This is a genomic window from Methylobacterium sp. 142-1Y, assembly GCF_057747795.1.
Map to the genome: position 1 here is coordinate 2,662,501 of NZ_CM173224.1, position 56,731 is coordinate 2,719,231.

Genomic DNA, 56,731 nt, shown 5'->3' on the forward strand with positions numbered 1-56,731 from the left:
GTGGGCACCCGCGACCCGGGCGGGATCGGGCGGGCTGAGGATCGGGTCGATCCGCACCCGGCCGGTGAAATATTCCGCGGAGCCCGTCTGCGACGGACGGGATCCGCTCCTGTGGATCTCCATGACGAAAAGCCTCCTGGCGCGCGCGCCGCGCGGGACCGGACTGCCTTAGCCCAATCCCGGCGAGCGTCGCCAGGGGAGGGGACTTATCCCTCAGCGCGCCGCCTCGCGGCCGACCCGGCTGTGGCGTCGGCCGTAGCCGAAATAGATCACGAGCCCGATCCCGAGCCAGACGACCAGGCGCAGCCAGGTCTCGCCGTCGAGGGAGAGCATCATGCCGAGGCAGACCAGGATGCCGGCCGCCGGCACCAGCGGCACCAGCGGGACGCGGTAGCCCCGCGGCTCGTCCGGATGCGTACGCCGCATGATGACGACGCCGGCGCAGACGATGATGAAGGCGAGCAACGTGCCGATGCTGGTCATGTGGCCCAGCGTGCTGATCGGGGTCAGCCCGCCCAGCAAAGCCGCGAACACCATGAAGAACAGGTTCGAGCGGTACGGCGTGCGCCAGGTCGGGTGGATCGCGGCGAAGAATTTCGGCAGCAGCCGGTCGTTCGCCATCGAGAAGAACACCCGCGACTGGCCGTAGAGCAGCACCAGCATCACGGTGGTGAAGCCCGCGATGACGCCGAGCGTCACCAGGGTCTGGAGCCAGGGGAACGGCGTCTGCTTGATGGCGGTGGCGACCGGGGCGGCGTCGCCCTTCATCGAGGCGTAGGGAACGAGGCCGGTCAGCACCGCCGCGAAGGCGATGTAGAGCACGGTGCAGATCGCCAGCGAACCGAGGATGCCGATCATCATCGTGCGTTGCGGGTTCTTCACCTCCTGCGCCGCGGTCGAGACCGCGTCGAAGCCGATATAGGCGAAGAACACCACGCCGGCCGCCCGCATGATCCCGCTCCAGCCGTACTCGCCGAAGGTGCCGGTGTTCTCGGGAATGAACGGGACGTAGTTCTGCGCCTTGACGTAGAACAGGCCGACCCCGACCACGGCCAGCACGACCGCGACCTTCACCACCACGATCACGCTGTTGACCCGGGTCGATTCACGCACGCCGCGCATCAGCAGCAGCGAGATCAGGCACAGGATCAGGACGGCGGGCAGGTTGACGAGGCCGTGGACGGTCGCGCCGTCGGCAAGCTGCACCGTCTCGAACGGCGAGTGCAGGAGGCGGGGCGGCAGCGTGATGCCCCAATCCTGCAGCAGGGTGGCGACGTATTTCGACCAGCTCACCGACACCGTGGCGGCGCCGACCGCGTATTCGAGGACGAGGTCCCACCCGATGATCCAGGCGACGAACTCGCCCATCGTGGCGTAGGCGTAGGTGTAGGCGCTGCCCGAGACCGGGATCATGCTGGCGAGCTCGCTGTAGCACATGCCGGCGAGCGCGCAGCCGACCGCCGCGATGGCGAACGAGATCACTACCGCCGGCCCGGCATTCTCCGCCGCTGCGATGCCGGTGAGCGAGAACAGGCCGGCGCCGATGATTGCTCCGATGCCGAGACCGACGAGGCTCCAGGGACCCAGCGTCCGTTCGAGGCCGTGGCCGCCGCCCTCCGCATCCTGTCGCAGGCGGTCGATCGGTTTTGTCCGCATCAGTCCGTCCGCCACGCTCTCCCGTGCCATCGTGCGTCCTCCTCGGATCATTGAGGATGAGAACGCGGAGCCAACGCCAAGGCTGCACCATGACGTTGAGGAAAGACGAGACGTGGACGTCGATCGTCACGCGGGACGATGATTGCACCGCGATTCTCTCGCCCGCGACGCATCGGCCGCTTGCCGAGCCGCCTCCCGCTTCAATATCCTTGCCGCAACACGAGACAGGAGGAGCCCCCATGTGCCGGATCTTCGCCGAGCAGACGCCGGAGCGCTACGCCTACGAGACGCGCTCGCTGCGGATCGGCGGGCACTGCACCTCCCTGCGCCTCGAGACCGCGTTCTGGACCATCCTGGAGGAGATCGCCCGCCAGGAGGGCCTCAGCGTCGCGAAATTCGCCACCAAGCTCCACGACGAGGTGCTGGAACGGCACGGCGAGGTGCGCAACTTCGCCTCGCTCCTGCGCTGCTCCTGCCTGATCTACCTGTCCGCGGGCAACCGCGCCCCGGTGCTGATGGCGGCGGAGTAATTCACCGGGCATCCTCCAGGATCATCGCCGCGCCCTTCTCGGCCAGCATGATCGTCGGCGAGTTGGTGTTGCCCGAGGTGATGCGCGGCATCGCCGAGGCGTCGGCGACCCGTAAGGCCCGGATCCCCCGCACCCGCAGGCGCGCATCGAGCACCGCGCCCGCATCGTGGTCGGCCCCCATCCGGGCGGTGCCGACGGGATGGAAGATCGTGGTGCCGAGGTCGCCCGCGGCCTTGAGCAGGTCGGCGTCGCTGGTGAGGCCCGGCCCCGGCAGGTGCTCCTCCGGCCGGTAGCAGGCGAGCGGCGCCTGGGCGACGATGCGGCGGGTCAGCTTCAGCGAATCGACCGCCACGCGCCGGTCCTCCTCGGTCGAGAGGTAGTTCGGGCGGATCTCCGGGGGGCTGAGCGGGTCGGGGCTCGCGGCGTGGACGCTGCCGCGGCTCGACGGACGCAGGTTGCACACGCTCGCCGTGAAGGCACCGAACGGGTGCAAGCCCTCGCCCCACTTGTCGAGGGAGAGCGGCTGGAAATGGTATTCGAGGTTGGCGGTGGCGTAATCGGGCGATGAGCGGGTGAACACCCCGACCTGGCTCGGCGCCATGGTCAGCGGCCCGGTGCGGAACAGCGCGTATTCGACGCCCATCCAGCCGCGCTTGACGAGGTTGGCATAGGTGAGGTTGAGGGTGGGCACGCCCGTCACCTTGTAGACCGGCCGGATCTGCAGGTGATCCTGCAGATTCTCGCCGACGCCCGGTGCGTGATGGGCGACGTCGATGCCGAGGCTCCGGAGCCGCGCCCCGTCGCCGATGCCGGAGAGTTCGAGAAGTTTCGGCGTCGCGACGGCGCCGGCCGAGAGTACCACCTCGCCGTTCGCCCGGGCGAGGTAGCGCTGCCCGCTGCGCTCGAACACCACGCCGACGGCGCGGCCGTCCTCGATCAGCACCCGCTCGACATGCACGCCGGTCTCGAGCCGCAGGTTCGGGCGGCTCAAGGCCGGCTTCAGGAAGCCGCGGGCCGCGCTCCAGCGCCGGCCGCGGCGCTGGTTGACCTGGAAGTAGGACGAGCCCTCGTTGTCGCCGGTATTGAAGTCCGGGATCTTCGGGATGCCGGCGGCCTCCGCGGCGTCCCGGATCGCGTCGAGGATCGCCCAGCGGATCCGCGGCGGTTCGACCCGCCACTCGCCGCCGGAGCGGTGGAAGCCGTTCGGCGGCGCGATATGGTCCTCGTGCTTGAGGAAGTACGGCAGCACGTCGTCCCAGCCCCAGCCGTCGAGGCCGAGCTGGCGCCAGCCGTCGTAATCGGCGGCCTGGCCGCGCATGTAGATCATCGCGTTGATGGCCGAGGAGCCGCCGATGACCTTGCCGCGGGGATAGGCGAGGGCGCGCCCGTTCAGGCCGGCCTCGGCCTGGGTGGTGAACAGCCAGTCCGCCCGCTTGTTGCCGATGGCGAAGAGGTAGCCGGCCGGGATGTGGAACCAGATCCAGTTGTCGCGCCCGCCCGCCTCCAGCACCAGCACGCGCCGGTGCGGATCGGCCGAGAGGCGGTTGGCGAGCACGCAGCCCGCCGAGCCCGCCCCGACCACGATGAAGTCGTAGGTGCCGAAATCCTCGAAAGCCCCGCCGGCCGTGCTGCCCGCCATCGCGTTTCCTGCCCTGATCTCTCGTTCCGGCCGGTTTAGCGCATTCCGCTGGCGACGGCGCAAGGGGTTGCGGTTAAGCTCTCCGAAAAGCCGGGGAGGGGACGATGGGGCGCAAGGTGGGGATCGCGGTCGGGGTGGCGGTCGGCCTGTTGTCGGCACCGGCCCTCGCCGGGGAATGCGGCGCGCTCGCCAACCTCAGGATCGAGGCGGTGAACCTCCACTCGGCCGCCGAGGTGCCGGCCGCCGGGGACCTGCCGGCCTATTGCCGGGTGCTCGGCACGGTGCGGCCGGCGATCAGCTTCGAGGTGCGGCTGCCGCTGCAGAACTGGAACGGCAAGTATTACGGCACCGGCTGCGGCGGCTTCTGCGGCACCCTGCTGTCGGATGCGCCGGGCTTCACCAACGCGATGAATTACGGCCTGCGCCGGGGCTACGCCGCCTCGACGATGGATGGGGGCCATTGGGGCACCGGCTCGGCCGACGGGCGCTGGGCCGCCGGCGACCTCGTCGCCCGGATGGATTGGGGCCAGCGCGCGGTGACCGAGACCGCCCGGGTCAGCAAGGTGCTGGTGCGGGCCTTCTACGACCGGCCGCAGGCGAAGTCGTACTTCGCCGGCTGCTCCACCGGCGGCCGCATGGCCGCGATGGAGGCGCTGAAATACCCGAAGGATTTCGATGGGATCATCAGCGGGGCGCCGGCCCTCGACTATACCGGTCTCGTCGCCACCAGCTTCGCCTTTGTGACGAAGGCGAATACCGGCGCCGACGGCAAGCCGATCCTGACCACGCCGCGGGCCAGGCTGGTGGCGGAGGCGGTGGCGGCCGCCTGCGGGGCGAAGGAGGCCGGGGGCCTCGTCGCCGATCCGCGGCAATGCAGCTTCGAGCCGGCGTCCCTGCGGTGCACCGGCAAAACAACGGACAAGTGCCTGAACGAGGCCGAACTCGGGGTCTTGGAGAAATGGTATGCCGGCCCGACGGATGCGGCCGGCCGGCAACTCTATCCGGGCGGCATCCCGCTGGGTTCCGAGGCGCATTGGCCGCGCTGGCTCACGGGCTTGGGCAACGCGCCGGCGATCCTGCCGCTCTTCTCCGCCGATTTCCTGCGCTACATGGCGTTCTGGCCCTCGCCCGGGCCGGCCTATCGCGTGACGGATTTCGATTTCTCCGCCGATCCGGCCCGGATGGCGCCGCAGGCGCAGGTCTACAACGCCGCCACCTACGATCCCGCCGCCGGGGCCGTCCGGCCGGTCTCCGACCTGTCGGCGTTCCGCGACGCGGGCGGCAAGCTCCTGATCTATCACGGCTGGGGCGATCCGCTGGTCACGCCGTTCATGAGCGTCGCCTTCTACGAGGCCTTGGCCCAAGGGTTCGATGGAAAGGGGGCGGGCGGCCTCGACCGGCTCAGGGACACCGCGCGCCTGTTCATGGTGCCGGGCATGGACCATTGCGGCATCGGCACCGAGGGGCCGGGCATCTCCGACACCGGCATCGATCCGCTGACGGCGCTGGAGCGCTGGGTCGAGGCCGGCGAGGCGCCGCGCGAGCTCGTCGCCACGAAGCGCGATGCCGGCGGCGCGGTGTTCTGGTCGCGGCCGGTCTGCGCCTATCCGCAGGTCCCCCGCGCCGAGGGAGCCGGCCTCACCTGCCCGGCGCCCTGAGGAGGCAGGCGACGGCCCCGGGTGGCCTCGGTTCGGTACCGACCGGCCTCGGCCGGTCGGCCTAGGGCGATTGTGTCTGCACGGCGGATAGAATTCCTCTAGAGTGTAACGTGTTAGCAGTTATCCAGGGCCGCTTTCGTGGCATCTGTGCCGCAGGAGTGGCAGGCATGACCGACGACGCACGACCCCGGGTCCTCTCGATCACCAGTGTCACCGCCGTCAGCACGATCGACGGCGGCGACACCCTGGCGGCCGAGGTGAGCGGGCCGGATGGCGGCACGGTCTTCCTGCTGATTCCCCTCGGCGCGGCCGGCGCCCTCATCACCCAGCTCACCGATGCAGCCGAGCGCGGGGCGCAGGAGCGCCGCCTCCACAGCCGGGGGCGCCATCCGGGCCAGGACACACAGGATCTCTCGTAGGATCCCCGGGCAGGATCTCCGCCGTCGGTCGGCACGATCGTTCGAATGCGAGCGATCGGCTGAACCGTTCGTTTCGTCAGACGGGCGAGAACGGGCCCCCGGGTCGCGGAGGTCCATCGTGTCGTTCAGGAATCGCCTCCGCTTCGAGCACCAGCTCGCCGCGCTGGTCGGCTTGCTCTGCCTCGCCCTGGTCGGGGCGACGGTGGGCGGGGCGATCTGGCTCGAGCGGCGGAGCGCCCTCCGGCTGGCCGAGGACCGTCTCGCCCGCCTCGCCGCCGGCATGGCGGAGAACCTCGACACCACCTTGCGCGAGCGCTTCCGTGAGATCCAGGTCGTCGCCGGCCTCGCGCCCTTGCGCGAGCGCTGGGCCACCGACCCCGCGGCCACCCGCGGCGTTCTCACCGCCATGCGGACCACCGCCCCGGATTACGCCTGGCTCGGCTTCGTCGCGCCGGATGGCCGCGTGCGGGCCGGTACGGAGGGGATGCTCGAAGGGATGGCGATGACCGGGCGGACCTGGTTCGAGACCGGGCTGACCCGGCCCAATGTCGGCGACGTGCACGAGGCCGTGTTGCTGAGCCGGCTCCTGACACGCACCGAGCCCGAGCCCCTGCGCCTCGTCGACCTGGCCGCTCCGGTGCGCGATGCCGGCGGTGCCGTCATCGGAGTGCTCGGCGGTCACCTGAGCTGGGACTGGGCGATCCGGGTCCGCCGCCGGCTCCTCGACGAGGGACTGCCCGGCACCGACCTGTGGGTGCTCGACCGGAACGGGCGCGTGATCCTGGGGCCGCGCCTCGGCGTGATGCCGTTCGGGCCGAAGCGGCTCGGCACCATGGCCGAAGAAGGGAGGGGCACCTTCGCGGCGGAGATCGCCGGGGAGACGCGGCTGGCGGGCTTCGCCTCGGCGGCGACGGGAGCGCGGAGCGGGATCGCCGGCGGCGATCCCGGCCTCGGCTGGATCGTGGTGGCGACCAGAGCCGAGGCGGAGGCCGTCGCGCCGGTGCAACGTTCCGTCCAGGCGCTGCTCGGCCTCGGCGCCGCCGTCGCCGTGCTGGGCATCGCGCTCGCCTGGTCGCTCGGGCGCCGCGCCGCGGCCCCGCTCCGGCAGTTGACCGCGGCTTTGGACCGGATCGGCCGCGACGCCGACGCCACGACCCTGCCGCGCCTCGACGGGGCGCGGGAATTCGCCGCCCTCTCGGCGGCCCTGCGCTCGCTGCTGCGGCGGATCGGCACCGTCGAGCGCGAGCTCAGCGACGTGACGCTCCGCTCGACCCGCGTCGCCGCCTTCTACCGGCGCCAGATCGAGGATCTGCGCCAGGTCGCCGGCACCGATATTCTGACCGGGCTCCTCAACCGGCGCGGCTTCGCCAAGCCGGCGGAGATGGCCTTCGCGCAGGCCAGGGACGGCTACGGGGTCGCCGTGCTGGTCGTCGACGTCGACCACTTCAAGGGCGTCAACGACCGGCACGGCCACGATGCCGGCGACGCGGTGATCCGCCGTGTCGGCGCCCTGCTGGTGGAGGCGTTGCGCATCTCCGATACCGTGGCCCGCTTCGGCGGCGAGGAATTCGTGGTGCTGCTCGTCGGCCTCGGCGGCGCCGAGGCGGAGCACATCGCCGAACGCCTCTGCGGCGCGGTGCGCCACGCCGAGATCGCCCATGGCGGCCGCACCATCGCGGTCACGGTCAGCATCGGGGTGGCGACGGTGTCGATACGCGACCCCGACATCCAGGCGACGATCGCCCGGGCGGACGCGGCGCTCTACGACGCCAAGGCGCATGGGCGCGATCGGGTCAGCGTCGCGGTGGCGCGCGAGGAGGCCGGGCGGGCGGCGTGAGCCGTGCTCACCCCCGTTCCAGGCCCACTGACCGGCGGACGAAGCCGAAAGCGGAGGTCAGGCCGCTCGCCGCCGCCTCGGCAGTGGCCTGCACCGCGTCGCTCGCCGCTTGCAGGGTTCCGCCGGCCGGCATGGCCGAGGCGGGGAGGGCCGCGACGCGGCTCGCCGCCCGCGCGAAGCCGACCTGTAGCACCTCGCGATCATGCGTTACCAAGGCGGCCAGCCGTGCGTCCGCCAGGGCGACGATGAAGCCGCCGTCAGTGAATGCGATCTCGACCAGGGCCTTGGGCCGACTCTCGTCGGCCTCGACCGCCGCCAGGGCCGAGGCCGCCAGACCGGTCGCCCCGGTCAGGTCGAGGTTGGAGGCCAGGCCGAGGCCGCCCTTGAGGCCGGTCAGAACCTGCTCGCCCCAGTTGCGCTCTCCGGCTATGCCGCCGTGCGACTCGATGGTCACGACCGCATCGACGCCGCGCTCGGCTCCGTCCGGCGTCGTGAAGACGCCCGCCTCGTACTGGCCGCGTCCCTTGCCGCAACTGCCTGCAACGACTTTGATCTCGGCCATGAGGACGCCCCATCCGCCGGCAGTGGTTCCCGGTTGCGATCCCGATGCCACCATCCTCGACGGTCCGGCGAGCTTAATGGTGCGGTTGTAGCCCTGTCGAGAGGCACAGGCGGCCTGCGGCCTCGGCCGCGACGCTGGTTTGGCCCTCGCGGACCCTCACGTTTCGGGTGGAACCCGATCACGCCAAGCTCCGTTGTTACTGCATGTGAGTATCCGTGCAGTCATGGAGGCGGCAATGATGAAAGGTGGATTGCTCTGGTTGATCGGAATTCCGATTCCGATCATCCTGATCCTGTTCTTCTTGGGCTATCTGCACTGACGGAACTGGAAGGCGCAGGCCGGACGCGGCGCGGGATCGGTGTGAAAGCCGGGCTTGCGCCGCTTCCATGCGTTCGACGGGCCCGCGAGGGCCTGTTCGACTTGAGAGGCGGAGGCGGGACACCCCGCCGTGGCGAGCCACCCTCCACCGATCGGGCGGCTGCCGGGATCCGATCGTCCGACCCCGCTCTTGCGCGGCGCCGTCGTCGCTTGGCAGACAGGCGCGGCGGACGGCTCACCCGAATCCGGGGAAGGAGCCGCCGCACGGGAGGACACGAAACCATGGCACAGGATCTGGCCGGGAAGATCGCCTGGGTGACGGGCGCGGGCAGCGGCATCGGCGAGGCGGCGGCCCTGGCCCTCGCGGGGGCGGGGGCCCGGGTGGTGCTCACCGGGCGCCGGGAGGAGCCGCTGCAGGCCCTCGCCGAGCGCATCGCCGCGTCGGGCGGCGAGACGGTGGTGGAGCCCGGCGACGTCACGGATGCGGCCCGCATCACGGCGATCGTCGACAGCATCGCGGCGCGGTTCGGCCGGCTCGACGTGCTGGTGAGCAATGCCGGCAGCAACGTGCGCGAGCGGCGCTGGGACGCCCTGTCGCCGGAGGGCGCGCAAGCGGTGATCGAGGCCAACCTGTCGAGCGCCTTCTACGCCTCGCTGGCGGTGCTGCCGCTGATGCGGGCCCAAGGCGACGGCGTCCTGATACACACCGCCTCCTGGGCCGGGCGCTTCGTCAGCCCGGTGAGCGGGCCGGCCTACACGGCGGCCAAGCACGCAGTGGTGGCGATGAGCCACAGCATCAACATGGAGGAATGCGTCAACGGCATCCGCTCGACGGTCCTGTGCCCGGCCGAGGTCGCGACCCCGATCCTCGACAAGCGCCCGGTGCCGGTGACGCCCGAGGACCGGGCCCGCATGCTCCAGCCCGACGACATGGCGGCGCTGATCCTGTTCGTGGCGACGCGCCCCCGCCACGTCTGCCTCAACGAGGTGGTGATCAGCCCGACCTGGAACCGCGGCTACGTGCCGGATGCACGACTGGGCTCGCGCCTGGGCGCGTAAAGCATTCGACGGCGCGCGTATCGATCGCCTCGGGAGATCGTGTGGCGATCACCCGAAGCCATGGGAGCCGGGACCGGAGGCCGGTTCATGCGCCCTGCGCGCCGGCGGCGCCGGTCTTCTCGGCCTCGGCCTGCAACTGCAGCTCGCTCCGGTGGAGCCGGCTGAGCAGCATGAGCATGCGGCCCGGCAGGGCCGTATCCTCGGCGGTGAGCGGCGCCGCGCGGCGCCAGATCGCGGTGTCCCGCGACGAAGTGGTGGTGTCCCGCGAGGCGGGAGGTTCCCGCACGGGAGTCTGAGCCGGATCGGCACCGGATCCATCCGGCCGAACCTGCTCGCGAACTCGGGCACGCATTGGTCGATCCTTCAACGGCCGGCTTCTGGCGACCGGCGCCGCTATGAACGCCGACCGGCTGCGCCGGTTCCGCAGGGATCGGCAAGGTTTCCCTCACGGCACCTCGCTGATGCGCCGATGCCACACCGGACCGACCGGTGCGACTCGTGCAGCGAACGAGGCGTGGCGCGGCGAGAGAGATGCCGCGCCGGCGTGACGGGGCGGTGACGGCGGGCGGCGCGGATGCTATTGGCGCGACATGCTCGAAGGCCTGCCGCCCCACCGCCCGACCCACGTGCTGCGACTCGACACGAACGAGCGCGCGGCCCGCGCCATGACCGACCTGATCGGCGAGGTTTTCGACCCGACCGAGACCGCGGTCGCGGCCTTCGAGGCCGAGGACGGCAAGACATGGCACCTCGAGGCCTATTTCTCCGAGGAGCCGGACGAGGAGGCGGTGCGCGAGCTGATCCGCCCGATCCTCGGCGATGCCGCCGACGAGGCCACCTTCGCGGCGATCGACCAGCAGGACTGGGTCCGCGCCTCCCTCGAAGGGCTGAAGCCCGTGCGGGCCGGGCGCATCCTGGTCCACGGCGCGCACGACCGCGGCCGGGTGCAGCCGAACGACCTGCCGATCGAGATCGAGGCGGCGCTCGCCTTCGGCACCGGTCACCACGGCACCACGCTCGGCTGCCTGCTCGCCCTCGTCGACGAGGTGAAGCGCCGCCGGCCCCACCGCGTCCTCGATGTCGGCACCGGCACCGGCATCCTGGGGCTCGCCGCCGCGCGCCTGCTGCACACCAAGGTCATCGCCGGCGACCTCGACCCGGAGGCGGTGGCGACCGCCCGCACCAATGCGAGCTTCAACGGGCTCGCCAACCTGATGGCCTTCTACGAGGCGCCGGGCCTGCGCCACCCGCTCGCCCGCGTCGCCCGCGGCTACGACCTCGTCTTCGCCAACATCCTGGCCCGGCCGCTGCGGGGCCTCGCCCCCAGCCTCGCCCGCGCGGTGGCGACGGACGGCACCCTCGTCCTCTCCGGCCTCATCCCCCGCGACGTGCCGGGCGTGCTCTCGGCCTATGCGGCGCAAGGGTTCCGCCTGCGCCGCCGCCGGCTGATCGAGGGCTGGGTCACCCTGGAACTGCGCCGCGGCGGTGCGGCGCCCAGGCCGCGCTGAAGGCGCGAGCCCGCATTGTCGAGCCGCGCTGAAGGCGCGAGCCCCGCTCACAAAGGTCGCGTGAGGTTTCAAGGAACAGCCGCAACGTTGATCGGTTGTCCGGGCATCGCCGCTTACCGGTAGGGGGTATTAGTACCTGGGCCGGGGCGGCCCGTGCGCACGGACCGCCAATCCCGGCGCTTCCGCGGCACGCGCCTCGGAGACGATCAGCGATGAAAGCCCTCGTCTGGCACGGCACTGCGGATATCCGCTGCGACACGGTTCCCGATCCGACGATCGAGGACGGGCGCGACGCGATCATCAAGGTGACCTCCTGCGCCATCTGCGGCTCCGACCTGCACCTCTACGACCACTTCATGCCGGGCATGAAGTCGGGCGACATCATGGGCCACGAGACCATGGGCGAGGTGGTCGAGGTCGGCCGGGACAACAAGACTCTCAAGGTCGGCGACCGGATCGTGGTGCCGTTCACCATCATCTGCGGCCAGTGCGAGCAGTGCAGGCGCGGCAACTTCTCGGTCTGCGAGCGCACGAACCGCAACGCCAAGCTCGCCGAGGCCGCCTTCGGCCACACCACCGCGGGTCTGTTCGGCTACACCCACCTCACCGGCGGCTATGCCGGCGGCCAGGCCGAGTACCTGCGGGTGCCCTTCGCCGACGCGACCCACATCAAGGTGCCGGGCGGCATCCCGGACGAGAAGCTCCTGTTTCTCTCCGACATCTTCCCGACCGGCTGGCAGGCGGCGGTGCAGTGCGACATCCAGCCCGACGACACGGTGGCGATCTGGGGCTGCGGCCCGGTCGGCCAGATGGCGATCCGCTCGGCGATCCTGCTCGGGGCCAAGCGCGTCATCGCCATCGACCGGGTGCCGGAGCGCCTGACCATGGCCCGTGCCGGCGGCGCCGAGACGATCGACCTCGATGAGGAATCGAACGTCGTCGCCAGGCTCAACGACATGACGAACGGCAAGGGGCCGGAGAAGTGCATCGACTCGGTCGGGATGGAGGCCCACGCCACGAGCTCGCTCGACGCGATCTACGACCGTGCCAAGCAGGCGGTGATGCTGGAGAGCGACCGGCCGCACGTGCTGCGCCAGATGATCATGGCCTGCCGCCCGGCCGGGGTGCTGTCGATTCCGGGCGTCTATGGCGGCCTGATCGACAAGGTGCCGTTCGGCGCGGCGATGAACAAGGGCCTGACCTTCCGGATGGGCCAGACCCACGTCAACCGCTGGAGCGACGACCTCCTGCGGCGGATCGAGGAGGGGCAGATCGACCCGTCCTTCGTCATCACCCACACGGTGGGGCTGGAGCAGGGGCCGGAGATGTACCGGACGTTCCGGGACAAGCAGGACGGCTGCATCAAGGTGATGATCCAGCCATGACCTACCCAAGCACCCGCGAGACAGCCATGGATCGTTCGCGCATGAACCGCACCGTCGATCCCCGCTCCCGCTCGGCCCACGATGCCCTGGCCCGCGGCCTCGGCTGGTTCTCGATCGGGCTCGGGCTCGCCGAGCTCCTGGCGCCCCGGGCCCTGTGCCGGGCGCTGGGTCTCGATGGCCGCGAGGCCTTGATCCAGGCCTACGGCGCCCGCGAGGTCGCGACCGGGGCGGCGATCCTGATGAGCCACGATCCGACGCCGTGGATCTGGGGCCGGGTCGCGGGCGATGCCCTCGATCTGGCCACCCTGGCGACCGGCTTCGAGGGCGACAATCCCCGCGCCGGCACCCTGGCGCTCGCCACCGCGGCAGTGGCGGGGGTGACGCTCGCCGACATCGTCTGCGTCCAGGGCCTGACCGCCGACAAGCGCCTGCCGCCGCCTGGGACCTACGAGTACCATAACCGCAGCGGCTATCCCGGCGGCCTCGCCGCCGCCCGCGGCGCCGCCCGCGATTTCGCGGGGCCGCGGGACTTCCGCATCCCCGACGCTTTGCGCCCTTGGCGCGACGGGCGGCCGGCTCGGCCAGCTTGATCGGTTGACTCGACAATGCTCGACGTCATCCCGGGGCTTGTCGAAGACGAGAACCCGGGATGACGTCGAGGGTGTCGCCACTGCCAGGGTCAAAGAAAAGGGCCCCCTCTCGGCGGCCCTCCTGCTCCGGTCGGTCCCGAAGCCTACTCCTTGTCGCCGCGGTGGATGCCCTTGTCGCGGTTTTCCTTCAGGCGGCCGTCATCCGAATGCTGCACGGTGCCCTGGTTCGGCGCGTCCGGGTTCTTGTGGTTATGGCGACCGTTGTCGTCAGTATTGTGTGACTGAGACTGCTGCTTCTTGTCGGTCATATCCGTATCTGCCATGATCTGCGGTGTGAAGCGGTGAGTGATGCGATAACATATGATCGGGGTGCAGGTTCCTGACCGAATCGCGTGACTGTGCGCGGCGGAGCGCGACATTCGGTCGGACGGTTTTTCGTGTCGCAGGGGGCTGGGCGGATCTCTAGTTTTGACCAGAACCTGCCGCCCGGCATCGCGCAGGGGCGGGGCTCCGGTGTCGCGCGGTACCTCCATTCCCGATCCCTCCGAAACCGTTGACGATCGGAATGGCCGTGCCTATTGATTATAGCAATAGCTATAATGATGAGCCGTTGCGATGCGCTATGCCCATTCCCCGTTTTCCTCCCGCACGGCCGGGTTCGTCCTGGCCTGCCTGGCGATCGGGCAGGGAGATTCGCCCGCCGTGGCCCAGTCCCTCCCGACCGCCGCCGAGAACCTGACCCCCAGCGACCTCGACAGCGAGCACCTGTTCGGCTTCACCGAGGGCAGCGACCTCGGCGTGCCCGGAGAGGTGGAACTGGAGTGGGAGACGAACGGGCGGCTCGGCAAGCGCCTCGGCCGCTTTCTCGCCGTCGACAGCGGCCTCGCCCTGAAGATGCCGCTGACCGGCGACTTCCGTCTCGCGCCGGGCGTCACCTTCAACGCCTACGACATCGGCGACCGGACCACCGGCGGCGTCAACGGCGGCTTCCTCGAAACCCGCCTGCGCCTGCTCGACCGCCGCGCCGCCCCGTTCGGCCTGACGCTGAGCATCGTGCCGGCCTACGGCACCGTCGATGGCGGCTCGGGCGTGCCGGCGCGCAGTTTCGGGACAGATGTCGCGCTGCTGGCCGACCGCGAGCTGATCCCCGGAAAGCTGGTCGCGGCGGTCAATCTCGGCTTCGCCTTCTCGACCACGCGCCCGACCGCCCCGGACCAGCGCGCGCTCGGATCGGGCATCGAGGCCGCCGCCGCCCTGGCCTATCAGGTCCGGCCGGGCCTCTTCGTCGGGGCCGAGACGCGCTATGCCCGGACCTATGACGGCTTGGCCCTCGACCGGCTCGCCGGGCAGGCGCTCTATCTCGGGCCCACGCTCTACACGACCCTGTCGCCGCAGGCCTGGGCCTCGTTCACCTGGAACGTCCAGGTCGCCGGGCGGGCGTCCGGCGAGCCGGGACCGCTCGACCTGTCGGGATTCGACCGTCACCAGATGCGGCTGCGCGTCGGCTACAATTTCTGAGCCTCGCCCCGGGCGCGCCGTCACTTTCCGATTGCCCTCGGGAGAGGCTGCCCCTAGCGTCGTCGCATGAGCATGCTCCGCCCGACGATGACCGTCCGAGGCCGACGCCGCGTTCGACGCGGTCGGCGGGACGGGGGCGCGTAGCTCCTCGCCAGCTTGAGCAGCCTTCGCGCCGCTCGCTTGCACCCACACCGGATCGCGTCCTCCCGAGCCTCGCGGCCGTGAGCGCGGCGGGGCGTCACCTGCCCCGTGCGGTGGAGCCCGATCGCTCGGGGCCGGGGCGCAAGCAGGGCACCCTACCGTGAAGACCATCGACCCGCCGACCGTCTGGACCGTGCCGAAGCCGTTCCGCACGATCTACATCCATGCCTGCGAGGTGCCGGCCGGCCGCCTCCTCTTCGTCTCCGGCCAGTTCGGCGTCGCCCCGGACGGGCGGATCCGCGAGGACTTCGCCGGGCAGCTCGGGCAGGCGATGGACAACGTCGAGGCGCTGCTCGCCGCGGCCAGTTTGGGATTGCCGCACGTCGCTAAGGCGACGTTCTTCCTGACCCGCGCCGCCGACCTCGCCGAACTCGGGCAGATGCGCCGGGCGCGCTGGGCCTCCGACAGGCCAGCCGCCGTCACCGTCCTCGTCGTTGCGGGCCTTGCGCGGCCGGATGCGCTGGTAGAGGTCGAGGTGACGGCCATCGTGGAATGCAGGGACCCAGGGCCGGACGTGCCCGATATCGGGGCCTTTCGTCCCGCGACGAAGGCGGATGTCCCGGCGATCCAGGCCCTGGTGCGGGCGGCCTACGCGAAATGGGTGCCGGTGATCGGCCGGGAGCCCGTACCGATGACGGCCGATTACGCGCAGGCGGTTCGCGTGAACCGCTTCGACCTGCTGGAGCGGAACGGCGTGCTCGTCGCCCTGGTCGAGACAATCCCGCGGGCCGACCATCTCTGGGTCGAGAATCTGGCGGTCTCCCCGGAGCATCACGGCCAGGGGCTCGGCCGGGCGATGTTGCGGCGGGCCGAGGCCGTCGCGCGCGACCTCGGCCACACGGCGATCAAGCTTGGAACGAACCAGGCCTTCGCCGGCAACGTCGATTTCTACCGGCGGGCGGGCTTCGCCATCGAGCGCGAGGAGCCGTTCCGGGGCGGGATCGGGGTGTACTTCACCAAGACGCTCTGAACGGAGGGAGGCCCGGCGAGAATCGGGCCTACCCCACCCCCGTCGGTCCATCCAGCGTCAGCCGCACCCGGCGCGCCAGCTCCATCCGGCGATAGGGCTTGTTGAGGATCTCGAACTCGCTGCCGCCGGCATCCGTGCGCTCGACCGAGGCCTCGGCGTAGCCGGTGGTGAGCAGCACCTTGATCCGCGGCTGGCGCTCGCGGGCGGCACGGGCGAGCAGCACGCCGTTCATGCCGCCGGGCATGATCAGGTCGGAGAACAGCAGGTCGACCTTGCCGGCGGAATCGAGCAGGTCCAGAGCCTCCTGCGCACCGTGGGCGACCAGCACCGTGTAGCCGAAATCGTCGAGGATCACCCGGGCGGTCTCGGCGACGTCCGGGCGGTCGTCGACCACCAGGATCGTCTCGGTGCCGCTCCGGTCGGTGGCCCGCGGCGCGGGGCGGCGCTCGGCGGCGACGGCCTGGTCGGTGGCCGGGAAGAGCAGGCGCACGATGGTACCCTGGCCGACCTCCGAGGTGATCCGCACCGTGCCGCCGGATTGCCTGGCGAAGCCGTACACCATGGCGAGGCCTAAGCCCGTGCCGCGCCCCTCCTCCTTGGTGGTGAAGAACGGCTCCATCACCCGCGCCAAAATCTCCGGCGGCATCCCCAGCCCGGTATCCCGCACCTGCACCACCGCGTAGGCGCCCGGCCGCACCATCAGCAGCAGGGCCATCTCGTCGTCGATGGTCAGGTTCTCGGTCTTGATCGTCACGGTGCCGCCGCCCGGCATCGCGTCGCGGGCGTTGAGCAGCACGTTGAGCAGCGCCACCTCGGTCTGGGTCGGGTCGATGCGGCAGTTCCACAGGTCCGGCGCCAGATCGGTCTGCATCACGACGTGGTCGCCGAGCGTGCGCCCGGTGATCTCGTTCATGCCGCGCACGAGGGTGTTGAGGTTGAGCGCGCGTCCGTCGAGGCGCTGCTTGCGGGCGAAGGCGAGGAGCTGGTGGGTGAGCCGCGCCGCCCGGTCGGTCGCGGCGCGGATCGCCTGGCCGGCGCCGAGCAGCCGGGTCGCGTCGATCCGCGGATGCTCGGCGAGCGCCAGTACCACGTCGGTATAGCCGCCGATGACCTGGAGCAGGTTGTTGAAATCGTGGGCGATGCCGCCGGTGAGTTGCCCTAAGGCCTCCATCTTCTGGGCCTGGTGGAGGGCGAGTTCGGCGTCGCGGCGCCTCGACACGTCGAGCTGAGAGCCGAAGAAATAGACCAGCTCGCCCTTCTTGTCGTAGACCGGCGAGATGAACAGCGCGTTCCAGAAGGTCGAGCCGTCCTTGCGGTAGTTCAGGATCTCGGTCGCCAGTTCCTTGCGCTCGGCGATGGCGCGGCGCACCTCCGCCACCGTCTCGCGGTCGGTCTCGGGTCCTTGCAGGAAGCGGCAATTGGTGCCGACCAGTTCCTCCGGCGTGTAGCCGGTCATGCGCAGGAACGCCTGGTTGGCGAAGACGATCGGGTTGTCCGGCTGGTGCGGATCGGTGACGATCATCGGCATCCGCGTCGTCTCGACGGCGGCGAAGAAGATGTCCGAGTGGGTGTCGGTGACGGCGCGCGGACCGCGGGACGTGACGGCGGGCCCGAGGCCGCCGAGATCCGGCTTCTCCGATATGTCCGCCATCAGAAGGCCCCCTTGCCGCCGGCTGAGCCACGCGACACGCGGTCAGGCCTCCATCATCGACGATGAGATAGGCGTCACCGGCGGATATCAATCGGCGCCAAAGGATAGTGCACGATTTTCAGGAGTGCGACTTTGTCGCGGCGGCCTCATGGAACGATCGACGTTCTGGAGGCGCGATCGACGCGCGGGGCCCGCATTGATGCCGATCTGGTCCGATGCTCCTCTCGTCTTGTCGCAAGTCATCACAGCACCGCAGCGTAGAGATGGACCCGCCCGGCCCGGAGGACCAATTTTTGCCGTGACGGCCGGCCTGCCCCGGGGCTAATTTCGCGGTGCCCGTTTCGCTTGCCCGCGATTCTCGATGCCTGCGAGGTTCCGATGCAGCCCGCTACCGTCCCGGACGTGACCTTCCACACCCGCATCCGGAACGACGCCCTCGGCGGCCCCAATCCGTTCGAGTGGAAGGATCTCACCTCGGCCGACGTGTTCGGCGGCCGCAACATCGTGCTGTTCGCGCTGCCCGGTGCCTTCACGCCGGCCTGCTCGGACGACCACCTGCCCGGCTACGAGCAGCATGCCGACGATTTCGCCGCACTCGGCATCGACCAGGTGATCTGCCTGTCGGTCAACGACGCCTTCGTGATGTTCCAGTGGGCGAAGTTCAAGGGCATCGAGAAGGTGTTCATGCTGCCCGACGGCAATGCCGACTTTACGCGCCAGATGGGGATGCTGGTCAAGCGCGGCCGCCAGGGTATGGGGATGCGCAGCTGGCGATACTCCATGCATGTCGAGGCCGGCACGATCCGGAAGATGTTCATCGAGCCCGGCTTTCGCGACGATCCGCCGGGCGTCGGCCTCACGGTCTCGGATGCCGGGACGATGCTTGAGTATCTCAGGAGCCGCTGAGAGAGCGTCTGCCTGCGGCCGTCAGCACGATCCGGGCGGCGCTGCGGCTCGGGTCGTCGCCGTCGGGCAGCCGCATCGTGGCGTCGAGGCGGGCGAGCGCGGCCTCCTGCGCCGCCCGGGCCGGGCCGTCGGGCAGGAGCGGGCCGAGGGCCGCCGCCAGGCGATCCGGCGTGCAATCCGACTGGATCAGTTCGGGGATCGCGTTCTCGCCCAGGATCAGGTTCGGCAGCACGATCGTCGGCACCTGGATCAGGCGGCGGACGATCACCTCCTCGATCTTCGGCACCTGGTAGGCCACCACCATCGGCACGCCGGACAAGGCGAGTTCGAGGGTCACGGTGCCCGACGCCGCGAGTGCCGCCCGGGCGTGGCGGAAGGTCGTGAGCTTGGCGGCCTCGCCGTCGATCAGGCGCGGGGTCACCGGCCAGGCGGCGGCAAGGCGCTCGATCAGGGCGCGGTGGCGGGCGACGGCCGGCAGCTCGACCGTGACGGCGTGGCCCTGCGCCCGGAGCTTGGCGAGGGCCGCCCCGAAGATCGGCATCAGCCGCTCGATCTCGGTGCGGCGCGAGCCCGGCAGCACCGCGAGGACCGGGGAGGGGCCCTGCCGGGCCGCCTGCTCGGCGGGGCCCGGGCGCAACTCGCTCAAGCGCTCGATCAGGGGATGACCGACATAGGTGCAGGCCGGACCATCGAGGCGGCGATGGGCGTCGGGCTCGAACGGCAGCAGGGCGAGCACATGGTCGATGTAGCCGCGCATGGTCTTCGCCCGCCACGGGCGCCAGGCCCAGACGCTCGGGCTGACGTAATCGACCACGGGGAGACCCGGCAGCTGCCGCCGCACCCGGCTCGCCACCGCATGGGTGAAGCCCGGGCTGTCGATGATCACGAGCACGTCGGGACGGGCCGCCACGCAGGCCCGCACGGTCTGGCGGATGCGCCGCATCAGGAGGCGGATGCGGGCGGCGACCGCGAGGTAGCCGATCACCGCCACGTCCTCGAGCGGGAACAGCGATTCCATCCCCTCCGCCGCCATCGCGTCGCCGCCGACGCCCGCGAGGGTGAACGGCCGGTCCGAGAGGCCGCGCAGCGAGCGGATCAGCTTGGCACCGAGCTGGTCGCCGGATTCCTCGCCCGCCACCAGCCAGATCGTGAGAGGACGCTCGCTCAACGGGAGGGCTCCGGGTCGGGCGGCCAGGAAGCGGGAGGCAAGAAATCGGGAGGCAAGAAATCGGGAGGCGAGGAAGCGGGAGGCAAGCCGAGGAGGAAGAGGCCGAGGCGGTCGGCGAGCGCCACCGTCTCCGCCCGGTCGAGCACCAGGGTGTCGCCGGCCCCGACCGCGATGCCGAGGCAGCCGGCCTCCGCCGCGCGGCGCACGGTGCGCGGGCCGATCGCCGGCAGGTCGACCCGGAGGTCCTGGCCGTCCTTCGCGCGCTTCACCAGCACCATCCCGGCGGGCGGACGCCCGAGGCCGAGGGGGCGGCGGGCGAGCGCCCGGGCGCGGGCGAGCATCCGGTCGGTGCCCTCCGGCCCCTCGACCGCCAGCACCCGCCGGCTCGCCACCACGGCGGCTTGTCCCACATCGTGCGGCGACAGGCTGGCGAGCAAGGCCCGGCCGGCCTCGACCGAGGCCTCCGATGCCGCGTCGGGCCCGAGGGTGCCGAAGCGGCCCCGCGGCGCCATCAGCCCCGGCGCGAGGTCGCGCACGCCGAGCACCTGCAATCCGTGTTCTTCGAGGAGCGCCAGCACGCCGCGCAGCAGGTGGTCGTCGCCGCCCGAGGCCAGCGAGCGAAGCGCCTCGCGGTTGCGATAGGCGGCCAGCGTGTTGAGGAGGGCGGCCGGGCTCGGCCGCGCCACGGCCCCGGCGAGGGTCACCCCGGCGGGCGCCCAGGCGCACAGGGTGTCGAGGGCGCCGCGCACGTCGAGGAGATCGACCGTGGCATCGGCCCGCCGCCGGGTCGCCGGATCGGCGAAGCCCCGGATCGCCAGCACGCGGCAGGAGCGCCCGGCCCCCTCGAGCGCGGCCGCGATGAGGAGCGGCAGCCTGCCGGCCCCGGCCACGATCGCGACCGGGCGCGCCGGCCGCGCAGCCGGTACGGCCTTCGCCGCCGCGGCGGCCATCACGCGGCGCTCCTCACGCGGCGCCCATCAAGCAGGACCCGGGGCCTCGCGCGGGGTGCAGACCGAGCGCTTGCCGCCCTCGCGGATGAAGGCCAGGATCTCCTGCACGATCGGGTGCTGGTCGAATTCCGCCGCCACGTCCTCGACCCTCTCCATCAGGGTTCCTTCGAGGGCGAACAGCAGGCGGTAGGCCTTGCGCAGCGCGTGGATCTCCTCGCGGGAGAAGCCGCGGCGCTGCAGCCCGATGATGTTGAGCCCCGAGAGATGGGCGCGGTTGCCCACCGCCATGCCGTAGGGAATCAGGTCGTTCTCCAGCCCCGACAGGCCGCCGACGAAGGAATGCGCGCCGACCCGGGCGAACTGGATCACCGCGGCGCCGCCGCCGAGGATCGCGTAGTCGCCGACCTGGCAATGGCCGGCCAGCATCACGTTGTTGGAGAACACGACGTGGCTGCCGACCCGGCAATCGTGGCCGACATGGCTGTTGGCGAGGAAGGCGCAGCCATCGCCCACCACGGTGGCGAGGCCACCGCCGGCGGTGCCGGGATTCATCGTCACGCCCTCGCGGATCTGGCAATCGGCGCCGATCGTCAGGGTCGAGTCCTCGCCGCGGAACTTCAGGTCCTGCGGCGGGTGTCCGATCGACGCGAAGGGGTAGATCCGGGTGCGCGAGCCGACCGTGGTCCGGCCGGCCACGACGACGTGGCTCACGAGCTTCACGCCGTCGCCGAGCCGGGCCTGCGGCCCGACATGGCAGAACGGGCCGATCTCGACGCCGGCGCCGATCACCGCGCCGTCCTCGACCACCGCGCTCGGGTGGATGCGGGTCTCGGATGCCTCGCTCATTCGGTCACCAGCATCGCGCCGATCTCGGCCTCGGCCACCAGCACGCCGTTCACCTTGGCCTCGCCCTTGAACCACCACATGAAGCGGCGGTTGCTGGTCTTGCGCATGTGGTACTCGACCACGTCGCCCGGCATGACCGGCTTGCGGAACTTCGCCTTGTCGATGGTCATGAAGAAGACCTTGCTCGGCTTGGCGTCGCCCTTGAGCTTGTGCGCGCAGCAGATCGCGCCGGCGGTCTGGGCCATGCCCTCGATCAGCAGCACGCCCGGGAAGACCGGGGCGGCCGGGAAGTGGCCGGTGAAATGCGGCTCGTTGATCGTGACGTTCTTGATGCCGATGCAGCTCTCGTCGCGGTCGATCTGCACGATCTTGTCGATCATCAGGAACGGGTAGCGGTGGGGCAGGAGCTCCATCACCCGCAGGATGTCGGCCGTACCCAGCTCGGCAGGCATCTCGGTCATGGTGTCAGGCTCCCTCATGGCTGCCCCGGATACGCTCCGGACGTCCGGTGCGCCGTCTTTGGCGAGAAGCGCCGCGGATGCAAGCGATTTGCGGCGGGAGCGGGGCGACGGTATCTCCGCCGATGGATGCCCCGCCCCGGGGCCTCAGCCCTCGCCCGCCTCGTCGCGGCTGCGCGCCGCCAGGTTCTTGAGCGTCGTCATCTCGCGGAACCACTCGCGCACGGGCTTGGCCGGCGTGCCGCCCCAGCGGGAGCCCGCCGGCACGTCCTTGTTGACGTTGCTCGACCCGGCGATCTGCGCGCCCATGCCGATGCGCAGGTGGCCGACCACCCCGACCTGGCCGCCGAGCACGACGTAATCCTCGAGCGTCGTCGAGCCCGAGATGCCGACCTGGGCGACGATCACGCAGTGGCGGCCGATGACGACGTTGTGGGCGATCTGCACCAGATTGTCGATCTTGGTGCCCTCGCCCACCACCGTGTCGCGGCTGGCGCCCCGGTCGATGGTGGTGTTGGCGCCGATCTCGACGTCGTCCTGGATGATGACGCGGCCGACCTGCGGCACCTTGAGGTGGCCGCCCGGCCCCATGGCGAAGCCGAACCCGTCCTGACCGATGCGGGCGCCGCCATGCACGATCACCCGATTCCCTAAGAAGGCATGCAGCACCGAGGCGTTGGGGCCGATGGCGCAAGACCGACCGATCCGCACGTTCGGCCCGACGACGCAGCCCGCCGCCAGCACCGTCTCGGCACCGATCTCGGCCTGGGGCCCGATCACCACGCCGGGATCGACCACCACGCCGGGTTCGAGCCGGGCGGTCGGGTGGACGAAGGAGCCGGGCGACACGCCGGTGGCCCCGAACAGGGAGGTCGGACGCGCCGCGCTCGGGAACAGGCGGGCGAGCACCGTCGCGAAGCTCCGATAGGCCTGCGGCGTCACCAGCGCCACCGTGCCCTCGGGCACCCGGGCGGCGAAGCGCGGGGTGACCAGGCAGGCGCGGGCCCGCGTCGCCGCCAGGGCCCCGGCGTATTTGGCGTTGTCCATATAGGCGAGGTCGTCGGGGCCGGCGCTCTCGAGGGGGCTCGCCGCGCGGATCACCGCCTCGCCGTCGGCGCCCGGCGGCAGGGGCGCGCCGGAGAGCGCCGCGATCTCGTGCAGCGAGACGGGCCCCGCGAGGGGGAAGAAGACCGGTTCCGACATCGCCTGCATCCGCCAAGAGCATTTTCCGACGAAGTGGATACCGGTTCGTCGAAGAAAATGTGTCAAAATCAAAGACTTGGAGCACCATCCGATCGTCGCGATCGGATGGTGCTCCAAGGCCCCGCGGGCCGGATCGCGCCGGGCCGCTAGATCCTCCCGTCGAGGGGAGGGCGCCCGGACTACCCGGTCGCGACGGAGGGCACAAACGAAAACAGCCGCGGAGCGATCTGCTCCGCGGCCGTCGATCGAGAGGCGGGCGCCGTCGGCGCCCGCCGGATGGGAGTTAGAAGCGCGAGCCGCCCGAGAAGCGGAACGCCTGCGTCTGGTCCTTGCCGACCCGGCCGTAATAGGTGCCGTCGGCGCCGAAGACCTTCTGGCCCTCGTCCTTCGAGAGGGCATAGGCGTAGTCGAAGCGGATCGGGCCGAGGGGCGAGTTCCACAGGATCGACGCACCGACCGACGAGCGGATCGTCTGCTTGTCGCGGACGTTCACGCATTCCGGTTCGACGCCGATATTGAGCGCGTTGAAGTTGCAGCCGCCGGTCGGGCTGAAGCCGTTGATGAAGCCGTCGCCGTTGACGTCGAAGGTGCGGCGGCCCTTGTAGCCGAACAGCGTACCGGCATCGGCGAAGAGCGCGCCCTTCAGGCCGAGATCGCGGGGCAGGCCCCAGATCGGGAACTGCACCTCGACCGAGGCGCCGACATAGGTCGTGCCGCCGATCGCATTCGAGCGGGCATCGGCCGAGCCGACGTCGCGCGGGCCGATGCCGTTCGGCGCGAAGCCGCGCACCAGCGACGGGCCGAGGAAGAACTGGTCGGTGACGCGGAGCGCGTTGCCCTCGGTCGGCAGGACGTGACCGCCCTGGAACTTCACGAAGCCGACGACGTCCTCGTACAGCTCCTTGTAGTACCGGGCCTCGCCGGTGACGCGGAAGAACTTCGAGTCGCCGCCGATGCCGGCATATTCGGGCTTCACCTCGCCGTAGAAGCCGTTGCGCGGCAGCTGCAGGTTATCGAGGGTCGAGTAGGCGAGGGTCACGCCGGCGAGCGAGGTCAGCGTCGAGCCGACCGCCTCCTTCAGCGCGATCGAGGCCTCGCCGTCATAGGCGCAGTTCGGGTACCTCGCCAGCCCGCCGACATTCTGGCCGTTGAGGATCGTGCCCGGGTCGTAGGTGGCGGTGTAGCCCGGGATCGGCACCGAGCAGTCGTTGTACGGCCGCTTCAGGGTGTTCGGGATCTTCAGGTCGGTGTTGTAGATCGAGTAGCGCAGCGTGATGCCGAACTCCTCGGTGATCGGCAGGCCGAGGCGGAGCTGGCCGCCGACCACGTCGGTCACGTAGCGCGAGTAGCGGGTCTGGTCGCTGTACTTGTTGAAGACGTCGAAGCCGGCCGCCAGGCGGTAGCCGAGGAAGTACGGCTCGGTGAACGAGAAGTCGACGCCGCGGGTGTACTGGCCGGCGGTGCCGGCGAGGCGGACATACTGGCCGCGGCCGAGGAAGTTCGACTCCGAGACCGAGACCTCGCCGATGATCCCGTCCGCCGTCGAGTAGCCGCCGGCGACCGAGAACGAACCGGTCGGTTGATCCTCGACATCGATGTTCACGACGACGCGGTCGGGCGCCGAGCCCGGCTCGTTGGAGAACCGCACCTTCTTGAAGAAGCCGAGGCCGTTCAGGCGCCGCTCGGCGCGGTCGATCAGCACGCGGTTGTAGGCGTCGCCCTCGGTGAGGTCGAGCTCGCGCCGCACGACGTAGTCACGGGTGCGGGTGTTGCCGCGGACGTTGATGCGCTCGATGTAGACCTTCGGGCCGTCCTCGACGATGTAGCCGAGGGCGACGGTGCCGGTGGCGCGGTCGCGCTCGCCGGTCGGGCGGACCTGGGCGAAGGGATGGCCGTTGCGCGCCACCGTGGTGGTGACGCCGGTCAGGGTCTTCTCGACGTCCTCGGCGTTGTAGACGTCGCCCACGCCGGTGCGCAGCTCGTCGCGCAGGACGGTGCCGTCGACGCCCGGGATGCGCGAATCGACCGAGACCGCGCCGACGCGGTACTGCTGGCCTTCCTCGACCGTGATCGTGATGATCCAGCCGCCGGCGGCGTCGTCGAAGCGCGAATCGGCCGAGGCGATCCGGAAGTCGGCGTAGCCGTTCTTCAGGTAGTAGCGCCGGATCAGGTCGAGGTCGTTGGCGAGCCGGTCCGGATCGTAGACGTCGGAAGTCTTGACAAAGCTGAGGAGGTTCATCTCCGACAGCGTCATCAGGTCCTTCAGCCGACCGTCCGAATAGACGTGGTTGCCGACGAAGTTGATCGCCTTGACGCCGGTCTTGTCGCCCTCGTCGATGGTGTAGACCACGTCGACGCGGCCGTTCGGCAGATCGACGGTGCGGACCGACACCTTGGCGAGGCCGCGGCCGGCCCGGCGGTAGACTTCGCGGATCCGGTCGAGATCGGAGTTGACCTGCGCCTGGCTGTAGGGCCCGCGCGCCTTCGACTCGACGACGCCCTCGAGCGTCCCCTTCTCGACCTTCTTGTTGCCCTCGAAGAAGACGCGGTTGATCGTGTTGTTCTCGCGCACCGACACGACGATGCGGCCACCGCTATGCGACACGCGCACGTCGGAGAACATTCCGCTGGCGATCAGGTTGCGCCGGCCCTCCTCGGGCGACACGCCGACCACGTAGGAGCGGACCGTCTCCGGGTCGATCCGGGAATTGCCCTGAACGACAATCTGCTGCGCGAAGGCGCTGCCGCTGGCGGCGATGGTGGCGGCCATGACAATGGCGCCCTTCGCCGACGCACGCCGGCGCTTACCCGTCATCGACATCATAAATGGCCCGTCTCATTTTTTGTCGGCGCGGATTTACACCCGCAGACGATCACCCTCTCACAAAGGCGAAGGCCCCTGGTCCTAGCCCCGCTTCTATCGGGAATCCCCGGCGAAGCAAACGCCACGCTCCCGACCTACAGGGATTTTGCCCAGACGTTGCCTTCCTGTCACGGGCGACGGCCACGCTTTCGGCCGCCAGAGTCAGCGCGCGATGAACGCACCGCGGGCGTCAAAGCCCCGGAATGGCACGCATTTTATGAAAATTGGAACGATCTCCGGGAGAACGGTCCCCACGAAAAAGGGCCGCCCGCGCGAGCGGGCGGCCCTCTTTGCCGGAACAGGGTTTTCCCGCGCGTCAGGTGCCGCGGTTGAAGGCGGCGCCGATATGCAGGATGTCGTTCCAGGTCGCGAACAGCATCAGCATCAGCACGAGGGCGAGGCCGATGCGAAAGCCGATCTCCTGCGCCCGCTCGCTCAGGGGGCGGCCGCGCACGATCTCGACGGCGTAGAACATCAGGTGGCCGCCATCGAGCATCGGCACCGGGAAGAGGTTGATGAGGCCGATCGACACCGACAGGACCGCGATCAGCCCGACGAGCGCCCCGATGCCGCCGACCTTGGCGGCCTGCCCCGAGACCCGGGCGATGCCCATCGGGCCCGAGAGCTGGTCGGCCGATTCGCGGCCGGTGATCAGCTTGCCGATGTAGTTGAAGGTGCGGTCGACGACGAAGTAGGTCTCGGTGACGCCGATCTTCAGCGAATCGAGCGCGCCGTAGCGCACGAGCTTGACGTCGGCGGCGTCGCGCGGCCCCTGGATGCCGAGACGCCCGATGCGCTGGGTCCCGAACGGGGTCTTGTCCTCGTAGACGTCCGGGGTCGCTGTGAGCGGCGTCGTGACGCCGCCGCGCTCCACGGTGAAGTCGAGCGGGTCGCCGGCGGCGCCCGAGACGGTGCGCTGCATGTCGGCGAAGTTGTGCACGACGCTGCCGTTGATCGTCAGCACCACGTCGCCGGGCTGGAAGCCGGCGCGCTCGGCCGCGCTGCCCGCCTGCACCGCCGAGACCCGGGGCGCCACCTCGTAGCGGCCGGTGGCGTAGACGGCGCCGGCGAAGACCGCGATGGCGAGGAGGAAGTTCGCGATCGGCCCCGCCGCCACGATGGCGACCCGCTTCCAGACGTTCTGGGCGTGGAAGCTGATCGCGTGGTCGGCCGGGTTCATCCGCGCCATCGCGTCCGGATCCGGCACGCTGGCACCGTTCATGTCGCCGACGAACTTGACGTAGCCGCCGAGCGGGATCGCCGAGATCTTCCAGCGGGTGCCGCGGCGGTCGTTGAAGCCGACGAGCTCGGGCCCGAAGCCGATCGAGAAGCTGGTCACCCCGACGCCGCACCACCGCCCGACCAGGAAATGGCCCATCTCGTGGATGAACACCACGACGGTGAGGACGAACAGGAACGGCACGATGTAGCCGAGCAGGTTCGTCGTCGCACCGCCGACGACGTTGAGCAGATCCATGGTCACCTCGATGCGGCGCGGCGGGCCCTCCCTGGCCCGCTTCGCGGCCGCCTTGCCGATCCCGCACCATACAGAGTCCGGGGGCACGGGAACAGAGCACGAAACGATCGTGCGTTACCTTGACGGAAGGCCTGTGAATGGATTGCCTTGGTGGCGCTCACGCGGCGAGGGCCGCCTCGCTCCAAAGCCGCACCTCGGCGTCGATGGCGAGCGCCTCCTCGACATCGGCCGGCGCCGACGGAAAGCGCGATGCGAAATGCTCGCAGGCCCGCTCGACCAGGGCGGCGATGTCGTAGAAGCGGATTTTTTCGGCGATGAAGGCCGCGACCGCGATCTCGTTCGCCGCGTTCATCACCGTCGGCTGGGCGCCGCCCGCCGCGAGCGCGGCCTTGGCGATGCGCAGGCAGGGGAAGCGCTCCTCGTCCGGGCGCTCGAAGGTGAGGCTGCCGACCGCCGCGAGGTCGAGGGGTTTGCCGCGGGCGATCGACAGGCGGTCGCCCAGGCCCAGGCAATGCGAGATCGGGACTCGCATGTCGGGGACGTAGAGCCCGGCCGTCACCGCGCCGTCGCGCCAGGTCACGAGGGCGTGGACGATCGATTGCGGATGCACCACCGCGTCGAGCCGCTCGGCCTCGATGCCGAACAGGTGATGGGCCTCGATCAGCTCCAGCCCCTTGTTCATCAGGGTGGCCGAGTCGATGTTGATCTTCATGCCCATCGACCAGGTCGGGTGGGCGGCGGCATCCGCCGCGCTCGCAGCCGCGATCCGCTCGCGGGTCGCGGTCCGGAACGGTCCCCCTGAGGCGGTGATGGTCATCCGGGTGATGTCGTCGATCCGGCCGGTGCCGATCGACTGCTCAAGCGCGTTGTGCTCGGAATCCATCGGCAGGAGGCGGGCGCCGTATGTCTTGGCGTCGCGCATGAAGGCGTCGCCGGCGCAGACCAGGCTCTCCTTGTTGGCGAGCGCCACGGTGCGGCCCTGGCGGATCGCCGCGCAGGTGGGCGCGAGGCCCGCCGCCCCGCTCACCGCAGCCACCACGAGGTCGGCCTCGCGCGTTGCCGCCTCGATCACCGCCGAGGGGCCGGCGCCGCAGGCGATGCCGGAGCCGCCGAGCGCGTCGCGCAAAGCCGGCAAGCCGTCGGGATCGGCGATCGCGGCGAATTCGGCGTTCAGCTCGCGGGCGACGCGGGCCAGCGCCTGCGCGTCGCGGCCGCCCGCCACGGCGCCGACCCGGAACCGGTCGCGGTGCTGGTCGAGCAGGTCGGCGGTGGAGCGCCCGATCGAGCCGGTGGCCCCCAGGACGGAAACGGTGAGGGTCATGGCTGTCCCGTGAGAGTGAGGCCGACGAGCAGGAGGCCGGCGAGGAGGGCCACGGCGAAGAAGCCGTCGAGGCGGTCCATCACGCCGCCATGGCCCGGGATCAGGCGGCCGGAATCCTTGGCGCCGTAGGCGCGCTTGAGGGCCGATTCGGCGAGGTCGCCGCCCTGGCTCATCACCGAGGCGAGTGCCGACAACGCGCAGGCCAGCGGCAGCGACAGGGCCTCGGTGGCGCCGAGATGGCGCGCGCCGGCCGCCACCGCGCCGCCGACGATCGTCGCGCCGACGAGCCCGCCGCAGAAGCCCGACCAGGTCTTCTTCGGGCTCACCGCGGGCCACAGCTTCGGCCCGCCGAGCGACCGGCCGGTGAAGTAGGCGGCGATGTCGGTCGTCCAGACCACGCCGAACAGCCAGAGCGGCCCGGCGAGCCCGATCCGGGGATCGTCGCGCAGGAGCACCGGCACCAGGGCGACGACGAGGGCGCAGGCGAGGCTCGCGGGTGCCCAGATCCGCCCCGAGGCCGGCCGGGCGAGGAGCGCGAGGAGAACGAGGCCGAGAACGGTCGCAGCCGCGAGCCAGGCCGTGGATACCGGAAGCCGTGACCCCGCCACCACGCCGAGGAGCACGAGCCCGGCGATGGCGAGCAGCGGCCGGTGCGGCGCGGTGCGGGTGATGGCGAGCCACTCGCCCACCACCGCGAGACCGGCGAGGAACCAGACCACCGCGAAGATCCAGCCGCCGTTCAGCGTCGCGCCGAGCACCAGGAGACCGAGGACGATACCGGAGACCGTGCGGGCGCCGAGTTCCGTCGCGGGCCAGGCCGGGCGGCCCGTCCCGGGGGCTTTCAGACGATCGTCCGCCATCACCCCGCCCGGGCGCTGAGGCCGCCGAAGCGGCGGTCGCGGCTCTGGAACTCGCCGATCGCGGCGAGGAAGGTGGCGTGGTCGAAGTCCGGCCAGAAATCCGGCACGAACACGAATTCGGAATAGGCGGTCTGCCAGGTCAGGAAGTTCGAGACCCGCTGCTCGCCGGAGGTGCGGATGACGAGGTCGGGATCGGGAATACCGTCGGTGTCGAGGGCGCCCGTCAGCGCCGCGGCGTCGATCGCGTCGGGTGAGAGGCGTCCCTCGGCGACCGCCCGGGCAAGCGTCTGCACGGCGCGCAGGATCTCCTGGCGCCCGCCATAGTTGAACGCCACCACCAGGGTCAGCTTGGTGTTGCGGGCGGTGCGCTCCTCGGCCTCGCGCAGGAGGCCGGCGATGTCGCCCGGCAGGCCGTCGCGCTCGCCGATGATCCGCACCCGCACGCCGTTGGCGTGCAGGTCGGCGAGGTCGCGGCGCACGAACAACTTGAGCAGGCCCATCAGGTCCGCCACCTCGGCGGCGGGCCGTCGCCAGTTCTCCGAGGAGAAGCTGTAGATCGTGAGGTAGGGGATTCTGAGGTCGATCGCCGAGCGCACGGCGCGGCGCACCGCCTCGACCCCGCGGCGGTGGCCCTCGACCCGCGGCAGCCCGCGGCGCGCGGCCCAGCGGCCGTTGCCGTCCATGATGATGGCGACGTGGCGCGGCATCGCCCCGGGCGGGGCGATGCCGCCGGCCGGAGTGGGGCAGGGCGCCGAACGGCCCTGGTCCAAGGAATCCTGGCCCTGGCCTGCCCCCAGCAGGGTCACCGTCTCGCTGTCGCCTGCCATGCTGGCCCCGACCCCGGCGGAGCCGCCCTGCGGCTCCGCGCTCCCCACGCGCTCTTGTCCGTCATGCCGGCCTGGATCTCAGACCTGCATGATCTCCTTCTCCTTGGAGGCCAGGGTCTGGTCGACCTCGGCGATGTGCTGGTCGGTCGCCTTCTGCACCTGGTCGGCCTGGCGCTTCTCGTCGTCCTGGCTGATCGCGCCGTCCTTCTCGAGCTTCTTCAGGAGATCGAGGCCGTCGCGGCGGACGTGGCGGACCGCCACGCGGGCCTCCTCGGCGTATTTGTGCGCGACCTTGACCATCTCCTTGCGGCGCTGCTCGTTCATCTCGGGGATGCGCAGGCGGATGGTCTGGCCTTCGGTCATCGGGTTGAGGCCGAGGTCGGATTCGCGGATCGCCTTCTCGACCGCCGCCACCATGCCGCGGTCCCAGACCGAGACGCTGAGGAGGCGCGGCTCCGGCACGCTGATGGTGGCGACCTGCGCCATCGACATCGCGGCGCCGTAGGCGTCGACCTGGATCGGGTCGAGGAGCGAGGGCGTGGCGCGGCCGGTGCGCAGCGAGCCGAGATCGTGCTTCAGGGAATTGATCGCGCCCTGCATGCGCCGCTTGATGTCGTTGAGGTCGAAGGAGGGTGTGGCCATTCCTGCGCGTCCCGAGGCGTCTGGAGGAGAATGGGAGTGAGGGCGCGCCCGTGCCGGGGCCGCCCTGATCCGGCTTCAATGAACCAAAACCCGACCTGCCGCAAATCGTTACGAGCGGCGATCGTCCGGGTTCGGCGCCTTGCGGCGCCACCGTTACTGGGATCGGCGCCTTACGGTGCCACCAGAGTGGAGCGTGCCGCACCGGTGAGGATCGCCGTCACCGAGCTCGGCGCGTGGACCGAGCCGACGATCAGCGGCAGGCCGCCGTCGCGGGCGAGCGCGAAGGCGGCGGTGTCCATCACCTTGAGATCGCGGGCGATCGCCTCGTCGTGGCTCAGGCGCTCGTAGCGCACGGCGTCCGGGTTGGTCTTCGGATCGGCGGAATAGACCCCGTCGACCTGCGTCGCCTTCAGCACCGCGTCGCATTTCAGCTCGGCGGCGCGCAGCACCGCGGCGGTGTCGGTGGTGAAGTACGGGTTGCCGGTACCGCCGGCCAGCACCACGACCTGGCCCTTGTCGAGGTGGTGCAGGGCGGGCTGGCGGGCATAGGTCTCGCAGATCGTCGGCATCGACACCGCCGACATGGTGCGGGCGGTGACGCCGGCGGCGTTCAGCGCCGTTTCCAGCGCCAGCGAGTTCATCACCGTCGCCATCATGCCGAGCGAGTCGCCGGTGGCCCGGTCGATCCAGCCCGCCGCCGAGACCCGGGCGCCGCGGATCACGTTGCCGCCGCCGACCACGAGCGCGATCTGGAAGCCCTTCTCCACCGCCTGGACAATATCGTCGGCGAGCGAGGCGAGGGTCGGCGGGTGCAGCCAGTAGCCGTCGGGCGCGGCCAGCGCCTCGCCGGAGAGCTTCACCAGCACGCGGCGGAAGCGGGTCGAGCCTTGCTCGGGCAGAGGCTGGTCCGACGACGGAAGTTCGGGCATGGGCGCTCCTCTGGCCGCCCGCGGGGACGGCTGTCGGCGTCAGGTGTCGTTACGAGTCGGCCGGGTTCTAGCCTGTCGTTCCCGGCCCGTCGAGGCGCCGGCCCGCCGGAATCGGCAGGGGCCGGGCGCTGGGACGCGGGCACGAAAAAGGGGGACCCGCCGGGCGGGTCCCCCTCTCTCGACCTTCACGTTACGCGCGAGTCGGGCGATCCGCCCTTGAGGCGATCAGCCCTTGGCGGCCGCCGCGACCTCGGCGGCGAAGTCCGGGGCCTCTTCCTTCTCGATGCCCTCGCCGAGCGCATAGCGGACGAAGCCGGTGAGCTTCACCGGGCCGCCGGCCTTGCCCTCGGACTCCTTGAGCACCTGCGAGACGGTCTTCGACGAGTCGTGGACGAAGGGCTGATCGAGGAGGGTGACCTCCTTGTAGTAGCTCTTCAGGCCGCTCTCGACGATCTTGGCCAGCACGTGGTCCGGCTTGCCGGCGTTCTTCTCGCGCAGGATGTTGCTCTCGCGCTCGACCGTGGCGGCATCGACGCCCGAGGCGTCGAGCGCGACCGGGTTGGTCGCCGCGACGTGCATGGCGATCTGGCGGCCGAGCTGGCTGAGGACGGTCACGTCGCCGGCCGATTCGAGGGCCACGAGCACGCCGATCTTGCCGAGACCCTCGGAGACCTGGCCGTGGACGTAGGACGCGATCACGCCCTTCTCGACCGAGAGCTTGGCGACGCGGCGAAGCGTCATGTTCTCGCCGATGGTGGCGATCAGCTCCTGCAGCTTGTCCTTCACCGTGGTCTCGGCGCCCGGGAACTTGGCGGCCTCGAGGGTCTCGATGTTGTCGCCGGCGGTGAGCGCCAGCTTGGCGGCCTCGCGGACGAAGGCCTGGAAGCCGTCGTTGCGGGCAACGAAGTCGGTCTCGGAGTTCACCTCGAGCACCGCGGCGTGGTGGCCGGCGGACTCGACCGCGACCAGGCCCTCGGCGGCGACGCGGCCGGCCTTCTTGGCCGCCTTGGCGAGGCCCTTCTTGCGCAGCCAGTCCACGGCCGCCTCGAGGTCGCCGGCGGTCTCGTTGAGGGCCGACTTGCAGTCCATCATGCCCGCGCCGGTCTTCTCGCGCAGCTCCTTGACCATCGCTGCCGTGATGTTGGCCATCGTGGGATCCTCTCGATTGGCGCCCCGGCGCCACTCATCGGCGGCGCCGGTCGGCGGATAAAGGGAACCCGGCGCCGTGGCGGCGCCGGGCTTTGAAATGTCAGGTCCGCGGGACAACGCGCCCCGCATGCGATCCGTGCCGGCGTTAGGCGGCCGCGGCGGCCTCGACGAAGCCGCGGGCCTGGTTCACCCAGCCGTCGCGCTCGAAGCGGCCGTTGAGCTTCAGCTCGCCGTCGACCTTGGCGATGTCGTCGGCGGACATCGCGGCGATCTGCCAGTAGTGGTAGATGCCGGCGTCGTTGAGCTTCTGCACCAGCTGCGGGCCGACGCCCGTGAGCTTGGTCAGGTCGTCCGGCGCGCCGCGGGGGGCGGCCAGCAGCTCGAAGGGCTCGCCGACATACGGCTCGGTGACGTCGACCGGGACCACCTCGGGCTCGTTGGCGAGCGCCGGCAGCTCCTCGGCCATCGGCTCCTCGGACTCGCCGAGGTCGATGCCGAGCGCGCCCTGGCCGCGCGAGATGCCGTCGATCGCCGCGCGGGCGACGAGGTCGCAGTAGAGCGCGATGGCGCGGCCGGCATCGTCGTTGGCCGGGACCACGTAGGTGATGCCGTCCGGGTTGCAGTTGGTGTCGACGATGGCCGCCACCGGGATCTTGAGGCGGTTCGCCTCCTTGATCGCCAGCTGCTCCTTGTTGGTGTCGATCACGAACAGCAGGTCGGGCACGCCGCCCATATCCTTGATGCCGCCGAGCGCCTTCTCGAGCTTGTCCTTCTCGCGGGACAGCATCAGGCGCTCCTTCTTGGTGAGGCCCTGGCCGCCGCCGGAGAGGGTCTCGTCGACCTTGCGCAGGCGCTGGATCGAGCCCGAGATGGTCTTCCAGTTGGTCAGCGTGCCGCCGAGCCAGCGCGAGTTCACGTAGTACTGGGCCGAGCGCTTGGCCGCGTCCGCGATGGTGTCGGCCGCCTGGCGCTTGGTGCCGACGAACAGCACCCGGCCGCCCTTGGCGACGGTGTCGCTCACCGCCTGCAGCGCCTGGGCGAGCGCCGGCACGGTCTGGGCGAGGTCGATGATGTGGATGTTGTTGCGGGTGCCGAAGATGTACGACTGCATCTTCGGGTTCCAGCGGTGCGCCTGGTGGCCGAAGTGCGAGCCGGCCTCGAGCAGCTGGCGCATGGTGAAGTCGGGAAGGGCCATGGTCTTTGTTCTCTCCGGTTGTCACCGCCGCGGAGGAAGCGACCGGCGCCAGAGGCTGACGTGCCAAAGGGCCGGCCACCGGAAACGCCTCATTCAGGCATGAGGCCGGCTCCGCGTGTGGGATGGGCGGGCCTTTATCCGATCGGGGGTGGGATGGCAAGGTGAAGCGGGGCGACGGCGGCCGGTGCAGATTGCAGCCCTATCCCCGGCAGGCTACTCTCGCGATGGTGGCATTCTGGAGAGTGTCGGCCCCGTGCGGCCGTCCGTCGGCGCCGGGGTTTTGCAATTCGTCATTGTTCGCGCGAGCGCGTCTGGGCTATTCGGTTGCCGCACGGCTGCTCGCGCGCGGACCGAGATCCGGCCACAGCCGGGCGTGAGCATCGAGCATCTTACGAGGCGAGGCAGGCGGCTTTCATGACGTTTCAGTTCTGGCGCGATGCAGAGGCAGCCCGTCACGACAGGGCCGCGCTCGCCGAGGTGGCGCGCCGGGTCCTCTACACCAACTTCGCCTCTGCCGACGAGATCGCGGCCGCCCGGGTCGTGCAGATCGGGATCCTGGCGCGCGACGCCGGCCTGCGTGCGGAGGCGCTGGCGCTCTTCGACCGTATGGCCACCATCGCTCCGTCCGACATCGCGTCCAGATACGAGAAGGCCGTGCTCTTCCTGCACGAGGGCAGCCACATCGAATGTGCGCAGGTGCTGCGGCAGATCCTGGCCCATCATCCGCACGAGGATCGAACCAACCTCATGGCGGCGCGGGTCCTCCATGCCCTCGGGGCGCATGGCGAGGCATCGGCGTGCCTCGACCGCATCCCGCTCCAGGGAAGGCCAGACCGCGCGGAGTGGGAACGGCAGATCCGCATCGTTCACGACTTCGGGCGCTACGTCGCCGCCTTTCCCAGGATACAGGCCCTCGGGATGGCCGAGCGGATCGAGCGCTCGCCGACCCATATTTCGGTCGGGACGCTGGCGGAGCGGATCACGGCGGCCCTCGAGAGCCGGTCGGGCTTCAGCCTCGTCCGCGCCGGTGACGGCGAAGGGGCGTTCGCGTTCCTCGGCAACGAGGACGAGGCCGAGTACGCGCATCTCTATGTGCAGAATCGGCTCGACCGTGCCCGGGTGTGGTTCGCCGACACGGTCGATCCCACGCAACATCCCTTCCTCGGCGAAGCCTTCAGGATCACGGACGTCATCCGCGACGCCGACGTCGCCGGCATGCCCTACCCGAACTGGATACGCCACGAATATACGATCCTGAGCGTGACCGGCATCTCGTCGCTGACCAACCTGCTTCGGATCGAGCGCCGCCCCGACGCCGCGACCTGCACGCAGATGATCCATGTCGAGCTGCACAACACGAAGCTGCTCTACAAGATCATGCAGTCCCAGAAGGAAATCGGCCTGATCTCCTGTCATCCGGGCCTGCCGGAGCGGTTGAAGTCCGTCCTGGGTTACAAGGCCGTCGACTATCACCACGTGCCCGGCGAGAAGGGCCACAGCCATCTCCTCAGCGAGGAAGCCGTGGCGGGAAGCCACTGGCCGGAGCGCTACCCGCAGATCATGGATGCGCTGTCCCGACCCCTGGACGGGAGGCTCTACATCGTGGCGGCAGGCCTGCTCGGGAAGTTCTACTGCGACCGGATCAAGAAATCGGGAGGAGTCGCGCTCGATGTCGGGTCGATCGCCGATGGGTGGATGGGATCTCGGACGCGGCCCGGGCTGGAACAGCTGAGCATCGGCTGAGGATATGCCGACCGCGGCATGGTGGTGAAGCTGGATCGCTCATCGCAAAGATCGGGTGGCCTGGATCGGGTCATCGATCCAAAGCGATCGAGAGAGTGACGCGCGGATCCGGCCGTGGCGCCTCAACGAACCGAGACGAGACGGAAAATCCCCTATGAAGGCGCTGATCGTCGGAACGTCGAATTGCTTGTTGGAGGGAGGGTTCAAGAACGCCATCAACGAGTTCTTCGGACCCGAGAACGTCACCAATCTATCGCTCGGCGCCTCGTCCGGAACTTTTTTGGCATTGTTCAGATTGATGGAAGGAGTTGATTTTCAGAGCTACGATTATGTATTCTTCGACTCCCTCGTCAACGAGCAGTGGCAATTCGCCAGCGGACGCTGTCCGAGCTACCTGTGGCAGGTTGCCAGGATGTTCTATGGATCTTTGCCCGCCGGCGTTACCTACGTCTACGTTGGCTTCTGCGCCCAACCGTTCTTCACGACGGGGAATCCGATCGAGCTCCTGCATCGGTCGCTCTGTGGAGAATTCGGAATCAACTTCGTCTCGTTCCGTGATGTGCTGAATGAGTTCATCGTGTCGAACGCTCTGACGAGCGACAGCATCTATATCGAATCCGATCCATCGCACTTCATTCTGCCGATCGTTCGACGCTTGACAGGTGAGATGTTGCAGAGACTGGACCTGCTGAGCGCAAAGATACAGCGCGGTCGCGATATCAAAAAATACCTGTTTATTGATAACGTTGTCGATCAGGCTCCGAATCGAAAGGTTTATCAAACCTCTCTGCGGAGCATGGAGTATGGTATCTTCGAGAATGGATCTCGGATCAAGCTTCGGTCCGGTACATTGCTCGGCTTCGATCACTGCGAGTTGGACACCGAAGCGTACCTGTGGGTGTATGGCCGGCATTTCTTGCAGAAGGCCCTGCATTTCCGCGTCGACAAGCCTTGGATGAAGATGGCCTCGTTCAACCGGGAGGTTCCCTGTCTCGACGAATCGTATGCCGTCGTCAGTGCCGAACCCTATGCCGGTATCCCCGTCGAGCACACCGACGGCACGGTGCCGCTGGAGGCTCCGATGAGCGGACAGGCGAAGATATCGAATATGTTTTATTCGAAATTGCAAATTTCCGATATTCTGACTCTCGTCGAGCTCGACCGGGCTTCTCGCATCGAATTTTATCGGGATAACATGTGCAGGTCGCTCGTCGATCATATGAGAGAGCATGGCGACGAATTTAAGAGCCTCGCCCGAAGCACGAACTGACGTCGTTCGTCGTTCCACGGCCGATGATTGTGCCGGGTGGCGCTGTATCCTTCTCGATGCAGCGCCTGCTGCCACGGCCATGAGAGGCACACCTCGCCGGTTGCCGGGAGCGTCAACCGGCATCCCGGGAGAGTCTATGGAGTGGGGGCCCGGGACGGGCGGTTACAGCGCGCCGCTGCCCTGACGTGGATCGGGCTTCCTGATGTGGAAGGTCATATGAGCGGAAAACATAAGACGAAACAGGTTGGCGTCTCGGACCGAAAGCCCCATTCGATCTGAGAAATCTTTGAACAGGCGGTCGATATTATTGTCTCTTCTGAGCGTTTCGGATAGTGAATTTTCATCGCTGCCGCTCGTCACGACGAGGAGTCGTCTCGCCATCCAGGTAAAAACGTCGTAACTTGGATAGATCTTCTCGAGCCGCAACCCGGCGCGCTGGCAGGCCAATTTCAGCCCGTACGGAGTGAAATTGAACGTCGAATAATCATGGATCTGCTCAAGGTAGCTGACGGCACCGACCAAGGCTCCGCCCGGCTTCAAAACCCTTTCGATCTCTCCGAAAGTTTTTCCAATGTCCTGGATATGCTCGAAGACTTGAAATGAGTAGACAACATCGAATGATTCTCTCTCGTAGGGCAGAGTGAGGCCGTCATAAAAATCAATGCGCCCATCGGATAGGGCTTGGTCTCTGACCTGATCGGCCATGCCCTCCAGATAATTTACGCCGCGCCACAGATATCCAAGATTTTCGATCCAGCGTCTGGATCCGCCGGTGCCGCAGCCGAAATCGAGTATCAAGTTTCTGTCCGGCGCAACAATGGCGCGTAAAATGTCTTCAGGCGCTTTTATGAGAGTGCTATCTTGGTCGACAACGTCGCCGAGCTGAGCTGTGAAAGATCCATCCGTGGCGTAGCCGGTGCCGCTTTGAAGAATGCCCGCAATGAGCGTCTCCAAAACAAGTGCTGCAGAAATTTCACTGCGCATCGTATGTCCCCGTTTGAGAGTATAAATAACTCTCTTGTATTGTTTTTTTTAATATTGGGATCGTTTCTGATTTTTATTGAATTCGAAGGGCGCTGTCAACGTAAAGGGCCAATCGCGGAATGTGGCGTAAAAAAGTCATCGCGCGTTGGCGAGAGAGAACGAATAATAAATTCTGTGATATAAAACGAAAGACAGATGTCTATATACATGTTTATAAATTTTAACTATAATTAAATAAAATATAAAATAAAAAAATGCTTGCCGGGATGTGGGCTATGCTCGGATACATGCCTTCCGCGCGCTATCGCCATCCCGGCAGAGCGTCGATCATTCTTCTTTGAAACCGTATTCGGCCACGCCTTCCTCGTTGCCGTAATACTTGTAAGGCAGGAATTTACCCGACATCTGCAGCTTCACCCGATCGCCCTTGTTGTTGGGCTCGCGCTCCATCGTCATGTTGAAGTCGATGGCCGACATGATGCCGTCGCCGAATTCCTCCTGGATCAGCTCCTTCCAGGTGGTGCCGTAGACCATCACCAATTCGTAGAAGCGGTAGATCAGCGGGTCGGTCGGCGGCATCTGGGGAATCGAGCCGCGATAGGGGGCCTCGTTCAGCATCCGCTCCTCGGCCGCCGAGAGGCCGAACAGCGCAGCGGCCTTGGCGGCCTGCGCTTTGGGCAGCTTCATCTGGCCGAGGCAGGCGGCGGTGATCAGGATCGGCGAGATCCCGCCGATCTCGTCCTGGATGTGCTTCCAGGTCCAGCCCTTCTCGCGCTTGATGTCGAGCAGCTTTTCCGTAAGATCTTCGCGCTTCATGGGCTCTCCCCCTGGTGACCGAACCCGGACGACGATCGCCGACCGGATCTCGGTAGCGATGGGGCAAGGGGCGTGCCAGCGGGGCGGAGGCGACCGAATGCCCTAGCGCCGCTGCTCGCACAACGTCTTCACGTAGGTCCCGGCCTCGGTGCCGCGGCCCGATCCAGCCGCCATGGCGGAGCCGAGCAGCATGCATTCCTGTGGCGAATGAGCCGGCTGAGTGATCACGTCCTGGGCTGTGGCGCGGGTGCAGTCCTTCGCCGCCAGGGAGGAGGCGCAGATCAGCGTGACGACGAGGATGGTGGGCAAGGCGGCCTCCCGGCGGGGAAGGCGGTGAGATAATGCCGGACACGCCCGCGCCAACCATCGCTCCCGGCGATATCTTGCCTCAGGGAGAGGGCGCGAGGGCAGCGAGACGCGCGACGAGGCGGCGCGCCACCTCGTCCTTGGCCAGGACCGGCCAGGTCTCGAGGCCGCCGTCGCGGCCGATCAGGTGGACGCTGTTGCGGTCGCCCCCCATCACGCCGGTCGCGGCCGAGACGTCGTTGGCGACGATGAGGTCGCAGCCCTTGCGGGCGATCTTGGCCCGGGCATGGGCGATCACGTCGGTGGTCTCGGCGGCGAATCCCACCACCAGCGGCGGGCGCCCCTCGCGCCGCTGCGCGATGGTCGCCAGGATGTCGGGATTCTCGGTGAGCGCGAGGGGAGGGGGGCCGTCCGATCCCTTCTTGATCTTCTCGTCCCCGAAGGCGGCCGGGCGCCAATCGGCGACGGCGGCGGCAAAGACCGCGATGTCGGCGGGCAACGCCGCCTCCACCGCCGCCAGCATCTCGCGGGCGGTCTCGATCCGCACGACCGTGACGCCCGGGGGATCGGGCAGGGTCACGGGACCCGAGACCAGGGTCACCCGGGCGCCGGCTTCGGCGGCGGCGGCGGCGATGGCATGGCCCTGCTTGCCCGAGGAGCGGTTGGCGAGGTAGCGCACCGGATCGATCGGCTCGTGGGTCGGCCCGGAGGTGACGAGGAGGTGGCGGCCCGAAAGGGGGGTCGACTTCTGAGGCCTGGCCTCCTGCGGCCCCGCCAGCAGGGCTGCCACCGCGTCGGCGATCTCGTCCGGCTCGGCCATCCGGCCGGGACCGGTCTCGGCCTCGGCCATCCGCCCCGTATTGGGCCCCACTATCCGGACGCCGTCGCCCTCGAGCAGGGCGAGGTTGCGCTGCGTCGCCGGGTGCAGCCACATCCGCACGTTCATCGCCGGTGCGATCAGGATCGGCAGGGTCGTGGCGAGCAGCACCGTCGAGGCGAGGTCCGGCGCGTGCCCGCCGGCCATGCGGGCCAGCGTGTTGGCGGTGGCGGGTGCCACCACCACCGCGTCTGCGTCGCGGGCGAGCTTGATGTGACCGATATCGGCCTCGTCGGCCCGGTCGAACAGGTCGGTATGGGCGCGCTGGCCGGACAGGGACGCGGCGGCGAGCGGCGTGACGAATTCCTGCGCGCCCTTGGTGAGCACGCAGCGCACCGCCGCGCCGCGCTCGCGAAGGCGCCGGATCAGGTCCAGCGACTTGTAGGCCGCGATGCCGCCCCCGATGACGAGGAGGATCCGTTTGCCGTCGAGCGCGCCCATGCCCGGCTACACCGTCACCTGGGTTCCGACCTCGACCACGCGCCCGGTCGGGATCTGGAAGAAGTCCGTCGCGTCGTTGGCGTTGCGGGCGAGCGTGATGAACACCCGGTCCTGCCACAGCGGCATGCCGGACTGCGCCGCCGGGCGGATCGAGCGCCGCGACAGGAAGAACGACGTCGCCATGATGTCGAACTTGAAGCCCTGCTTGCGCAGGAGCGCCAGGCCCTTCGGGATGTTCGGCGATTCCATGTAGCCGAACTTCATCACGACCTTCCAGAAATGCGGGCCCATCGGCTCGATCCGGACCCGGTCGGCGTCGTTGAGGCGCGGCAGGTCGATGGTCTTGACGGTGAGCACGACGTTCTTCTCGTGCAGCACCTTGTTGTGCTTCAGGTTGTGCAGGAGGGCCGCCGGCGCGGTCTCGGGATCGCTGGTGAGGAACACCGCCGTGCCGCGGACGTGGTGCGGCGGGCTCTTCTCCAGCATCGCGACGAGCTCGGTCAGCGGCACGTCGGTCTTGCGGGTCTTGTTGAAAAGGATGGTGACGCCGCGCACCCAGGTCCACATCAGCAGCACGAGGCAGCCGGCGAGCAGCAGGGGCATGTAGCCGCCCTCGAACACCTTGAGCAGGTTCGAGGCCAGGAACAGCAATTCGACGGCGATGAACGGCACCATCACGGCGCCGGCAGCCAGCGGCGACCATTTCCACACCCGCCACAGCACCAGGAAGGCGAGGCCGGCCGTGATCAGCATCGTGCCGGTGACGGCGATGCCGTAGGCCGAGGCGAGCGCCGAGGAGGAGCGGAACAGCACCACCAGGATCACCACGCCGATCATCAGCAGGGTGTTGATCTGCGGCAGGTAGATCTGGCCCGAATGCGACTCGGAGGTGTGGCGGATCTCGAGCCGCGGCAGCAGCCCCAGCTGCACCGCCTGGCGCGAGAGCGAGAAGGCACCGGTGATCACCGCCTGGCTGGCGATGACGGTGGCGGCGGTGGCGAGCAGCACCATCGGCAGCAGGCCCCATTCGGGGACGAGCTGGTAGAACGGATCGGTCGTGTCGGGGTTGGCCAGCACCAGGGCGGCCTGGCCGAGATAGTTGACCGCGAGCGCCGGCCCGACGAGGACGATCCAGGCGGTCTGGATCGGCCGGCGGCCGAAATGGCCGAGATCGGCGAACAGGGCCTCGGCCCCGGTCACCGCCAGGAACACCGCGCCGAGCGCCACCAGCGCGCCGGTGCCGTGGCCGAGCAGGTAATGCACCGCGTGCCAGGGATTGAGCGCCCACAGCACCTGCGGCGTGCGGGCGATGTGCGGCAGCGCTGCCAGCATCAGCACCGAGAACCACACCAGCATGATCGGGCCGAAGAACGTCGCCATCCGGGCGGTGCCCCGGCTCTGGACCAGGAACAGCGGCAGGATGATCGCGATGGTGATCGGCAGCACGTAATGGTCGAGGGCGGGGGTGACGAGCTTCAGGCCCTCCACCGCCGACAGGACCGAGATCGCCGGGGTGATGATCGCGTCGCCGTAGAACAGGGCGGCGCCGAACAGGCCCAGCATGAACACGATGTGCGAGCCGCCCAGCGCCTTGCGGGCGAGCGCCATCAGCGAGAGGATGCCGCCCTCGCCCTTGTTGTCCATCTGCAGGAGCAGCAGGACGTACTTGATGGTGACGATGAGGACGAGCGCCCAGAGCAGCAGCGAGACGGTGCCGAGGACCTCCTCGCCGGTGAGCACGCCGTCGGCCCGGCCGGGCGTGAGCGCCTCGCGGAACGCGTAGAGCGGGCTCGTGCCGATATCGCCGTAGACGACGCCGACCGAGCCGAGAAACAGGGTCCAGAAGCTCGCCTTGGCGTGGCCGTGGCCCTCGGCCTCGTCGACGCTGCCGGCCTTGGTCGGCGGGCCGCCGCTCTGCGGGGTGAGGCTGTCGGGCGGCGCGGCGGGGCCGTCCGTGGGTGCGGCTGACTGTGTCATGTCTGATCGGGGATGCGCCCGCGGGCGGCCGGGATTGCCGCCAAGCGCGCTGATGAGCAGGGTGGCGGGCTCGAATCCTAAACCGGCCCGGCGCGTCCGCCGGGCCCGAATGTGGCAAGATTGTAGCACGGGCCCGGAGGGGCGCAAGGCGCCGCGCCTGCCCCTTCGTCAGCCGGCCCGGGCGGTCGATCGCCTCACTCGGCGGCGCTGCGGCGACCCAATCCTTCCCTGGTACCTTGGCCGAAGCGCCGCTCGATGTAGTCGATCACGATGCCCTCGAAATCCTTGGCCAGCGTCGCGCCGCGCAGGGTCATCGCCTTCTTGCCGTCGATGAAGACCGGGGCGGTCGGGGTCTCGCCGGTGCCGGGCAGCGAGATGCCGATATCGGCATGCTTCGACTCGCCCGGGCCGTTGACGATGCAGCCCATCACGGCGACGTTCAGCCCCTCGACCCCCGGATAGGTCTTGCGCCACTCGGGCATCGAGGTGGTGATCCAGTTCTGGATGTCGCGGGCGAGCTCCTGGAACACCGTCGAGGTGGTGCGGCCGCAGCCCGGGCAGGCGGCGACCAGCGGCACGAAGGTGCGGAAGCCCATCGTCTGGAGCAGTTCCTGCGCCACCTTCACCTCGACGGTGCGGTCGCCGCCGGGCTCCGGGGTGAGCGAGTAGCGGATCGTGTCGCCGATGCCCTCCTGGAGCAGCACGCCGATCGCCGCGGAGGCCGCCACGATGCCCTTCGTGCCCATGCCGGCCTCGGTCAGGCCGAGATGGATGGCGTAGTCGGAGCGGCGCGCCACCTCGCGGTAGACCGCGATCAGGTCCTGCACCGCCGAGACCTTGGCCGAGAGCACGATGCGCTCCTTCGGCAGGCCGATCTCCACCGCCCGGTCGGCGGAGAGCAGGGCGGATTGCACCATCGCCTCGCGCATCACCGCGCGGGCGTCGCGGGGACGCGCCGAATTGGCGTTCTCGTCCATCATGTGGGTGAGGAGCGCCTCGTCGAGGGAGCCCCAGTTGGCGCCGATCCGCACCGCCTTGCCGTAGCGGGCCGCCTGCTCGACGATGGTGCCGAACTGGAGGTCCTTCTTCTCCTTGAAGCCGACATTGCCCGGGTTGATCCGGTACTTGGCCAGCGCCTCGGCGCAGGCCGGATGGTCGGTCAGGAGCTTGTGGCCGATATAGTGGAAGTCGCCGACCAGCGGCACGGGGACGCCGATGCGGTCCAGGCGCTCGCGGATCTTCGGCACGGCGGAGGCCGCCTCGTCGCGGTCGACGGTGATGCGCACGACCTCGGAGCCGGCTCGGGCCAGGGCGGCCACCTGCGCCACCGTGGCGTCGATGTCGGCGGTGTCGGTGTTGGTCATCGACTGCACGACGATGGGGGCGCCGCCGCCCATCACCACCGCGCCCTCGCCCTCGCCGATCCGGACGCCGACGGTGCGGTGCCGGGGGCTCGGGCCGGCGATCTCGGGAGCGGCGTCCGCCGGGGCGGTCGCGGCGAGGGCTTCCATGGCTTCCATCGGATACCTTCGGGGGTCGTTCGCTAGAGTCTCGGGGGCGCTTCAGTCGCGGCGTGACAACCGTCTAGAGCATTTCCGGGCGCGGTGGAAATCGCTTCGTTCACGCCCGGAAACGCGGGTCCGACCGACGGCCTCGGGCAGGCCGGTCGCGGGATGCGGCTCGGAATGCCGCGACATCCTTGCCAAACCGCTTCCCGGGAACCCCCACCCGGCACCGTTGTCTTAGCTGATGGTGACGCGTGCCGGCGTCAAGCGCATGACGCTGTGCCGGCCGGCGCGACGTTGCGGCGCACCATTTGCTTTTGCAGTGCAGCACACCACATCCCCGGCATGACCGACATGATCCTACCCCAGCAAGCTGAGTCCGGCGGGGCGACGATCCCCGACGCGTCTCCCGAGATCCTTGGCCACGCGGCCCCCGGCCCGCATGCCTCCTCCGGTCCTCTCGGCCGCGGCCTTGCCGGCCCCCGGGCCGAGAAGGCCATCGCCCTGGCGCTCCAGGGCGGCGGTGCCCACGGCGCCTTCACCTGGGGCGTGCTCGACGCCCTGATCGAGGATGGCCGCCTCGCCTTCGAGGCGATGACCGGAGCGAGCGCCGGCGCGATGAACGCCGTCGTGATGGTCGATGGCTGGCTGCGCGGCGGCCCCGACGGCGCGCGCGAGCGCCTGGAGGCGTTCTGGCGCGAGGTCAGCCTCGATGCCGACCTGCCGCGGGCGCAGCAGACCTTCGTCGACGGGGTGCTGAGCTTCTGGAAGGCGACCCCGGTCGGGGCGTTCTGGAACGCCGTCGCCAGCCCCTACACGTCGAACCCCCTCAACATCAATCCGCTGAAGCGGGCGCTCGCCGACACGGTCGATTTCGAGGCGTTACGCCGCGACGGGCCGGCCGACCTGTACATCTCCGCCACCAACGTCTGGACCGGCAAGATGGCGGTGTTCGAGCGGCCGGACCTCACGATCGACCACCTGATGGCCTCGGCCTGCCTGCCGACGGTGTTCCAGGCGGTGGAGATCGACGGCGTGCCGCACTGGGACGGCGGCTATCTCGGCAACCCGCCGCTCTACCCCCTCTATCAGGGCTCTCGATCCCCCGACATCCTTCTCGTCCAGATCAACCCGGTCGAGCGCCGCGAGACCCCCCGCAGCCCGGCCGAGATCCGCGACCGCCTCAACGAGATCACCTTCAACGGCAACCTGATGCGGGAATTGCGGGCGATCGACTTCATCGACGGGTTGATCGAGGACGGCGTCCTCGGGCGCTCGAACGCCTACAAGCCGGTGCTTCTCCACCGTATCGACGGCAGCGGCGGCGCCCTCGACGACGCCTCGGCCTCCTCGCGGCTGCGCGCGCAATGGCCGTTCCTGCTCCATCTGCGCGATGCCGGCCGCGAGGCCGCCAAGGCGTGGCTCGAACAGAATTACGATGCCATCGGGCGGGAGAGCACCCTGGACCTGAAGGCGATGTATACCTGAGGGGATGTGCCCGGCCCGTGGAGTGAGTGTTCTTGTGAAAAGGGATGGCGCGGGTTCCCCCTCTCCCCGCGGGCGGGGAGAGGCCTGAGCTCCGAAGGGGCTCAGGGAGCAGCGAACCGCAGGTTCGCCGCGAGGGTGAGGGGGTGTCAACGGATGTGGCTCCTTCGGAAACACCCCCTCACCCTCGCTCCGGCTTTCGCCTCCGCTCGCTGTGTTCCCTGAACGGGAACACAGCCCTCTCCCCGCCCGCGGGGAGAGGGGAACCCCGCGCTCGTCACCGCCGCGGGGTTTCGCACTGCCCGCCACCGCGGCAGAGGCGCCCCCTCGCACCCCCACCTTTCTCAACCACACCGCGCGCTCCCGCATCGACGCCGCCCCGCACCCCTGACATACAGGGCGCGACTCGGCCGGTCCGGGCCGCGAACAAGCTCTGACAAAAATACCCTGGGAGGTCCCCTCGATGTCGTTCCGCTCAACGGTCGCCGGCGCCGCCGGCCTCGCCCTGTCGCTGGCCTTGAGTGCCCCCGCGCTCGCGCAGGACACCAAGGCGCCGATCAAGATCGGGGTGCTCAGCGACATGAGCGGGCCCTTCGCCGACCAGGCGGGCACCGGCTCGGTGATCGCGGCCCAGCTCGCCCTCGAGGATTTCGCCAAGGAGGCCGGCGAGCTCAAGGTCGAGGTCGTCTCGGCCGACCACCAGAACAAGCCCGATATCGGGCTCGCCACCGCCCGGCGCTGGCTCGACCAGGAGGGCGTCTCGACCATCGTCGACCTTCCGAACTCGGCGGTCGCGCTGGCGGTCTCCAACCTGATGCGCGAGCGTCACCGGGTCGCCCTGGCCTCGAGCGCACTCACCTCCGACCTCACCGGCAAGGCCTGCGCGCCGACGACCGTGCAGTGGGTCTCGGATACCTGGGCTCAAGGCTCGGCCACCGCCCGCGCCATCGCCGGCCGCGGCCTGAAATCCTGGTATTTCGTCACCGTCGATTACGCGCTCGGCCACGCGCTCGAGCGTGACGCCACCGTGGCCCTGAAGGCCGCCGGCGGCACCGTGAAGGGATCGAGCAAGCACCCGCTCAATGCCGGCGACTTCGCCTCGCCGCTGCTCTCGGCGCAAGGCTCGGGCGCGCAGGTCCTGGCGCTCGCCGATACCGGCGCCGACATGATCAACGCCGTCAAGCAGGCGGCGGAGTTCGGGGTGATGCCCGAGATGCGGCTCGCCGCATTGTTCGTGCAGCTCTCCGACATCCACGCGCTCGGCCTCAAGGCGGCGCAGGGGCTCCAGCTCGCCAGCGCCTTCTACTGGGACCGCACCGACGGCACCCGCGCCTTCGCCAAGCGCTTCGGGGAGCGGATGAACGGCCGCATGCCGACCGAGAACCATGCCGGCGTCTATTCCTCGACGCTGGCCTACCTGCGGGCGGTGCGCGACACCGGCACCATCGAGGGCGAGAAGGTGGTGGCGGCGATGCGCGAGAAGCCGATCGACGACCCGCTCTTCGGCGCCGTGACGGTCCGCCAGGACGGCCGCGCCGTGCACGACCTGTTCCTGTTCGAAGTGAAGGCACCGGCCGACAGCAAGGGCCCGTACGATTACTACAAGCTGATCTCCACCGTGCCGGGTGACCAGGCCTTCCGGCCGATGGCCGAGGGCGGCTGCCCGCTGGTGAAGTAGCCGGGAGCCTCGTCAAACGAAGCGCAGGCCGGTTCGTCGGACGAGAAATCAGTGACTTGGAACGCCATCCGATGGCAACGCGATCGGATGGCGCTTTCGACCGCTCGACATCGGCGGGGCCCGACCCAGATCAGGGGTTCGCCCATCCGTCAGGCCGACTGAGAGGTCCCCGCCCATGTCCGACGCCGTCCTGACCCTCAATGACGGGAAGCGCATCCCCCAGCTCGGCTTCGGCGTGTGGCGGCTCTCCGACGAGGAGGCCCCGGCGATCGTCAGCGCCGCCTTCGAGGCGGGCTACCGCTCGATCGACACCGCGGCGATGTACGGCAACGAGGCCGGGATCGGCCGCGCCATCGCCGCCTCCGGCCTGAAGCGGGACGAGATCTTCGTCGCCACCAAGGTCTGGAACGACCGCCATGGTTTCGACGAGACCCTGCGCGCCTGCGACGAATCCTTGGGCCGCCTCGGCCTCGATCATGTCGATCTCTACCTCGTCCACTGGCCGGTGCCGCAGCGCGGCGCGTACGTCGACACCTGGCGCGCCCTGATGCGCCTGCGCGAGGATGGCCGCGCCCGCTCGATCGGGGTCTGCAACTTCACGGTCGAGCACCTCACGCGCGTGATCGACGCCACCGGCTCGACGCCCTCGGTCAACCAGGTCGAGCTGCATCCGCGCTTCCAGCAATCGGCGTTGCGCGCCTTCCACGCCGAGGCCGGCATCGTCACCGAGGCCTGGGCGCCGCTCGGCCGCGGCGGCGTGCTCGACGATCCCGCCATCCGGGCCATCGCCGAGAAGCATGGCCGCAGCCCGGCCCAGATCGTCCTGCGCTGGCACCTCCAGAGCGGCACCGTCGCGATCCCGAAATCGGCGACGCCGTCCCGCATCCGCGAGAACCGGGAGATCGGGGATTTTGCCCTCGATGCCGACGATCTCGCCCGCCTCGCTTCCCTCGACGATCCGGCGGGGCGGATGGGGCCCGATCCGGACACCTTCGGGGCATGACGGCTCCTTGCGGGGCATGACGGCTCCTTGCGGGGCATGACGGCTCCTTGCGGGGCATGACGGCTCCTTGCGGGGCATGACGGCTCCTCGCGGGGCGTGACCGCGGCTTGATCGCCGGAGCCGGGCCGGCCTAGGCTCCCGGCCCCGACGATCCTTTCGCGAGACAGACCTTGAGCGGCCGCACGCCCCCCGAGACCCGCGCCGCCTACCGGCGCTTCGTGCCGATCACCACCCGCTGGGCCGACAACGACGTCTACGGCCACGTCAACAACGTGGTCTATTACGCCTTCTTCGACACGGCGGTGAACAGCGTGCTGATCGCCGACGGAGCCCTCGAGATTGCGAAAAGCCCGGTGATCGGCCTCGTGGTCGAAACCGGATGCCGCTACTTCCGGTCGATGGCGTTTCCCGATCGGGTCACCGCCGGGATTCGGGTGGCGCATCGCGGCAATTCGAGCGTGCGCTACGAGGTCGGGCTGTTTCGCAACGACGACGAGGACGCCGCGGCGCAAGGGTACTTCGTCCACGTCTATGTCGACCGGGCGACGCAGCGCCCCGTGCCGCTGCCGGAGGCGTTGCGGCGGGTGCTGGAGCCGCTGGCCGTATGAGGGCTGAGACCGATCTCGGCCGTCTCCTGTCCGGGATGCGGCCGGAGTTGCAGCCCGGGATCTACGTCTTCGCCACGGTCGACGATGCCGGGGTGCCGGTGGGTCTCGCCCCGGTGATGAGTTTTCGCGAGGCGGCGGGCACGACCCTGATCCTGCCCGAGGCGGAGGCCGTGCGGGCGGGCCTGCCCGGCGCCTTCCCGTGCCGCTGGATCACGCTGACGGTCCCGTCCGCCCTCGACGCCGTCGGCTTCCTCGCCGCCGTGACGGCGTGCCTTGCGGAGAGCGGCATCGCCGTCAACGCCGTCTCGGCCTTTCACCACGATCACCTGTTCGCGCCGGTGTCGCGGGCGGAGGAGGCGATGCGGCGGCTGCGGGAGTGTTTCGGGCCGGGATCGTGACGTGATCCCGACGATCGAACGAGACGCGGTCCGGAAGAATCCTCCGGAGCGCGTCCCGGTGTGAGTTCCGCCTCGAACTTGCGGCGTTGCGTGAACCGTCTCACGCCGCCCGGAGCCGGTCCAGGAACCGCGTCACCTCGGTGTTGAGGTGCTCCGCCTCCTGCGAGACCGAGGAGGCGACGCTCAGGACCCGCCCGGCCGCCTGGCCGGCCTCGCCCGCGGCATCGGCCACGCCGGTGATCGTCGCCGTGACTGCGCCGGTGCCGGTCGCCGCCTGGCTGATGGTGCGGACGATCTCCCGGGTCGCGGCGCCCTGCTCCTCAATCGAGGCGGCGATCGCGGTCGAGATGCCGCTGAGATCGCCGATCCGCGACGCGATCCCGCCGATCGCATCGACGGCCTGACGGGTCGCGCCCTGGATGCCGCCGATCTGGCTGGCGATCTCCTCGGTGGCCTTGGCGGTCTGGTTGGCGAGCTCCTTCACCTCGGCGGCGACGACCGCGAAACCCCGTCCCGCCTCGCCGGCCCGCGCCGCCTCGATCGTGGCGTTGAGGGCCAAGAGGTTGGTCTGGCCGGCGATGCCGTTGATCATCGCCACCACGTCGCCCACCCGGGTGGCGGCCTGGCTCAGGGTCTGCACCAGCTCGGCGGTCTTCGAGGCTTCCGTCACGCTCTCCTTTGCGAGGGCGGCCGAATCGGAGACCTGGCGGGCGATCTCGCCGACCGACGCGCTCAGCTCCTCGGCGGCCGCCGCCACGGTGGCGACGTTGGATGACGCATCCTGCGCCGCCTGAGTCACGGTGGCGGAGCGCTGGGCGGTGCCGCCGGCGAGTTGCGACATGTCCTGTGCGGTGGCCCTCAGCTCGGTCGCCGAGGCGGCGACGGTCTGGACGATGCCGCCCACCGCCTCCTCGAATTCCTGCGCGAGGGCCGCCGTCTGCGCCCGGCGGACGACCCGGCGCTCCTCGCTCTCCCGGGCGTGGCGGGCCTCCAGCTCGGCGGCGAGGTTGGTCTTGAAGGCCTCCAGGCTGCGGGCCATGTCGCCGACCTCGTCGCGTCGCGCGGTCCCCGGCACCTCGGCGGCGTAGTCGCCGGCGGCGATCCGGCGCATCGCACCGCCGACCGAGGCGTAGCCGCGCACCAGCGCGCCATAGGCGAACCAGGCCATGGACACGACCGAGGCGATCGTCACGGCGAGCAGGCCGAGGACCAGCGCGAAGGCCAGCGACGCCCGCGACTCGCCGTCATCGACCGCCTGCTTGGTGCGCGCATCCAGCAGACCATAGAAGTCGTCGATCGGCTTCATGATCCTGGCTTTGGCGACGTGGTACTCGTCGGTGTGGACGAGCCGGATCGCCTCGTCCCGCGACCCCGGCTCGCCGCTCTCGGCGAGCTTCATCGCGGCGTTCGCCACCTTGACGAGGTCGTTGGAGTTGCGGACCGACTCGGCCAGCTTCTCCTTCTCCGCCGCCGTCACGCCGAGGCGGTCCATCAGCGTGTCGACCGAGACGGTCTCGCCGTCCGGGCGCGGCTTGGCGTCGCCGGCGGCGACGTAATCCCAGTAGATGCGATGGTAATCGACCGGACGGGCCTTGCGGCCGGCACGGATGTCGATGATGTCCTTGTATTGCTGCTTGTAGGCGGCCTTGCCGGTGGCGATATAGGTCCGCCCCAGCCGCGTCAGGTCGTCGGAGGCCTGTCGCAATTCGTCGGCCAGCAGCATCGAGGCGAGGCGGTTCTCGTTCGCCGTTTTGACCTGACCGTCCGCTTGCCGGTACAGCACGACCGATCCTGCGAGCAATGCGCTCGATACCAGGCTGACGATACACAGACCGACGAACTTGCGGGCCAGGCTCATGATGCTCCCCTCGAAACAGGAGGGCATCCTTCCCTAGGGTCGTTAAAATTTCTTGCTCGATGACCTTCGATGGGACCGGAAGGCCAAACGAATACTCGGTCTGATCTGGTGAGAAAAGATTGGAAAAATGGCGCCTCTGGGGAACCGGGAGCGGCGCTGCGCGTTCTGTGCTCGCGCCTTTGTATCCCGAGGCCGGCCGCCGGGTCGCCCGGCGGCCGGATTTCGGGTCAGCCCGCCCGCGCGGCCGCCGCCACGGCGGTCAGCGCCGTCATGTTGACGATGCCGCGCACGGTGGTGGTGTGGGTGAGGATGTGGACCGGGGCGGCCGCACCCAGCAGGATCGGCCCGACGCTGATGCCCTGACCCGCCACCACCTTCAGGGCGTTGAGGGTGATGTTGGCCGCATCCAGGTTCGGCATCACCAGGAGGTTGGCCTCCCCGGTGAGGCGCGACTCCGGAAACACCCGCTCCATCAGCGGCCGGCTGAGCGCGGCGTCGGCCTGCATCTCGCCCTCGACCTCGAGGTCCGGCGCCCGCTCGGTGATGAGCGCGACGGCGTTCCGCATCTTCTCGGCGGACGGATTGCGGGCGGTGCCGAAGCTCGAATGCGAGACCAGCGCCACCCGCGGGGTCTGGCCGAAGCGGCGCATCTCGGCGGCGGCGAGCAGCGTCATGTCGGCCAGCTCTTCCGCGCCCGGATCGAGATGGATGTAGGGATCGCATATGAAGAGCGTGTGCCGCGGCAGTTGCAGCAGGCTCATGGCGGCGAGCGCCTTCACGCCGGCTGCCATCCCGATCACCTCGCGCACGTGGCGCAGGTGGCTGTGGTAGGAACCGGTACCGCCGCAGAGAAGACCGTCGACCTTGCCGAGGGAGAGCAGCATCGCGCCCACCAGCGTCGGGTTGCGGCGCGCCTCAGCCAGGGCGACCTCGCGCGACAGGCCGTTGCGCTTGCGCTTGGCGTAGTAGCCCTGCGCGGCCTCGGCCTGAAAAACCTCGTCGTCGAGATCCTGCACGTCGACGTCGCGGCCGACCTCGATGCGAAGCCCCAAGGCCTTCATCTTGTCGGCGATGACCTCGCGGCGTCCCACCAGGACCGGCCGGGCCAGCCCCTCGTCGACCACCACTTGCGCCGCGCGCAAGATGCGGTCGTCCTCGCCCTCGGCATAGGCGATGCGGGTCCGGCTCGCCTCGGTGGCCGCGGCGAAGACCGGCTGCATCACCGTGCCGGAGGTGTAGACGAGGCGCTCCAGCGAGCGGCGATAGGCCTCGACGTCGAGCATCGGCTTCGTGGCGACGCCGCTCTCGGTGGCGGCGAGCGCCACGGCGGGCGCCACCTTGGTGATGAGGCGCGGGTCGAACGGGCGCGGGATCAGGTAATCGGGCCCGAATGCGATGTCCTGCGTGCCGTAGGCCGCCGTCACCACGTCGGACTGCTCGGCACGCGCCAGCTCGGCGATGGCCTTCACCGCCGCGAGCTTCATCTCCTCGTTGATCGTGGTCGCGCCGACATCGAGCGCGCCGCGGAAGATGAACGGGAAACACAGGACGTTGTTGACCTGGTTCGGATAATCCGAGCGGCCGGTGGCGATGATCGCGTCGGGGCGCACCGCCTTGGCGGCTTCCGGCCGGATCTCCGGCTCGGGATTGGCGAGCGCCAGGATCAGGGGCTTGTCGGCCATGCCCTCGACCATCTCGGGCGTCAGCGCGCCGGCCGCCGAGAGGCCGAGGAAGATGTCGGCACCCGGCACGGCATCTGCCAGCGTCCGGGCCTCGGTGACTTGCGCGTATTGCGCCTTCTGGGCGTCGAGGTTGTTGCGGCCCTGGTAGATCACGCCGCGGCTGTCGGTGACCAGCACCTTGGCCTTGTCGAGGCCCAGACTCACCAGCAGGTTGAGGCAGGCGATGGCCGCGGCGCCCGCGCCCGAGCAGACGACGCGGACGTCCTCGATGCGCTTGCCGACCACTTCGAGGCCGTTGAGGATTGCCGCGGCGGCGATGATCGCGGTGCCGTGCTGGTCGTCGTGGAAGACCGGGATCTTCATCCGCTCACGCAGGCGGGTCTCGATCTCGAAGCACTCGGGCGCCTTGATGTCCTCGAGGTTGATGCCCCCGAAGGTCGGCTCCAGGCTCGCGATGATGTCGACGAGCTTGTCCGGATCGGTCTCGTCGATCTCGATGTCGAACACGTCGATGCCGGCGAACTTGCGGAACAGGCAGCCCTTGCCCTCCATCACCGGCTTGCCGGCGAGCGCGCCGATATTGCCCAGCCCCAGCACCGCGGTGCCGTTCGAGATCACCGCCACGAGGTTGCCGCGGGAGGTGAGTTCGGCGGCCTGGGCCGGGTCCTTCTCGATGGCGAGGCAGGCGGCGGCGACGCCCGGCGAGTAGGCGAGCGCGAGGTCGCGCTGCGTGCTCATGTCCTTGGTCGGCAGCACCGCGATCTTTCCGGGGGTCGGGAAGCGGTGATAGTCGAGGGCGGCCTTCTCGAGTTGCTCGTCCATGGGGGTTCCTCCTCGGTATGGGTGGGATGGCGGCGCGCGCGGAGCCGTCTCCCGGCCGGCGCCATTCGGGGGCGCCGATCGGGATGGCAACGCTCAAGGTTGGGGTCTGATCCCGCCGCGCAATGGTGGGAAAGTCCGGGCCGCACGGCTGATGACGTGAACCTAGCCGGTCTGACGCAAACGATGTCGAATGAGGCGCGGGTTATCTCCTCTCCCCGCGGGCGGGGAGAGGACTTCATCGACCTTGTCGTCGATGAAGTGAGCTGCGAACCGCAGTTTCGCTGCGAGGGTGAGGGGGTGTTTCCGGAAGAGTCTCGTTCGTCGAGACCCCCTCACCATCGGCTGCCGCCTCGTCTCGCCCCCGACAAGGGGGGCTCGACCCTCTCCCCGCCCGCGGGGAGAGGGGGACATGCGCATCCTCGGTGAGAAAGCCTGGAAGCGGGGCGAGGCGATCTCCGCCCCGCCCATCCCCTCAATGCGCCTTCTTCTTCGGCATGTAGAGGTCGGTGATCGTGCCCTCGAAGGCCTCGGCCGCCATGCCGACCGTCTCCGACAGGGTCGGGTGCGGGTGGATGGTCATCCCGATATCCTCGGCATCCGCCCCCATCTCGATGGCGAGCGCGGCTTCTGCGATCAGGTCGCCGGCGGACGGGCCGACGATGCCGCAGCCGACGATGCGGTTCGATTCCTCGTCGAACAGCACCTTGGTCAGGCCCTCGTCGCGCCCGAGCGACAGCGAGCGGCCGCTCGCCGCCCAGGGGAACACGCCCTTGCCGACCTTGATGCCCTTGGCCTTGGCCTCGGTCTCGGACAGGCCGACCCAGGCCACTTCCGGATCGGTATAGGCCACCGACGGGATCACCTTGGCGTCGAAGAACGAGTTCTTGCCGGCAGCGGCTTCCGCCGCGACCTTGCCCTCGTGCACCGCCTTGTGGGCGAGCATCGGCTGGCCGACCACGTCGCCGATGGCGAAGATGTGCGGCGCGGTGGTCCGCATCTGCTTGTCGACCGGGATGAAGCCCCGCTCGTCCACCGCGACGCCGGCGGCCTCGGCGCCGATCAGCTTGCCGTTGGGACGGCGGCCGACCGAGACCAGGATCTTGTCGAAGGTGTCGGTGGCCGGGGCCGAGCCGCCCTCGAACGTGACCTTGAGGCCTTCGGGCAGCGCCTCGACGGCGGTGACCTTGGACTTCAGGTAGATCGCCTCGTACTGCTTCGAGATCCGCTTGAAGAGCGGGGTGACGATGTCCTTGTCGGCGCCCGGGATGATCTGGTCCATCAGCTCGACGATGGTCACCTTGGACCCGAGCGCGTGGTAGACCGTCGCCATCTCGAGGCCGATGATGCCGCCGCCGATCACCAGGAGCCGCTTCGGCACCCCGTCGAGTTCGAGCGCCCCGGTCGAGTCGATCACCCGCGGGTCGTCATGCGGGATGAACGGCATCTTGATCGGCTCGGACCCGGCGGCGATCACCGCGTTGTCGAAGCCGATGATCGTCGTCTTGCCCTCGTGCTCGACCGCGATCTGGTGCGGGCTGACGAAGCGGGCGGTGCCGGTCACCACCGTCACCTTGCGCTGCTTGGCCAGACCCCCGAGGCCGCCGGTCAGGCGCTTGACCACGCCTTCCTTCCAGCTGCGCAACTGATCGATGTCGATCTGCGGTGCGGCGAAGCTGATGCCGTGCGAGGCCATCGCCTGGCTCTCGTCGATCACCTTGGCGGCGTGGAGCAGCGCCTTCGAGGGGATGCAGCCGACATTGAGGCAGACCCCGCCGAGGCTCGGCCAGCGCTCGACCAAGATAACCTTCTTGCCGAGATCGGCGGCGCGGAACGCCGCCGTGTAGCCGCCGGGACCGGCGCCGAGCACCAGCACCTCGGCCCGCATCGCCTCGCCGGAGACCGGGGCCGCGCCCTTCGGGGCGGGGGCCGCGGAGGCTCCCTGCCCGCCGGCGGTGGCGGGCGAGCCGTAGCCCGCCTGGCCCGTACCCGCCGCGAGCGGCGAGCCGCCGACGGAGGCCGCCGGGGCCGCCTTCTCGGCGACCGCGGGCTTGGCCGGTGCGGCGCCGGCACCGGCGCCCTCCAGCACCAGGAGAAGATCGCCCTGCGTGACCGCGTCACCCGGTTTGATCTTCACCTCCTTGACCGTGCCGGCCACGGAGGAGGGGACGTCCATGGTCGCCTTGTCGGATTCCAGGACGACAATGGTGTCGTCGACCGCGATCGTGTCGCCGGCCTTGACCAGCACCTCGATCACCGGGACGTTCTTGAAGTCGCCGATATCCGGCAGACGGACTTCGTTGCTCATCGGATCACCTCGCTGCGGGGTTCGTCAGACGACGAGGCGCCGGACGTCCTCGAGGACGTGGGCGAGGTGGCGGGTGAAGCGCGCGGCCAGCGCACCGTCGATCACGCGGTGGTCGTAGGAGACCGAGAGCGGCAGCATCAGCCGCGGCTTGAACTCGGAGCCGTTCCACACCGGGGCCATCTTGGAGCGCACCACGCCCAGGATCGCGACCTCGGGGGCGTTGACGAGCGGCGTGAAGCCGGTGCCGCCGATGCCGCCGAGCGACGAGATCGTGAAGGTGGCGCCCTGCATGTCGCCGCTGCCGAGCTTGCCGTCGCGGGCCTTCTTCGACAGCGCGCCGAGTTCCTGGCTGATCTCGACGATGCCCTTGCGGTCGGCATCCTTGACCACCGGGACGACGAGGCCGTCCGGCGTGTCGACGGCGACGCCGATGTTGTAGTACTTCTTGAGGATCAGCGCGTCCTTCTCGGGGTTCAGCGACGAGTTGAACTCCGGGTGCTGGCGCAACGCCGAGACCGCGGCCTTGATCAGGAACGACAGCAGGGTGACGCGGTAGCCCTTGTCCTTGCCGGCGGTGTCGAGTTCCTTGCGGTAGGCGTCGGTCTCGGTGATGTCCGACTCGTCCGAATGGGTGACGAGCGGCACGTTGAGCCAGGCGCGGTGCAGGTGCGGGCCGGA

The 56,731-nt window shown here is 69.4% G+C and carries 49 protein-coding genes (2 of these 49 running past the window's edge); 18 read left to right on the top strand and 31 right to left on the bottom strand.

Annotation, left to right across the window (positions count from 1 at the left end):
- Window positions 1–123: the beginning of a (R)-mandelonitrile lyase gene (locus tag AC3AOF_RS12080; protein ID WP_488348657.1), read on the bottom strand. Its footprint begins 276 nt before the window's first position; 123 of the gene's 399 nt are visible here — the first part of the coding sequence; it begins with the start codon at window positions 121–123; its stop codon lies beyond the left edge, outside the window.
- 90 nt (window positions 124–213) lie between these two features.
- Window positions 214–1,686: an amino acid permease gene (locus AC3AOF_RS12085; protein WP_236990623.1), complete on the bottom strand. Its 1,473-nt coding sequence runs from the start codon at window positions 1,684–1,686 to the stop codon at window positions 214–216.
- 209 nt (window positions 1,687–1,895) lie between these two features.
- On the opposite strand from AC3AOF_RS12085, the gene AC3AOF_RS12090 reads away from it, so the two are divergent.
- The gene (locus tag AC3AOF_RS12090; RefSeq protein ID WP_109970866.1) at window positions 1,896–2,186 is read left to right on the top strand and encodes a ribbon-helix-helix domain-containing protein; all 291 of its coding nucleotides are present in this window, start codon (window positions 1,896–1,898) and stop codon (window positions 2,184–2,186) included.
- A 1-nt stretch (window position 2,187) separates the two neighbouring features.
- On the opposite strand, the gene AC3AOF_RS12095 is transcribed toward AC3AOF_RS12090, so the two are convergent.
- Entirely contained in the window at window positions 2,188–3,825 is a 1,638-nt protein-coding gene (locus tag AC3AOF_RS12095) for a GMC family oxidoreductase (protein ID WP_488348658.1), read from the bottom strand.
- A gap of 104 nt (window positions 3,826–3,929) precedes the next feature.
- Between AC3AOF_RS12095 and AC3AOF_RS12100 the strand changes: the two genes are divergently transcribed.
- The 3 genes from AC3AOF_RS12100 to AC3AOF_RS12110 all read left to right on the top strand — a co-directional run bounded on the left by AC3AOF_RS12100 (window position 3,930) and on the right by AC3AOF_RS12110 (window position 7,739).
- Window positions 3,930–5,483, top strand: coding sequence for a tannase/feruloyl esterase family alpha/beta hydrolase (locus AC3AOF_RS12100; protein WP_236990626.1), 1,554 nt, complete (start codon window positions 3,930–3,932; stop codon window positions 5,481–5,483).
- Window positions 5,484–5,650: 167 nt separating this feature from the next.
- Complete coding sequence (locus tag AC3AOF_RS12105; protein ID WP_236990627.1) at window positions 5,651–5,902, top strand: hypothetical protein; 252 nt, start codon at window positions 5,651–5,653, stop codon at window positions 5,900–5,902.
- 118 nt (window positions 5,903–6,020) lie between these two features.
- Window positions 6,021–7,739, top strand: coding sequence for a sensor domain-containing diguanylate cyclase (locus AC3AOF_RS12110; RefSeq protein ID WP_488348659.1), 1,719 nt, complete (start codon window positions 6,021–6,023; stop codon window positions 7,737–7,739).
- Between the two features lie 7 nt (window positions 7,740–7,746).
- Here AC3AOF_RS12110 and AC3AOF_RS12115 read toward each other — a convergent pair whose 3' ends face one another.
- On the bottom strand, window positions 7,747–8,301 hold the full coding sequence (locus AC3AOF_RS12115) for a hypothetical protein (RefSeq protein WP_236990629.1): 555 nt from the start codon (window positions 8,299–8,301) through the stop codon (window positions 7,747–7,749).
- Window positions 8,302–8,901: 600 nt separating this feature from the next.
- Between AC3AOF_RS12115 and AC3AOF_RS12120 the strand changes: the two genes are divergently transcribed.
- Entirely contained in the window at window positions 8,902–9,678 is a 777-nt protein-coding gene (locus AC3AOF_RS12120; RefSeq protein ID WP_236990630.1) for an SDR family oxidoreductase, read from the top strand.
- An 85-nt stretch (window positions 9,679–9,763) separates the two neighbouring features.
- Here the strand turns inward: AC3AOF_RS12120 and AC3AOF_RS12125 are convergent, their stop codons facing one another.
- Window positions 9,764–9,964, bottom strand: a complete 201-nt coding sequence (locus tag AC3AOF_RS12125; RefSeq protein WP_236990631.1) for a hypothetical protein — start codon at window positions 9,962–9,964, stop codon at window positions 9,764–9,766.
- A 304-nt stretch (window positions 9,965–10,268) separates the two neighbouring features.
- Between AC3AOF_RS12125 and AC3AOF_RS12130 the strand changes: the two genes are divergently transcribed.
- From AC3AOF_RS12130 to AC3AOF_RS12140, 3 genes are all read left to right on the top strand, one after another.
- Window positions 10,269–11,186 carry a 50S ribosomal protein L11 methyltransferase gene (locus AC3AOF_RS12130; protein WP_236990632.1) on the top strand — a complete coding sequence of 306 codons (918 nt, stop codon included), beginning with the start codon at window positions 10,269–10,271 and terminating at the stop codon, window positions 11,184–11,186.
- A gap of 212 nt (window positions 11,187–11,398) precedes the next feature.
- Window positions 11,399–12,571, top strand: coding sequence for a zinc-dependent alcohol dehydrogenase (locus AC3AOF_RS12135; protein ID WP_488348660.1), 1,173 nt, complete (start codon window positions 11,399–11,401; stop codon window positions 12,569–12,571).
- Between the two features lie 26 nt (window positions 12,572–12,597).
- Entirely contained in the window at window positions 12,598–13,161 is a 564-nt protein-coding gene (locus AC3AOF_RS12140; protein ID WP_488348661.1) for a cyclase dehydrase, read from the top strand.
- A 143-nt stretch (window positions 13,162–13,304) separates the two neighbouring features.
- On the opposite strand, the gene AC3AOF_RS12145 is transcribed toward AC3AOF_RS12140, so the two are convergent.
- Window positions 13,305–13,694 carry a hypothetical protein gene (locus tag AC3AOF_RS12145; protein ID WP_236990635.1) on the bottom strand — a complete coding sequence of 130 codons (390 nt, stop codon included), beginning with the start codon at window positions 13,692–13,694 and terminating at the stop codon, window positions 13,305–13,307.
- A 169-nt stretch (window positions 13,695–13,863) separates the two neighbouring features.
- On the opposite strand from AC3AOF_RS12145, the gene AC3AOF_RS12150 reads away from it, so the two are divergent.
- Both AC3AOF_RS12150 and AC3AOF_RS12155 read left to right on the top strand, forming a co-directional pair.
- Complete coding sequence (locus AC3AOF_RS12150) at window positions 13,864–14,679, top strand: DUF6662 family protein (protein ID WP_488348662.1); 816 nt, start codon at window positions 13,864–13,866, stop codon at window positions 14,677–14,679.
- Window positions 14,680–14,980: 301 nt separating this feature from the next.
- The gene (locus AC3AOF_RS12155; RefSeq protein WP_488348663.1) at window positions 14,981–15,850 is read left to right on the top strand and encodes a GNAT family N-acetyltransferase; all 870 of its coding nucleotides are present in this window, start codon (window positions 14,981–14,983) and stop codon (window positions 15,848–15,850) included.
- A 28-nt stretch (window positions 15,851–15,878) separates the two neighbouring features.
- On the opposite strand, the gene AC3AOF_RS12160 is transcribed toward AC3AOF_RS12155, so the two are convergent.
- Entirely contained in the window at window positions 15,879–17,501 is a 1,623-nt protein-coding gene (locus AC3AOF_RS12160) for a hybrid sensor histidine kinase/response regulator (protein WP_488348664.1), read from the bottom strand.
- A 378-nt stretch (window positions 17,502–17,879) separates the two neighbouring features.
- Here AC3AOF_RS12160 and AC3AOF_RS12165 point away from each other — a divergent pair, with 378 nt between their 5' ends.
- The gene (locus AC3AOF_RS12165) at window positions 17,880–18,407 is read left to right on the top strand and encodes a peroxiredoxin (protein WP_236990640.1); all 528 of its coding nucleotides are present in this window, start codon (window positions 17,880–17,882) and stop codon (window positions 18,405–18,407) included.
- On the opposite strand, the gene lpxB is transcribed toward AC3AOF_RS12165, so the two are convergent.
- From lpxB to AC3AOF_RS12235, 14 genes are all read right to left on the bottom strand, one after another.
- Window positions 18,394–19,575: a lipid-A-disaccharide synthase gene (gene lpxB, locus AC3AOF_RS12170; RefSeq protein ID WP_488348665.1), complete on the bottom strand. Its 1,182-nt coding sequence runs from the start codon at window positions 19,573–19,575 to the stop codon at window positions 18,394–18,396. The genes AC3AOF_RS12165 and lpxB overlap by 14 nt on opposite strands.
- On the bottom strand, window positions 19,572–20,525 hold the full coding sequence (locus tag AC3AOF_RS12175; RefSeq protein WP_488348666.1) for an LpxI family protein: 954 nt from the start codon (window positions 20,523–20,525) through the stop codon (window positions 19,572–19,574). Before AC3AOF_RS12175 ends, lpxB begins: the two co-directional genes overlap by 4 nt.
- 27 nt (window positions 20,526–20,552) lie before the next feature.
- Entirely contained in the window at window positions 20,553–21,371 is an 819-nt protein-coding gene (gene lpxA / locus AC3AOF_RS12180) for an acyl-ACP--UDP-N-acetylglucosamine O-acyltransferase (protein ID WP_488348667.1), read from the bottom strand.
- A complete protein-coding gene (gene fabZ, locus AC3AOF_RS12185) occupies window positions 21,368–21,823 on the bottom strand; it encodes a 3-hydroxyacyl-ACP dehydratase FabZ (RefSeq protein ID WP_442919368.1) in 456 nt (151 codons plus the stop codon). The genes lpxA and fabZ overlap by 4 nt, the downstream gene beginning before the upstream one ends.
- Window positions 21,824–21,976: 153 nt before the next feature.
- Complete coding sequence (lpxD, locus tag AC3AOF_RS12190) at window positions 21,977–23,032, bottom strand: UDP-3-O-(3-hydroxymyristoyl)glucosamine N-acyltransferase (protein ID WP_236990644.1); 1,056 nt, start codon at window positions 23,030–23,032, stop codon at window positions 21,977–21,979.
- A gap of 283 nt (window positions 23,033–23,315) precedes the next feature.
- Window positions 23,316–25,856, bottom strand: a complete 2,541-nt coding sequence (bamA, locus tag AC3AOF_RS12195; protein ID WP_488348668.1) for an outer membrane protein assembly factor BamA — start codon at window positions 25,854–25,856, stop codon at window positions 23,316–23,318.
- Window positions 25,857–26,211: 355 nt separating this feature from the next.
- Entirely contained in the window at window positions 26,212–27,372 is a 1,161-nt protein-coding gene (gene rseP / locus AC3AOF_RS12200) for an RIP metalloprotease RseP (protein WP_236990646.1), read from the bottom strand.
- 157 nt (window positions 27,373–27,529) lie between these two features.
- Entirely contained in the window at window positions 27,530–28,693 is a 1,164-nt protein-coding gene (gene dxr / locus AC3AOF_RS12205) for a 1-deoxy-D-xylulose-5-phosphate reductoisomerase (protein WP_236990647.1), read from the bottom strand.
- Entirely contained in the window at window positions 28,690–29,553 is an 864-nt protein-coding gene (locus AC3AOF_RS12210) for a phosphatidate cytidylyltransferase (RefSeq protein WP_236990648.1), read from the bottom strand. Before AC3AOF_RS12210 ends, dxr begins: the two co-directional genes overlap by 4 nt.
- The gene (locus tag AC3AOF_RS12215) at window positions 29,553–30,260 is read right to left on the bottom strand and encodes an isoprenyl transferase (RefSeq protein WP_236992826.1); all 708 of its coding nucleotides are present in this window, start codon (window positions 30,258–30,260) and stop codon (window positions 29,553–29,555) included. The genes AC3AOF_RS12210 and AC3AOF_RS12215 overlap by 1 nt, the downstream gene beginning before the upstream one ends.
- A 198-nt stretch (window positions 30,261–30,458) precedes the next feature.
- Window positions 30,459–31,022 (bottom strand): ribosome recycling factor, encoded by a 564-nt coding sequence (gene frr, locus AC3AOF_RS12220; RefSeq protein ID WP_060848115.1) that lies wholly within the window; start codon window positions 31,020–31,022, stop codon window positions 30,459–30,461.
- 170 nt (window positions 31,023–31,192) lie between these two features.
- A complete protein-coding gene (gene pyrH, locus AC3AOF_RS12225; RefSeq protein WP_236990649.1) occupies window positions 31,193–31,951 on the bottom strand; it encodes a UMP kinase in 759 nt (252 codons plus the stop codon).
- 225 nt (window positions 31,952–32,176) lie between these two features.
- Entirely contained in the window at window positions 32,177–33,100 is a 924-nt protein-coding gene (gene tsf, locus AC3AOF_RS12230) for a translation elongation factor Ts (protein WP_236990650.1), read from the bottom strand.
- Window positions 33,101–33,245: 145 nt separating this feature from the next.
- Entirely contained in the window at window positions 33,246–34,295 is a 1,050-nt protein-coding gene (locus AC3AOF_RS12235; RefSeq protein WP_236990651.1) for a 30S ribosomal protein S2, read from the bottom strand.
- A gap of 324 nt (window positions 34,296–34,619) precedes the next feature.
- Here AC3AOF_RS12235 and AC3AOF_RS12240 point away from each other — a divergent pair, with 324 nt between their 5' ends.
- Both AC3AOF_RS12240 and AC3AOF_RS12245 read left to right on the top strand, forming a co-directional pair.
- Window positions 34,620–36,038, top strand: coding sequence for a tetratricopeptide repeat protein (locus tag AC3AOF_RS12240; RefSeq protein ID WP_488348669.1), 1,419 nt, complete (start codon window positions 34,620–34,622; stop codon window positions 36,036–36,038).
- A gap of 154 nt (window positions 36,039–36,192) precedes the next feature.
- The gene (locus tag AC3AOF_RS12245) at window positions 36,193–37,308 is read left to right on the top strand and encodes a hypothetical protein (protein ID WP_488348670.1); all 1,116 of its coding nucleotides are present in this window, start codon (window positions 36,193–36,195) and stop codon (window positions 37,306–37,308) included.
- A 162-nt stretch (window positions 37,309–37,470) separates the two neighbouring features.
- Here AC3AOF_RS12245 and AC3AOF_RS12250 read toward each other — a convergent pair whose 3' ends face one another.
- From AC3AOF_RS12250 to ispG, 6 genes are all read right to left on the bottom strand, one after another.
- Entirely contained in the window at window positions 37,471–38,292 is an 822-nt protein-coding gene (locus AC3AOF_RS12250) for a class I SAM-dependent methyltransferase (RefSeq protein WP_488348671.1), read from the bottom strand.
- 327 nt (window positions 38,293–38,619) lie between these two features.
- Window positions 38,620–39,108 carry a cyanase gene (cynS, locus tag AC3AOF_RS12255; protein WP_488348672.1) on the bottom strand — a complete coding sequence of 163 codons (489 nt, stop codon included), beginning with the start codon at window positions 39,106–39,108 and terminating at the stop codon, window positions 38,620–38,622.
- Window positions 39,109–39,210: 102 nt separating this feature from the next.
- The gene (locus tag AC3AOF_RS12260) at window positions 39,211–39,417 is read right to left on the bottom strand and encodes a hypothetical protein (protein WP_488348673.1); all 207 of its coding nucleotides are present in this window, start codon (window positions 39,415–39,417) and stop codon (window positions 39,211–39,213) included.
- Window positions 39,418–39,496: 79 nt separating this feature from the next.
- Window positions 39,497–40,732 carry a bifunctional phosphopantothenoylcysteine decarboxylase/phosphopantothenate--cysteine ligase CoaBC gene (gene coaBC, locus AC3AOF_RS12265; protein WP_488348674.1) on the bottom strand — a complete coding sequence of 412 codons (1,236 nt, stop codon included), beginning with the start codon at window positions 40,730–40,732 and terminating at the stop codon, window positions 39,497–39,499.
- 6 nt (window positions 40,733–40,738) lie between these two features.
- The gene (locus AC3AOF_RS12270; RefSeq protein ID WP_236990658.1) at window positions 40,739–42,709 is read right to left on the bottom strand and encodes a potassium transporter Kup; all 1,971 of its coding nucleotides are present in this window, start codon (window positions 42,707–42,709) and stop codon (window positions 40,739–40,741) included.
- Between the two features lie 194 nt (window positions 42,710–42,903).
- Window positions 42,904–44,229 (bottom strand): flavodoxin-dependent (E)-4-hydroxy-3-methylbut-2-enyl-diphosphate synthase, encoded by a 1,326-nt coding sequence (ispG, locus tag AC3AOF_RS12275; protein WP_236990659.1) that lies wholly within the window; start codon window positions 44,227–44,229, stop codon window positions 42,904–42,906.
- 330 nt (window positions 44,230–44,559) lie between these two features.
- On the opposite strand from ispG, the gene AC3AOF_RS12280 reads away from it, so the two are divergent.
- From AC3AOF_RS12280 to AC3AOF_RS12300, 5 genes are all read left to right on the top strand, one after another.
- The gene (locus tag AC3AOF_RS12280) at window positions 44,560–45,702 is read left to right on the top strand and encodes a patatin-like phospholipase family protein (protein WP_488348675.1); all 1,143 of its coding nucleotides are present in this window, start codon (window positions 44,560–44,562) and stop codon (window positions 45,700–45,702) included.
- Window positions 45,703–46,162: 460 nt separating this feature from the next.
- Window positions 46,163–47,377, top strand: a complete 1,215-nt coding sequence (locus AC3AOF_RS12285; protein WP_488348676.1) for an ABC transporter substrate-binding protein — start codon at window positions 46,163–46,165, stop codon at window positions 47,375–47,377.
- A gap of 175 nt (window positions 47,378–47,552) precedes the next feature.
- Complete coding sequence (locus AC3AOF_RS12290; protein ID WP_488348677.1) at window positions 47,553–48,380, top strand: aldo/keto reductase; 828 nt, start codon at window positions 47,553–47,555, stop codon at window positions 48,378–48,380.
- A 170-nt stretch (window positions 48,381–48,550) separates the two neighbouring features.
- Window positions 48,551–48,988 (top strand): acyl-CoA thioesterase, encoded by a 438-nt coding sequence (locus AC3AOF_RS12295; RefSeq protein WP_488348678.1) that lies wholly within the window; start codon window positions 48,551–48,553, stop codon window positions 48,986–48,988.
- Complete coding sequence (locus AC3AOF_RS12300; RefSeq protein WP_488348679.1) at window positions 48,985–49,386, top strand: ACT domain-containing protein; 402 nt, start codon at window positions 48,985–48,987, stop codon at window positions 49,384–49,386. The genes AC3AOF_RS12295 and AC3AOF_RS12300 overlap by 4 nt, the downstream gene beginning before the upstream one ends.
- Before the next feature lie 100 nt (window positions 49,387–49,486).
- Here the strand turns inward: AC3AOF_RS12300 and AC3AOF_RS12305 are convergent, their stop codons facing one another.
- The 4 genes from AC3AOF_RS12305 to aceF all read right to left on the bottom strand — a co-directional run.
- Window positions 49,487–51,244, bottom strand: a complete 1,758-nt coding sequence (locus tag AC3AOF_RS12305) for a methyl-accepting chemotaxis protein (protein WP_488348680.1) — start codon at window positions 51,242–51,244, stop codon at window positions 49,487–49,489.
- Window positions 51,245–51,471: 227 nt separating this feature from the next.
- The gene (locus AC3AOF_RS12310; protein ID WP_488348681.1) at window positions 51,472–53,748 is read right to left on the bottom strand and encodes an NADP-dependent malic enzyme; all 2,277 of its coding nucleotides are present in this window, start codon (window positions 53,746–53,748) and stop codon (window positions 51,472–51,474) included.
- Between the two features lie 472 nt (window positions 53,749–54,220).
- Window positions 54,221–56,053, bottom strand: coding sequence for a dihydrolipoyl dehydrogenase (gene lpdA, locus AC3AOF_RS12315; RefSeq protein ID WP_488348682.1), 1,833 nt, complete (start codon window positions 56,051–56,053; stop codon window positions 54,221–54,223).
- Window positions 56,054–56,077: 24 nt separating this feature from the next.
- A protein-coding gene (aceF, locus tag AC3AOF_RS12320; RefSeq protein WP_236990668.1) for a dihydrolipoyllysine-residue acetyltransferase crosses the window boundary here: on the bottom strand, window positions 56,078–56,731 show its end. 654 nt of this gene lie beyond the right edge of the window; the window shows 654 of its 1,308 coding nt (coding positions 655–1,308); its start codon lies off the right edge, out of view; it ends in the stop codon at window positions 56,078–56,080.

Excerpts from the sequence above, each read along its gene's own strand:
- AC3AOF_RS12270 (WP_236990658.1), bottom strand. The coding sequence starts at position 42,709 with ATGACACAGTCAGCCGCACCCACGGACGGCCCCGCCGCGCCGCCCGAC.
- pyrH (WP_236990649.1), bottom strand. The coding sequence starts at position 31,951 with ATGCCCGAACTTCCGTCGTCGGACCAGCCTCTGCCCGAGCAAGGCTCG.
- lpxA (WP_488348667.1), bottom strand. The coding sequence starts at position 21,371 with ATGAGCGAGGCATCCGAGACCCGCATCCACCCGAGCGCGGTGGTCGAG.
- AC3AOF_RS12145 (WP_236990635.1), bottom strand. The coding sequence starts at position 13,694 with ATGGAGGTACCGCGCGACACCGGAGCCCCGCCCCTGCGCGATGCCGGG.
- rseP (WP_236990646.1), bottom strand. The coding sequence starts at position 27,372 with ATGGATCTGCTCAACGTCGTCGGCGGTGCGACGACGAACCTGCTCGGC.
- ispG (WP_236990659.1), bottom strand. The coding sequence starts at position 44,229 with ATGGAAGCCATGGAAGCCCTCGCCGCGACCGCCCCGGCGGACGCCGCT.
- fabZ (WP_442919368.1), bottom strand. The coding sequence starts at position 21,823 with ATGCCTGCCGAGCTGGGTACGGCCGACATCCTGCGGGTGATGGAGCTC.
- AC3AOF_RS12175 (WP_488348666.1), bottom strand. The coding sequence starts at position 20,525 with ATGGCCGCCGCGGCGGCGAAGGCCGTACCGGCTGCGCGGCCGGCGCGC.
- lpxD (WP_236990644.1), bottom strand. The coding sequence starts at position 23,032 with ATGTCGGAACCGGTCTTCTTCCCCCTCGCGGGGCCCGTCTCGCTGCAC.
- AC3AOF_RS12090 (WP_109970866.1), top strand. The coding sequence starts at position 1,896 with ATGTGCCGGATCTTCGCCGAGCAGACGCCGGAGCGCTACGCCTACGAG.
- AC3AOF_RS12085 (WP_236990623.1), bottom strand. The coding sequence starts at position 1,686 with ATGGCACGGGAGAGCGTGGCGGACGGACTGATGCGGACAAAACCGATC.
- AC3AOF_RS12165 (WP_236990640.1), top strand. The coding sequence starts at position 17,880 with ATGCAGCCCGCTACCGTCCCGGACGTGACCTTCCACACCCGCATCCGG.
- AC3AOF_RS12140 (WP_488348661.1), top strand. The coding sequence starts at position 12,598 with ATGGATCGTTCGCGCATGAACCGCACCGTCGATCCCCGCTCCCGCTCG.
- AC3AOF_RS12105 (WP_236990627.1), top strand. The coding sequence starts at position 5,651 with ATGACCGACGACGCACGACCCCGGGTCCTCTCGATCACCAGTGTCACC.
- cynS (WP_488348672.1), bottom strand. The coding sequence starts at position 39,108 with ATGAAGCGCGAAGATCTTACGGAAAAGCTGCTCGACATCAAGCGCGAG.
- coaBC (WP_488348674.1), bottom strand. The coding sequence starts at position 40,732 with ATGGGCGCGCTCGACGGCAAACGGATCCTCCTCGTCATCGGGGGCGGC.
- AC3AOF_RS12135 (WP_488348660.1), top strand. The coding sequence starts at position 11,399 with ATGAAAGCCCTCGTCTGGCACGGCACTGCGGATATCCGCTGCGACACG.
- AC3AOF_RS12300 (WP_488348679.1), top strand. The coding sequence starts at position 48,985 with ATGAGGGCTGAGACCGATCTCGGCCGTCTCCTGTCCGGGATGCGGCCG.
- AC3AOF_RS12245 (WP_488348670.1), top strand. The coding sequence starts at position 36,193 with ATGAAGGCGCTGATCGTCGGAACGTCGAATTGCTTGTTGGAGGGAGGG.
- AC3AOF_RS12310 (WP_488348681.1), bottom strand. The coding sequence starts at position 53,748 with ATGGACGAGCAACTCGAGAAGGCCGCCCTCGACTATCACCGCTTCCCG.
- lpdA (WP_488348682.1), bottom strand. The coding sequence starts at position 56,053 with ATGAGCAACGAAGTCCGTCTGCCGGATATCGGCGACTTCAAGAACGTC.
- tsf (WP_236990650.1), bottom strand. The coding sequence starts at position 33,100 with ATGGCCAACATCACGGCAGCGATGGTCAAGGAGCTGCGCGAGAAGACC.
- AC3AOF_RS12305 (WP_488348680.1), bottom strand. The coding sequence starts at position 51,244 with ATGAGCCTGGCCCGCAAGTTCGTCGGTCTGTGTATCGTCAGCCTGGTA.
- AC3AOF_RS12210 (WP_236990648.1), bottom strand. The coding sequence starts at position 29,553 with ATGGCGGACGATCGTCTGAAAGCCCCCGGGACGGGCCGCCCGGCCTGG.
- AC3AOF_RS12280 (WP_488348675.1), top strand. The coding sequence starts at position 44,560 with ATGACCGACATGATCCTACCCCAGCAAGCTGAGTCCGGCGGGGCGACG.
- AC3AOF_RS12285 (WP_488348676.1), top strand. The coding sequence starts at position 46,163 with ATGTCGTTCCGCTCAACGGTCGCCGGCGCCGCCGGCCTCGCCCTGTCG.
- frr (WP_060848115.1), bottom strand. The coding sequence starts at position 31,022 with ATGGCCACACCCTCCTTCGACCTCAACGACATCAAGCGGCGCATGCAG.
- AC3AOF_RS12115 (WP_236990629.1), bottom strand. The coding sequence starts at position 8,301 with ATGGCCGAGATCAAAGTCGTTGCAGGCAGTTGCGGCAAGGGACGCGGC.
- AC3AOF_RS12120 (WP_236990630.1), top strand. The coding sequence starts at position 8,902 with ATGGCACAGGATCTGGCCGGGAAGATCGCCTGGGTGACGGGCGCGGGC.
- dxr (WP_236990647.1), bottom strand. The coding sequence starts at position 28,693 with ATGACCCTCACCGTTTCCGTCCTGGGGGCCACCGGCTCGATCGGGCGC.
- AC3AOF_RS12290 (WP_488348677.1), top strand. The coding sequence starts at position 47,553 with ATGTCCGACGCCGTCCTGACCCTCAATGACGGGAAGCGCATCCCCCAG.
- AC3AOF_RS12235 (WP_236990651.1), bottom strand. The coding sequence starts at position 34,295 with ATGGCCCTTCCCGACTTCACCATGCGCCAGCTGCTCGAGGCCGGCTCG.
- AC3AOF_RS12100 (WP_236990626.1), top strand. The coding sequence starts at position 3,930 with ATGGGGCGCAAGGTGGGGATCGCGGTCGGGGTGGCGGTCGGCCTGTTG.
- AC3AOF_RS12215 (WP_236992826.1), bottom strand. The coding sequence starts at position 30,260 with ATGCCGCGCCACGTCGCCATCATCATGGACGGCAACGGCCGCTGGGCC.
- AC3AOF_RS12095 (WP_488348658.1), bottom strand. The coding sequence starts at position 3,825 with ATGGCGGGCAGCACGGCCGGCGGGGCTTTCGAGGATTTCGGCACCTAC.
- AC3AOF_RS12160 (WP_488348664.1), bottom strand. The coding sequence starts at position 17,501 with ATGGCGGACATATCGGAGAAGCCGGATCTCGGCGGCCTCGGGCCCGCC.
- bamA (WP_488348668.1), bottom strand. The coding sequence starts at position 25,856 with ATGATGTCGATGACGGGTAAGCGCCGGCGTGCGTCGGCGAAGGGCGCC.
- AC3AOF_RS12130 (WP_236990632.1), top strand. The coding sequence starts at position 10,269 with ATGCTCGAAGGCCTGCCGCCCCACCGCCCGACCCACGTGCTGCGACTC.
- AC3AOF_RS12250 (WP_488348671.1), bottom strand. The coding sequence starts at position 38,292 with ATGCGCAGTGAAATTTCTGCAGCACTTGTTTTGGAGACGCTCATTGCG.